51 protein-coding genes and 1 pseudogene (1 of these 52 running past the window's edge) are annotated in these 57,671 nt (G+C 60.8%); 37 read left to right on the top strand and 15 right to left on the bottom strand.

Features of this window, described 5'->3' with window-relative positions:
- Positions 1 to 1,346 (top strand): RidA family protein (locus WKF55_12370; GenBank protein MEJ7760371.1); only part of this gene is annotated, 1,346 nt, incomplete at its 5' end.
- 96 nt (positions 1,347 to 1,442) lie between these two features.
- Here WKF55_12370 and WKF55_12375 read toward each other — a convergent pair.
- Together WKF55_12375 and WKF55_12380 are read right to left on the bottom strand one after the other, a co-directional pair.
- On the bottom strand, positions 1,443 to 1,943 hold the full coding sequence (locus tag WKF55_12375; GenBank protein ID MEJ7760372.1) for a hypothetical protein: 501 nt from the start codon (positions 1,941 to 1,943) through the stop codon (positions 1,443 to 1,445).
- On the bottom strand, positions 1,927 to 3,447 hold the full coding sequence (locus WKF55_12380) for a glycerol-3-phosphate dehydrogenase/oxidase (protein ID MEJ7760373.1): 1,521 nt from the start codon (positions 3,445 to 3,447) through the stop codon (positions 1,927 to 1,929). The genes WKF55_12375 and WKF55_12380 overlap by 17 nt, the downstream gene beginning before the upstream one ends.
- A gap of 37 nt (positions 3,448 to 3,484) precedes the next feature.
- Here WKF55_12380 and fadI point away from each other — a divergent pair, with 37 nt between their 5' ends.
- The 7 genes from fadI to rsgA all read left to right on the top strand — a co-directional run bounded on the left by fadI (position 3,485) and on the right by rsgA (position 13,371).
- Positions 3,485 to 4,783, top strand: coding sequence for an acetyl-CoA C-acyltransferase FadI (fadI, locus tag WKF55_12385; protein ID MEJ7760374.1), 1,299 nt, complete (start codon positions 3,485 to 3,487; stop codon positions 4,781 to 4,783).
- On the top strand, positions 4,780 to 6,966 hold the full coding sequence (gene fadJ, locus WKF55_12390) for a fatty acid oxidation complex subunit alpha FadJ (protein MEJ7760375.1): 2,187 nt from the start codon (positions 4,780 to 4,782) through the stop codon (positions 6,964 to 6,966). The genes fadI and fadJ overlap by 4 nt, the downstream gene beginning before the upstream one ends.
- Before the next feature lie 82 nt (positions 6,967 to 7,048).
- Positions 7,049 to 9,211, top strand: coding sequence for a S9 family peptidase (locus WKF55_12395; protein MEJ7760376.1), 2,163 nt, complete (start codon positions 7,049 to 7,051; stop codon positions 9,209 to 9,211).
- 49 nt (positions 9,212 to 9,260) lie between these two features.
- The gene (locus WKF55_12400) at positions 9,261 to 10,994 is read left to right on the top strand and encodes a M14 family metallopeptidase (GenBank protein ID MEJ7760377.1); all 1,734 of its coding nucleotides are present in this window, start codon (positions 9,261 to 9,263) and stop codon (positions 10,992 to 10,994) included.
- 13 nt (positions 10,995 to 11,007) lie between these two features.
- Positions 11,008 to 11,952 carry a proline dehydrogenase family protein gene (locus tag WKF55_12405; GenBank protein ID MEJ7760378.1) on the top strand — a complete coding sequence of 315 codons (945 nt, stop codon included), beginning with the start codon at positions 11,008 to 11,010 and terminating at the stop codon, positions 11,950 to 11,952.
- Positions 11,949 to 12,335: a hypothetical protein gene (locus tag WKF55_12410; protein MEJ7760379.1), complete on the top strand. Its 387-nt coding sequence runs from the start codon at positions 11,949 to 11,951 to the stop codon at positions 12,333 to 12,335. The genes WKF55_12405 and WKF55_12410 overlap by 4 nt, the downstream gene beginning before the upstream one ends.
- A 31-nt stretch (positions 12,336 to 12,366) precedes the next feature.
- Positions 12,367 to 13,371 carry a ribosome small subunit-dependent GTPase A gene (gene rsgA / locus WKF55_12415; protein ID MEJ7760380.1) on the top strand — a complete coding sequence of 335 codons (1,005 nt, stop codon included), beginning with the start codon at positions 12,367 to 12,369 and terminating at the stop codon, positions 13,369 to 13,371.
- Between the two features lie 90 nt (positions 13,372 to 13,461).
- Here the strand turns inward: rsgA and WKF55_12420 are convergent, their stop codons facing one another.
- From WKF55_12420 to WKF55_12430, 3 genes are all read right to left on the bottom strand, one after another.
- Complete coding sequence (locus WKF55_12420; protein ID MEJ7760381.1) at positions 13,462 to 14,727, bottom strand: alpha/beta hydrolase; 1,266 nt, start codon at positions 14,725 to 14,727, stop codon at positions 13,462 to 13,464.
- A 90-nt stretch (positions 14,728 to 14,817) separates the two neighbouring features.
- A complete protein-coding gene (locus WKF55_12425; GenBank protein ID MEJ7760382.1) occupies positions 14,818 to 15,273 on the bottom strand; it encodes an OsmC family protein in 456 nt (151 codons plus the stop codon).
- Positions 15,270 to 16,184, bottom strand: a complete 915-nt coding sequence (locus tag WKF55_12430) for a sulfurtransferase (protein ID MEJ7760383.1) — start codon at positions 16,182 to 16,184, stop codon at positions 15,270 to 15,272. Before WKF55_12430 ends, WKF55_12425 begins: the two co-directional genes overlap by 4 nt.
- Before the next feature lie 150 nt (positions 16,185 to 16,334).
- Between WKF55_12430 and WKF55_12435 the strand changes: the two genes are divergently transcribed.
- The 9 genes from WKF55_12435 (at position 16,335) to WKF55_12475 (ending at position 22,674) form a co-directional block, all read left to right on the top strand.
- Positions 16,335 to 16,691 carry a (2Fe-2S) ferredoxin domain-containing protein gene (locus WKF55_12435; GenBank protein ID MEJ7760384.1) on the top strand — a complete coding sequence of 119 codons (357 nt, stop codon included), beginning with the start codon at positions 16,335 to 16,337 and terminating at the stop codon, positions 16,689 to 16,691.
- An 81-nt stretch (positions 16,692 to 16,772) separates the two neighbouring features.
- On the top strand, positions 16,773 to 16,955 hold the full coding sequence (locus WKF55_12440) for a hypothetical protein (GenBank protein MEJ7760385.1): 183 nt from the start codon (positions 16,773 to 16,775) through the stop codon (positions 16,953 to 16,955).
- A 91-nt stretch (positions 16,956 to 17,046) separates the two neighbouring features.
- A complete protein-coding gene (locus WKF55_12445) occupies positions 17,047 to 17,382 on the top strand; it encodes a hypothetical protein (protein ID MEJ7760386.1) in 336 nt (111 codons plus the stop codon).
- A 50-nt stretch (positions 17,383 to 17,432) separates the two neighbouring features.
- A complete protein-coding gene (locus WKF55_12450) occupies positions 17,433 to 18,365 on the top strand; it encodes a TerC family protein (protein MEJ7760387.1) in 933 nt (310 codons plus the stop codon).
- 197 nt (positions 18,366 to 18,562) lie between these two features.
- On the top strand, positions 18,563 to 19,570 hold the full coding sequence (locus WKF55_12455) for a hypothetical protein (protein MEJ7760388.1): 1,008 nt from the start codon (positions 18,563 to 18,565) through the stop codon (positions 19,568 to 19,570).
- 132 nt (positions 19,571 to 19,702) lie between these two features.
- Positions 19,703 to 19,906, top strand: coding sequence for a hypothetical protein (locus WKF55_12460; GenBank protein ID MEJ7760389.1), 204 nt, complete (start codon positions 19,703 to 19,705; stop codon positions 19,904 to 19,906).
- On the top strand, positions 19,899 to 20,420 hold the full coding sequence (locus WKF55_12465; GenBank protein MEJ7760390.1) for a DUF4112 domain-containing protein: 522 nt from the start codon (positions 19,899 to 19,901) through the stop codon (positions 20,418 to 20,420). The genes WKF55_12460 and WKF55_12465 overlap by 8 nt, the downstream gene beginning before the upstream one ends.
- 6 nt (positions 20,421 to 20,426) lie before the next feature.
- On the top strand, positions 20,427 to 21,842 hold the full coding sequence (locus WKF55_12470) for a DEAD/DEAH box helicase (protein ID MEJ7760391.1): 1,416 nt from the start codon (positions 20,427 to 20,429) through the stop codon (positions 21,840 to 21,842).
- Positions 21,843 to 21,936: 94 nt separating this feature from the next.
- Positions 21,937 to 22,674: a fatty acid desaturase family protein gene (locus WKF55_12475; GenBank protein MEJ7760392.1), complete on the top strand. Its 738-nt coding sequence runs from the start codon at positions 21,937 to 21,939 to the stop codon at positions 22,672 to 22,674.
- Positions 22,675 to 22,676: 2 nt separating this feature from the next.
- Here the strand turns inward: WKF55_12475 and WKF55_12480 are convergent, their stop codons facing one another.
- Positions 22,677 to 24,797 (bottom strand): dehydrogenase E1 component subunit alpha/beta, encoded by a 2,121-nt coding sequence (locus WKF55_12480; GenBank protein ID MEJ7760393.1) that lies wholly within the window; start codon positions 24,795 to 24,797, stop codon positions 22,677 to 22,679.
- A 136-nt stretch (positions 24,798 to 24,933) separates the two neighbouring features.
- Here WKF55_12480 and WKF55_12485 point away from each other — a divergent pair, with 136 nt between their 5' ends.
- On the top strand, positions 24,934 to 25,380 hold the full coding sequence (locus tag WKF55_12485) for a hypothetical protein (GenBank protein MEJ7760394.1): 447 nt from the start codon (positions 24,934 to 24,936) through the stop codon (positions 25,378 to 25,380).
- A 72-nt stretch (positions 25,381 to 25,452) separates the two neighbouring features.
- Here the strand turns inward: WKF55_12485 and WKF55_12490 are convergent, their stop codons facing one another.
- Positions 25,453 to 27,348, bottom strand: coding sequence for an NAD+ synthase (locus WKF55_12490; GenBank protein MEJ7760395.1), 1,896 nt, complete (start codon positions 27,346 to 27,348; stop codon positions 25,453 to 25,455).
- Between WKF55_12490 and WKF55_12495 the strand changes: the two genes are divergently transcribed.
- Both WKF55_12495 and WKF55_12500 read left to right on the top strand, forming a co-directional pair.
- Positions 27,337 to 29,394: a PBP1A family penicillin-binding protein gene (locus WKF55_12495; GenBank protein MEJ7760396.1), complete on the top strand. Its 2,058-nt coding sequence runs from the start codon at positions 27,337 to 27,339 to the stop codon at positions 29,392 to 29,394. The genes WKF55_12490 and WKF55_12495 overlap by 12 nt on opposite strands.
- A gap of 194 nt (positions 29,395 to 29,588) precedes the next feature.
- Positions 29,589 to 31,034 (top strand): hypothetical protein, encoded by a 1,446-nt coding sequence (locus WKF55_12500; GenBank protein ID MEJ7760397.1) that lies wholly within the window; start codon positions 29,589 to 29,591, stop codon positions 31,032 to 31,034.
- Between the two features lie 119 nt (positions 31,035 to 31,153).
- Here the strand turns inward: WKF55_12500 and lon are convergent, their stop codons facing one another.
- Complete coding sequence (gene lon / locus WKF55_12505; protein MEJ7760398.1) at positions 31,154 to 33,712, bottom strand: endopeptidase La; 2,559 nt, start codon at positions 33,710 to 33,712, stop codon at positions 31,154 to 31,156.
- 156 nt (positions 33,713 to 33,868) lie between these two features.
- On the opposite strand from lon, the gene WKF55_12510 reads away from it, so the two are divergent.
- Positions 33,869 to 35,845, top strand: a complete 1,977-nt coding sequence (locus WKF55_12510) for a protein kinase (protein MEJ7760399.1) — start codon at positions 33,869 to 33,871, stop codon at positions 35,843 to 35,845.
- Positions 35,845 to 37,068, top strand: a complete 1,224-nt coding sequence (locus WKF55_12515) for a putative glycoside hydrolase (GenBank protein MEJ7760400.1) — start codon at positions 35,845 to 35,847, stop codon at positions 37,066 to 37,068. The genes WKF55_12510 and WKF55_12515 overlap by 1 nt, the downstream gene beginning before the upstream one ends.
- A gap of 23 nt (positions 37,069 to 37,091) precedes the next feature.
- Here the strand turns inward: WKF55_12515 and WKF55_12520 are convergent, their stop codons facing one another.
- Entirely contained in the window at positions 37,092 to 37,511 is a 420-nt protein-coding gene (locus tag WKF55_12520) for a hypothetical protein (protein ID MEJ7760401.1), read from the bottom strand.
- Positions 37,512 to 37,814: 303 nt separating this feature from the next.
- On the opposite strand from WKF55_12520, the gene WKF55_12525 reads away from it, so the two are divergent.
- From WKF55_12525 to WKF55_12535, 3 genes are all read left to right on the top strand, one after another.
- Positions 37,815 to 38,960, top strand: a complete 1,146-nt coding sequence (locus WKF55_12525) for a hypothetical protein (GenBank protein ID MEJ7760402.1) — start codon at positions 37,815 to 37,817, stop codon at positions 38,958 to 38,960.
- A 133-nt stretch (positions 38,961 to 39,093) separates the two neighbouring features.
- The gene (locus WKF55_12530; GenBank protein ID MEJ7760403.1) at positions 39,094 to 39,885 is read left to right on the top strand and encodes an alpha/beta hydrolase; all 792 of its coding nucleotides are present in this window, start codon (positions 39,094 to 39,096) and stop codon (positions 39,883 to 39,885) included.
- On the top strand, positions 39,872 to 41,182 hold the full coding sequence (locus WKF55_12535; GenBank protein MEJ7760404.1) for a DEAD/DEAH box helicase: 1,311 nt from the start codon (positions 39,872 to 39,874) through the stop codon (positions 41,180 to 41,182). Before WKF55_12530 ends, WKF55_12535 begins: the two co-directional genes overlap by 14 nt.
- Here WKF55_12535 and WKF55_12540 read toward each other — a convergent pair.
- A complete protein-coding gene (locus WKF55_12540; GenBank protein ID MEJ7760405.1) occupies positions 41,179 to 41,598 on the bottom strand; it encodes a GspH/FimT family pseudopilin in 420 nt (139 codons plus the stop codon). The genes WKF55_12535 and WKF55_12540 overlap by 4 nt on opposite strands.
- Before the next feature lie 193 nt (positions 41,599 to 41,791).
- On the opposite strand from WKF55_12540, the pseudogene WKF55_12545 reads away from it, so the two are divergent.
- The 5 genes and pseudogenes from WKF55_12545 to WKF55_12565 all read left to right on the top strand — a co-directional run bounded on the left by WKF55_12545 (position 41,792) and on the right by WKF55_12565 (position 46,803).
- Positions 41,792 to 41,977: pseudogene (locus WKF55_12545) on the top strand (Rdx family protein).
- A 152-nt stretch (positions 41,978 to 42,129) separates the two neighbouring features.
- Entirely contained in the window at positions 42,130 to 42,516 is a 387-nt protein-coding gene (locus WKF55_12550) for a hypothetical protein (protein MEJ7760406.1), read from the top strand.
- Positions 42,517 to 42,528: 12 nt separating this feature from the next.
- Positions 42,529 to 43,365, top strand: a complete 837-nt coding sequence (locus tag WKF55_12555) for a hypothetical protein (GenBank protein ID MEJ7760407.1) — start codon at positions 42,529 to 42,531, stop codon at positions 43,363 to 43,365.
- A gap of 67 nt (positions 43,366 to 43,432) precedes the next feature.
- The gene (locus tag WKF55_12560; protein MEJ7760408.1) at positions 43,433 to 46,237 is read left to right on the top strand and encodes a DEAD/DEAH box helicase; all 2,805 of its coding nucleotides are present in this window, start codon (positions 43,433 to 43,435) and stop codon (positions 46,235 to 46,237) included.
- Positions 46,234 to 46,803, top strand: a complete 570-nt coding sequence (locus WKF55_12565) for an SIS domain-containing protein (GenBank protein MEJ7760409.1) — start codon at positions 46,234 to 46,236, stop codon at positions 46,801 to 46,803. The genes WKF55_12560 and WKF55_12565 overlap by 4 nt, the downstream gene beginning before the upstream one ends.
- Positions 46,804 to 46,864: 61 nt before the next feature.
- On the opposite strand, the gene WKF55_12570 is transcribed toward WKF55_12565, so the two are convergent.
- Positions 46,865 to 47,896 carry an LD-carboxypeptidase gene (locus WKF55_12570; GenBank protein ID MEJ7760410.1) on the bottom strand — a complete coding sequence of 344 codons (1,032 nt, stop codon included), beginning with the start codon at positions 47,894 to 47,896 and terminating at the stop codon, positions 46,865 to 46,867.
- A gap of 117 nt (positions 47,897 to 48,013) precedes the next feature.
- On the opposite strand from WKF55_12570, the gene WKF55_12575 reads away from it, so the two are divergent.
- From WKF55_12575 to WKF55_12605, 7 genes are all read left to right on the top strand, one after another.
- Positions 48,014 to 49,237: a 4-hydroxy-3-methylbut-2-enyl diphosphate reductase gene (locus WKF55_12575; GenBank protein MEJ7760411.1), complete on the top strand. Its 1,224-nt coding sequence runs from the start codon at positions 48,014 to 48,016 to the stop codon at positions 49,235 to 49,237.
- Between the two features lie 199 nt (positions 49,238 to 49,436).
- Positions 49,437 to 49,655, top strand: a complete 219-nt coding sequence (locus WKF55_12580) for a hypothetical protein (GenBank protein ID MEJ7760412.1) — start codon at positions 49,437 to 49,439, stop codon at positions 49,653 to 49,655.
- A gap of 136 nt (positions 49,656 to 49,791) precedes the next feature.
- Positions 49,792 to 50,700 (top strand): glycerophosphodiester phosphodiesterase, encoded by a 909-nt coding sequence (locus tag WKF55_12585; protein MEJ7760413.1) that lies wholly within the window; start codon positions 49,792 to 49,794, stop codon positions 50,698 to 50,700.
- Between the two features lie 8 nt (positions 50,701 to 50,708).
- Positions 50,709 to 51,770: an alpha/beta hydrolase-fold protein gene (locus tag WKF55_12590; protein ID MEJ7760414.1), complete on the top strand. Its 1,062-nt coding sequence runs from the start codon at positions 50,709 to 50,711 to the stop codon at positions 51,768 to 51,770.
- Positions 51,767 to 53,338 (top strand): serine hydrolase, encoded by a 1,572-nt coding sequence (locus tag WKF55_12595; GenBank protein ID MEJ7760415.1) that lies wholly within the window; start codon positions 51,767 to 51,769, stop codon positions 53,336 to 53,338. The genes WKF55_12590 and WKF55_12595 overlap by 4 nt, the downstream gene beginning before the upstream one ends.
- A gap of 5 nt (positions 53,339 to 53,343) precedes the next feature.
- Positions 53,344 to 53,841: a hypothetical protein gene (locus WKF55_12600; protein MEJ7760416.1), complete on the top strand. Its 498-nt coding sequence runs from the start codon at positions 53,344 to 53,346 to the stop codon at positions 53,839 to 53,841.
- Between the two features lie 49 nt (positions 53,842 to 53,890).
- Positions 53,891 to 54,118, top strand: coding sequence for a hypothetical protein (locus WKF55_12605; protein ID MEJ7760417.1), 228 nt, complete (start codon positions 53,891 to 53,893; stop codon positions 54,116 to 54,118).
- Positions 54,119 to 54,214: 96 nt separating this feature from the next.
- Here the strand turns inward: WKF55_12605 and WKF55_12610 are convergent, their stop codons facing one another.
- The 4 genes from WKF55_12610 to WKF55_12625 all read right to left on the bottom strand — a co-directional run.
- Positions 54,215 to 55,396 carry a KamA family radical SAM protein gene (locus WKF55_12610; GenBank protein MEJ7760418.1) on the bottom strand — a complete coding sequence of 394 codons (1,182 nt, stop codon included), beginning with the start codon at positions 55,394 to 55,396 and terminating at the stop codon, positions 54,215 to 54,217.
- The gene (locus WKF55_12615) at positions 55,393 to 55,968 is read right to left on the bottom strand and encodes a GNAT family N-acetyltransferase (protein ID MEJ7760419.1); all 576 of its coding nucleotides are present in this window, start codon (positions 55,966 to 55,968) and stop codon (positions 55,393 to 55,395) included. The genes WKF55_12610 and WKF55_12615 overlap by 4 nt, the downstream gene beginning before the upstream one ends.
- An 8-nt stretch (positions 55,969 to 55,976) precedes the next feature.
- On the bottom strand, positions 55,977 to 56,990 hold the full coding sequence (locus WKF55_12620) for a hypothetical protein (protein ID MEJ7760420.1): 1,014 nt from the start codon (positions 56,988 to 56,990) through the stop codon (positions 55,977 to 55,979).
- Between the two features lie 106 nt (positions 56,991 to 57,096).
- Positions 57,097 to 57,671, bottom strand: the 3' portion of a protein-coding gene (locus tag WKF55_12625) for a hypothetical protein (protein MEJ7760421.1). It continues 574 nt past the right edge of the window; the window shows 575 of its 1,149 coding nt (coding positions 575–1,149); the start codon falls outside the window, past its right edge; the stop codon is at positions 57,097 to 57,099.

The following is a 57,671-nucleotide window of genomic DNA, read 5'->3' on the forward strand; positions in this document are numbered from 1 at the left end:
CGCCGGACAAGGGCGAAGGACAGCAGTACGCGCGCAAGCCGGGAAACCTGTATTCGAAGCCGCGCACGCTCGTCGTGGATCCGTTGAAGACGAGCGTCGTCCGTCTGACGCTCGACGAGGAGGTGCCTCCCATCGAGGACTTCGCGAAACAGGAGACCAGGTACGTCAAGTATGTGAAACTCCGCAGCGAGCGGCTGTCGAAGTTCTGGGGACGCGACACGCACCTCGCCGCGTGGGTGCTGTTGCCCTGGGGATTCGAGGAGTACCCTGACGCGCGCTATCCGCTGATGGTGAATCACGGACACTTCCCGTCGCGCTTCGCCGGCTGGCGGGAAACGGCGCCGGACTCGACGCTCAAGCCCGACTCCAGCGCGCGCTTCAAGCTGCACGGATACAATCGCATCCAGCAGGAACACGCGTGGCAATTCTACAGGGATTGGACGGGGAAGAATTTCCCGCGGGCGCTCCTGATCGAGATTCAGCACGCGACGCCATTCTACGACGACTCGTACGCCGTCAACTCGGCGAACAATGGACCGTACGGGGACGCGATTCAGTACGAGCTGATTCCCGAGATTGAGCGGCGCTACCGCGGGATCGGCCAGGGGTGGGCGCGCTTCACCTTTGGCGGCTCCACCGGCGGCTGGGAGGCGATGGCGGTGCAGATGTTCTATCCCGAGCAGTACAACGGCGCGTGGGTGGCGTGTCCCGATCCCATCGACTTCCGCGCGTACACGGTCGTGAACATCTACTCGGACACGAACGCGTATTACACGGGTGGGCCGTTCAAGCGCGTGCCGCGTCCCGGGCAGCGCAATTATCTGGGACACCTGTCGACGACGCTCGAACAGAGCAACCATCGCGAGCTTGCGCTGGGGACGAAGAGCAGATCGGGCGACCAGTGGGACGTGTGGGAGTCGGTGTTCTCACCCGTCGGCGCGGACGGCTATCCGAAGCCGATCTGGAACAAGCTGACCGGGACGATCGATCGCTCGGTAGCCGAGTATTGGCGCGAGCACTTCGATCTTTCGTACATCCTGCGGCGCGACTGGCAGCAACTGGGGCCCAAACTCAAGGGCAAGTTGCGCATCTATGTCGGCGACATGGACAATTACTATCTCAACAACGCCGTCTATCTCGCGGAGGAGTTTCTCAAGACCGCCAATCCACCGGCCATGGCGGTTGTGGAGTACGGCGATCGCGCCGAGCATTGCTGGAACGGCGATCATACCCGGGCGAATGCGTATTCACGGTTGCGGTATCCGCAGATGGTGATTCCGTGGGCGGTCGAGCGGATGCTGAAGACGGCGCCAGCTGGTGCGGATGTGAAAAGTTGGAGATACTAATGAGCGGCGGCGGCGCCACCGGGACCGTAACGGTCAGCACCAGGACGGGCATCGCAGCCGGCCCAGCCGCGCGACACCGCGATCCCCTCCACCGCGCTAGACGCTGGAGGCAGACTTTTCCGAGTAGCGTCGCCCGGTCAGGGACAGAACAAAACCAATCACGCTTATCACCGCGATCACAAGAAACGGGGTGCTGACGCCCGATGTGCCGGCGAGAACGAGCGGCTTTGCCTGCCCGACGAGTCTCGACACGAAAAAGTGGGCGACGATCACCGCATACATGAGTGGTATCATCGCGCGATAGCGGAACAAGACCAGCACGAATAGCGATGCCAGCAGAAGCTGCTCAACCCCCATCCGCGCGAAGAGCCCAACAACGTTCTGAGCGGCGGATGCGGGATAGGTATCGAGCGGGATCGTGGAGATCGACTGCGCCCCGCCATCAGACCTGAGCAGGTGGGTGAGGCTCGTGGATATCTTGATCAGGATGATCGGGACGAAAAGCCAGAGCCCCGCAGGGTGACCGCGATAACGGTTGTCGATGCGTGCAGGAAATATTCGATTGAGCACGCGCGACTTTTCAACCATAAGCAGCATCGATCGCAAATATCCGCCCCACTTCTGCAGCATACAACTCTACGTGCGCCGTTTCCTCAATCTCACTCCACCCGAGAACTGGCGCCATCAACCCAGCAACCGCGCCGGCCACGCCGATACCGTGATCCCGCGTCTCGAACGCAACATGCGTCCGCCTTACCAGGACATCCCCCACAGTAACCGCCATCTCATGTCGAACCGCAAACTCGACGTCCCCAAAAGTATATGGGAGCCCATATACTAAACCGCGACGCAGAACGGGATCACTTTTCGCCATGCCGCCAACTCGCTGACGACGATCCTCCCCCGGCAGCGGCTCCTCAGCAGTAAAGACACCGGTCAACCCACTGGCCCCGCCCGCCACCCCGCCCACCTCGCCACTCCGGAGCAGTTTCACAGCCTCCTCCACAACCTCGGCGGCCATCGACCGATACGTGGTCAACTTCCCCCCGCTCACCGTGATCACCCCAGGCGCGTCCTCCGCAATCCGATGCTCCCGCGAGATCTCCGACGGATCAGCACCACTCGCCGCCGCAGCCAGCGGCCTTATCCCCGCCCACGCAGCAACGACATCTTCTTCGGCCAGCTCCGCGTCAGGGAAATAGGAATTCGCCGCCGCAAGCAGATACTCCACATCCGCTTCACTCGCTCGCACCTCGTCCGGCACGGCATCAGTGAACGTATCGGTCGTCCCGACAATGGTCTGCGTCCCCGACGGCAAGACGAACATCACCCGCCCATCCACCGGATTCACCATCGTCACCGCGCCACGATTCCCAACCCGTTCCGCCGGCACGGTGATATGAACCCCCTTGGTACCCTTCGCCTGCCAGGGCCCGGTCGCACTCACGGTCACCCGCGCGCTCACACGCACCTCGGCATCACCGAGTTCATCCCTTACCACCGCGCCATCCACCCGCCTTCCTATCCACGTGGCAGGCACCACCCGCGCGTAATTCACCGCCACCGCACCATGCTCCACCGCACTCAACACATTCGCCAGCGTCAGCCGCACATCATCTGTGGCCGCATCGTGATAAGTCGCGCCCCCAACCAAACCGTCCCTCCGCAACATCGGCTCATGCTCGACAATGCTCTCGACATCAAGCCCATGATGCTTCCTCGACCCGCGCGACCCCGCCAGCACATCATACAACGCCAACCCTGCCCTCAATTTCCACCTCGGCAGTCTCGCCCCCCGGTACACGGGCCAGGTGAACTCGAGCGGCTTCACGAGATGCGGCGCAATCCGCATCAACACCTCGCGCTCGCGCACGGATTCACGAACCAGCGCTATCTCGCCATGTTCGAGATATCTGATTCCGCCATGCACGAGCCGCGACGAGCGGCTCGATGTCCCACTTCCCCAATCGCCCTTGTCGACAATCGCAACGCTCAGCCCGCGCATCGCCGCATCTCTCGCGATCCCCGCCCCCGTAATACCACCACCGATCACCAGCAGGTCAAAACGACGGCCCTCGAGGGCGGCGAACATTGCGCGCATTCTGGAAAGATACCCCCCACCTCTCTAACTTCCGGCTATGCCCACCTTTGGAAACGGAAGGAGAGTCGCAATCGTCGCCGGTGTCCGAACACCCTTTACCAAAGCCGGCACAGCATTCAAATCCATTTCTGCAATTGACCTCGGCAAACTCTGCGTAGCCGAGCTCATTCAGCGCACCAACCTCGACGGCTCGGAAGTCGAAGCGCTGGTGTTCGGAACGGTTGTCCCTTCCGTAATCGCTCCGAACATCGCCCGCGAAGTGGCACTCATGCCGCTGCTCCCGAAAGGGGTTCAGGCTTTCAGCGTGAGCCGCGCCTGCGCCTCGGCGAACCAGGCAATCACCGACGCCGCCGACCAGATCGCACTCGGCCACATCGACGTCGCCATCGCCGGTGGCGCCGAGTCGCTGTCGAGTGTGCCAATTCTCCACTCCGCGGGAATGGCCGAAGCTCTGGTGCTCGCGTCAAAGGCAAAGTCTCTTCCTGCGCGCCTGAAAGCTCTGGGCAGGATCCGCCCGAAAGATCTGGTGCCGGTCACGCCAGCCATCGCCGAACCTTCGACCGGCGAATCGATGGGACAAAGCGCCGAGAAGATGGCGAAGATCAACGATATTTCCCGCGAGGACCAGGACCATTTCGCACTCCGGTCGCACCGTCTCTCCGCGGCAGGCACAACTGACGCCCGGCTCACAAACGAGATGATGCCGGTGTATGTCCCGCCCGGTTTCGAAAGCGTGGTGACCAGCGACAACGGCATCCGCGGCGACACGAGCTACGATCTGCTCGCGGCACTCAAACCGGTGTTCGATCGCAAATACGGAAGCGTCACCGCCGGTAATGCATCGCCTCTCACCGACGGCGGCGCATGCGTACTCCTAATGAGCGAGCGAAAAGCAAAAGCCCTCGGCTACGAACCAATGGGCTACATCCGGTCGTACGCGTACGCTGCACTGGATCCCGGTGAACAGTTGCTCCAGGCACCGGTACTCGCTGCTCCTGTCGCTCTGTCACGCGCTGGCCTGACCCTCGACGATATCGATCTCGTCGAAATGCACGAAGCGTTCGCGGCACAGGTGCTGTCGAACCTGCGCGGATTCGAATCAAAGGAATGGGCGGCACGCGCGGGATTTTCCAGACCGGTGGGCGAAGTCGATCAGTCACGCCTCAATGTCATGGGCGGATCGATCGCGATCGGACATCCCTTCGGAGCAACCGGCTCGCGAATCACCGTGACTCTGCTCAACGAGCTCGAGCGGCGCGACGGACAATTCGGACTCATGACGGTCTGCGCCGCGGGCGGAATGGGTTTCGCGATGGTCCTGGAGAGAGACGCGTGACCTCGCCCTACGCGCTCACCACCGAAATCCAGAACGGTGTCGCCGTCATCACAATCGACCTGCCTGGCGAGCCGGTCAACAAGTTCAACAAGGCAGTGAAGGATGAATTCGTGGCGCTTTTTGACCGCCTCGAGCGCGACCTCGAAGTTCGTGCCGCTGTACTTCTGAGCGGCAAAACCGACAGCTGGATCGCGGGCGCCGACATCGAAGAGTTTCTCGAGCTCAAAACGGCCGATGATGCCGCACGGCTGAGCCACGACGGACAGCTGCTCCTGGAATCGATCGAGCGAATGCGAACGCCACTGGTCTGTGCAATTCACGGCGCCTGCCTCGGAGGCGCCCTCGAAGTGGCGCTGGCGGCGCACTACCGCATTGCCACCGACCACCCGAAAACACTGCTCGCGCTTCCCGAAGTTCAGCTCGGTCTCATCCCTGGCGCGGGCGGCACGCAGCGATTGCCGCGCCTGATAGGCATACGCGCAGCGCTCGACATGATTCTCACGGGAAAGAATGTCCGCGCGAAGAAAGCACTGCAAATCGGACTGGTGGACGAAGTCGTGCATCCGGCAATACTTCGACGAGTCGCCGTTCAACGTGCAAACGAGATTGTTTCCGGCGTACGCAAACACGAAAAGCGGGACGTGGGTGTAACGGCATTCCTCCTCGACGAGAATCCCGCCGGCCGGCTCGTAGTGCTGCGACGGGCGAAAGACGAAACTCTGAAGAAGACGGGCGGCAACTATCCGGCACCGCTCGCGGCAATCGAGTCGGTCGCCGCAGGATATTCCGGCGGTCCGGGCCACGGCTATCGCGAAGAATCCCGGCTCTTTGGAGAAATGGCCGCGACCGATGTCTCGAGGCAGTTGATCTCACTGTTCTTTGCAACCACGGCGCTGAAAAAGGATTCGGGAGTGCGCCTCTCACCGGGCGAATCACAGCCGCAACCCGCTCCAATCGACAAGCTCGGCGTGCTCGGATCCGGCTTCATGGGAGCGGGAATAGCATCGATCGCCCTGCAGCAGAACACCCTGGTGCGGATGAAGGATGCCGATCACGGCCGCGTAGCAAAAGGCTTCGCGGCGGTGCGGGACGTATTGAAGGAACGGCTGACAAAGAAACAGGTAACGCGCGCCCAATACTCGGACATGATGTCCCTGCTCGGCGGGACAGTCGACTACTCCGGCTTCGGCAATGTGGATCTCGTGATCGAGGCGGTATTCGAAGACCTCAAAGTGAAACACGAGGTACTCCGGGAGGTGGAAGCCGTCATACGGCCGGACGCGATTTTCGCGTCCAATACCAGCACCATCCCGATAACTAAAATCGCAGAGGTCTCGGAGCGGCCGGAACGGGTGGTCGGAATGCATTTCTTTTCGCCCGTTCACAAGATGCCGCTGCTCGAAGTGATCACGACTTCCATCACCGACCCCGACGTGACAGCGACCGTGGTCGCGTACGGCAAAAAACTCGGCAAGACTGTGATTGTCGTAAACGACGGACCCGGCTTTTATGTCAACCGCATCCTGACTCCTTACATCAACGAGGCCGGACGTCTTCTCGATCAAGGCGCGGGTGTCGACGCCGTGGACCAGGCGCTCGTCAGCTGGGGTTTTCCAGTGGGGCCAATCACCCTCGTCGATGAGGTGGGTCTCGACGTAGGCGCCAAAGCAGGAAAGATCATGCATGAAGCGTTCGGCGAGCGATTCGCGCCGCCGTCTTCACTGCAGGCGGTGGTAATTTCGGGTCGGTACGGACGTAAAGTCAGGAAAGGCTTCTATCTCTACGACGACGCCGGCAAGAAAGGGCAGGTGGATCAGACAGTCTACGAGCTGCTGCGTCCATCACGAGCGTCGGCTGGCGCCAATGGTGGGTCGGCAGTTCAGACCTCTATCGACGCCCTCGAGATCCAGCAGCGCACCGTGATGCCGATGCTGAACGAAGCAGCGCGATGCCTGCACGAAGGCGTCATCGATTCGCCACGCGATGGCGACGTCGGCGCGGTCTTCGGCTTCGGGTTCCCACCGTTCCGCGGCGGCCCGTTCAGATACATCGACTCGCTCGGCGTCGACTACGTTGTCAGTCAGCTTCAGGGATTGAACGACCGATTTCCGGGACGGTTCCAACCCGCTGAACTGTTGACAGAGATGGCGCGCCGGGGCGAGCGATTTTATCCGGAGTCGTGATCGTGTACGCGGTGTATCACGGTGCATGACAAACCACGTTTTGCAAACCAGACCAATGATGCGTAACTGTTTCAGATCACTGATGCTTGCCGTTCTCGTGCCGCTTGCTGCCAGTGCGCAGGGTGGGGCATCGATGCTGACAGTCGATAGAATCTTTGCCGGACGCGACTTCCAAAGCGCTCCTTTGCCCTCGATCCACTGGCTCGCCGACGGCAAATCATATCTGGGCACAAAGTCGAACGCGGCGGGGGGCAGTGACTTCGTGCGGGTCGACCTGGCGACGGGCCAGACGACACTGCTCGTCGATGCCAGTGCAATCGTTGGAGCCGCCGGCAAGCGTCTGGACATCGAGAACATTGACCTGTCTTCGGATGAAACGAAGGCACTGCTGTTTCACGACTCCGAACGGGTATGGAGACAGAACACGCGCGGCGTGTATCACGTTCTGGATATCGCCTCCAGGCGGATCGTACCGATTTCGACGAAGCCCGGTTTGCAGATGTTCGCGAAATTTTCCCCCAACGGCAGGCAGGTTGCTTTTGTGCGCGGAAACAATCTTTGGGTCTCGGATCTTGCGGGAGGGGAACGCCAGCTGACCACTGACGGCAGCGAGACGATCATCAACGGCACCACCGACTGGGTTTACGAAGAAGAGTTCGGCCTCAGCGACGCCTTCCGCTGGAGTCCTGACGGGCGCCGGCTCGCATTCTGGAGATTCGATCAGTCCGGAGTGCCGTCGTTTCCGATGGTGGACGAAACAGGGCTTTATCCGGCAGTAGCACCGCTTCGCTACCCGAAAGCCGGTCAACCGAACTCCACCGTTCGTCTCGGCATCATTTCTATCGCCAGTGGCGCGACGAAATGGCTGCAGGTTGCAACCGGGCCGGATGTCTACATACCGCGAATGAACTGGGCAGGGAATGACAGCGTCGTCGTGATGCGAATGCCGAGGCGGCAGAATCGTTCGGAGCTGCTGATGGCGAGCGCGGTAAGCGGTATAACCCGCGCAATGGTCACTGACTCGGACTCTGCATACGTCGATGTCGAGGATCCGGTGTGGATTGGGGACGGCCGCCAGTTTCTCTGGTTGAGCGACCGCAGCGGATGGCGCCAGCTGTATCTACATGATAGAAGTGGCAAGCTCGTACGCCAGGTCACGCAGACCGGATCTGATGTGCTTGGAGTGGTCAAGGTCGATGAGCCGCGCGGGACCGTCTACGTTCAGGTCGCCGCCCCCAACGCCACGCAGCGGCAGGTTTTCAGGTATTCGCTGAACGGCGGACCGGGCACGCGAGTGACGCAGGGCGATGGCTCACATACGCTCAACGTCGGGCCCGGCGGACGCTACGCCATCGATACGCATTCGAGTTTCGGCATCCCCTCAACGATGTCGCTGCAGGAGTTTCCCTCGATGCGCCGGGTGCGCGTAATCGAAGACAATGCTGCGCTAAAACAAAGGCTCAGTGCGACTGGCATACGCGCCGGCGGTTTTTTCCGATTGCCGGCCGCCGATGGTACGACCATGCTCGATGCGTACCGGCTGGTTCCCTCGACGTTCGACAGTACGAAAAAATATCCTGTGCTGATGTATGTATATGGTGGACCTGCATCGCCTCAGGTAAATGACTCGTGGGGCGGGACGCGTTACCTGTGGCATCAGTCGCTCACGCAGAAGGGCTACGTCGTAGTGGTGGTCGACAACCGCGGCGCGGCGTGGCGTGGCCGGGATTTCCGGAAGATGACGCAGAATCAGCTGGGTAAACTGGAAAGCGACGATCAGATCGCCGCCGCACGCTGGCTCGGGCAGAGAAGCTGGGCGGACAGCGCCCGCATCGGCATCTGGGGGTGGAGCTACGGCGGGTACATGACGGCAATGGCGACCATGAGAGGCGGCAATCTGTTCCGGATGGGTATGTCAGTTGCACCTGTAACTGACTGGCGGCTTTATGACACCATCTACACGGAACGCTTCATGTGGACTCCGCAGGATAATGGCGCCGGCTATACCGCGTCGGCTCCGCTCACACATGTCAACGGTTTGACGGCGAAGTTTCTGCTCGTGCATGGGCTGGGCGACGACAATGTACATCCGCAGAACTCCGTGCAGCTCATGCAGAAGCTTCAGCTTGCGCGGAAACCGTTTTCGCTGATGCTGTACCCGAACAAGACGCATTCGATTTCCGGTGCCGGTGGCACGCTGCATCTCTACGACACGTTGACGCGATTTGTTCTCGAGAACCTCTAGAGTTGCGATGTCCCCGGCGAGAGTGTGAGGTCATGCGTGGCTGCGGCGGATGGGACACCGAGACCACCGGGACCACCGAGGCCAGCGGGACACTGAGCTTGACGGTGTGCTCGTGACACTCGTGCGTAGCGGGATTGCGGCGGTGAGTCTCGCGATGATGACTGCGTGTGGCTCGGTAATGATTGGCGGGTCACCGCCGGGTCCGCGAACCCGTGCGGAGCGAACGGCGTATCGGGAGACTTCGCACTACGCCGATGTGGTGGCGTTCATCGATTCACTGAAAGGCCGGCCGGGGCTGACGTTCGGATCGATCGGGCGCACCAGCGAGGGACGCGAGATTCCCTACGTCATTGCTTCGAGGCCGCAGGTCTCTACTCCCGACGAAGCGAGAAAGCTGGGCAGGCCGGTCGTATACGTGCAGGGCAACATCCACGCGGGCGAGATCGAGGGCAAGGAAGCACTGCTCTCGCTGCTGCGGGATCTGAGCAACCCACGACGCCCCAACGCGCTCGACTCGGTAATCCTCATCGCGGTTCCCATTTACAACGCTGACGGAAACGAAAAGTTCGGGTCGCAGGATACCACCCGCGGATCGCAGAACGGCCCCGAACAGGTGGGTGTGCGACCGAACGCTCAGGGACTCGATCTCAATCGCGATTACATCAAGGCTGAGGCTCCGGAAACGCGCGCTTCGCTGGCAATGTTCAACGCCTGGAATCCCGATGTGTTCGTGGACCTGCATACCACCAACGGCAGCTATCACGGTTACGCTCTCACGTATGCGCCGCCGCTCCATCCTTCGTCACCCCTAGGCGCGTTTACACGTGACTCGCTATTGCCGGTGCTGCGTGAGCGAATGCGCTCCCGACGCCGCTTCGAGACTTTCGACTACGGCGACTTCGTCTCGGCTGACACACTCTCGAAGGGATGGGTAACGTTCGATTCTCGTCCGCGATTCGGCACCAATTACTACGGGCTCCGCGGGGGCATCAGCATTCTGAGTGAGGCGTATTCGCACGATCCGATGCAGCGCCGAGTTGCATCGACGTATGCATTTGTGGGAGAGATACTATCGCTCGTGGGGGAGCAGGCGTTGCAGATCAAGTCAATGACGCAAGCCGTTCGCTCGAGCGCTATCCGCAATGACGCTGCGATTTTCCCGGGCGACGACCGGATCGGCAACGACCTCCACGACGACCGACGGAGAGCGGCTCTCCGCTCAACCATGCGCGCCGCACCTTACTTACAAGGGGTCGTTGCAGAGATTGTCGAGCGCACAAGCGACTCCGCCCGGACACAACCCGGCGTTCCGAAAGGGCGCCGCCGAACGGGTCGCTTTACGACAGTACAGATGTCAGTCTACGACCGATTCGCACCAACACTCTCGGAAAAGAAATTCGGTAGCTATTTCATCGCCAGGGGCGATACGCAGGTTGTCGGGGCTTTGCGGCGACACGGCGTCTCAGTAAGTACGCTCTCGCGTGACTGGCGCGGGCCTGTGCACTTTTTCAGGATCGACTCAGCGGCGGCGTCAGCTCGGCCATTCCAGGGGCACCGTGAGATGCGCATCGACGGTCGGTGGATACAAACGGAACGGACAATTCCAGCGGGATCGTTCCTCGTCCGCACCAATCAGCCGCTCGGTCTTCTTGCTTTCTACATGCTCGAACCCCAAAGCGACGACGGTCTCGTCACTTGGAACTACTTCGATGCCGCTGGGAAGCCCGGAGCCGAATTCCCGGTGCTGCGCACCTTTATCCCACTGCCGCCACTTTCCCAATAGTCCTCAGGTTCAGATGCTTCGTAACGCTCTCCTTTATCTCTCGAATCAGCCGCGGGTTTTCAGCTTCGTCCGTCACAATCGAATGGCAAACAGCTTCGCCGGGAGATTCGTCGCCGGCGAGACGCTCGATACTGCGCTGGCGGCCGTCAGGCAGCTCAACGCGAAAGGCATCACGGCCTCGCTTGACCTCCTTGGCGAAAGCGTTCGCAACGAAGGCGAGGCACGTGAATCTGCCCGGCAGTACATGGAAATGCTGGAACGCATCAAATCCAGCGCGCTGGATGCAAACGTCTCGGTAAAGCTTACCGCGATGGGGCTCGACATCTCCGAGAATCTCTGCGTTTCCAACCTGCAGGATATCCTCGACCGCGCCAGAGATTACAAGACCTTTGTGCGCCTGGACATGGAGGGCAGTGCCTACACCGCGAAAACTCTCGAGCTGTTCTATGAACGGCTTTATCCATCCTACCGCGCGAATGTCGGCATCGTTCTGCAGAGCTACCTGTACCGCACTCAGGGCGATGTCGAACAGGCAAACATCGCCGGCGCAAGGGTGCGCATCTGCAAGGGTGCATACAAGGAGCCGGAAACTGTTGCGTTTCCCGAAAAAAAGAACGTCGATCAGTCATACGTCAGAGCGATGCACTCGTTGATGCTCGACGGACATTACCCGGGTATCGCGACCCACGACGAAGTGATCGTCGCCGACGCGAAGAGGTTTGCGCGCGAGCAGGGAATCGCAAACGACAGGTTCGAATTCCAGATGCTGTATGGAGTTCGCCGCGACCTGCAGGAGCAGCTCGTAAAAGAGGGTTACCGCATGCGAGTGTACGTGCCCTTCGGCACCCAGTGGTATCCCTACCTCATGCGCCGGCTGGCGGAGCGGCCGGCAAACATGGCGTTCATCACCGGGAATGTCATCAAGGAGATGGTCGGCAGCCGCCGCCGCTTGCGATGAGCCAGTTTCTTCCTGCGGACCATGCAAAGGGTGACGCGAACACGGTCGGTGGCTATGCGGCGGTCCACGCCCGCCCGCCTGCGTTCGAGGGCCGGGACGGCGCGTCGTACAGCGTCGAGATAATGACCGATGCCACCGGTGAAAGAGAGCGGCCGTTCGCGGGATACCTGTTGTTCGTGCGATGGGCAACCGGCGATCCTGTTGCCGCCGGGCACGTAGAGACGGATTATCTCTGCTACGCCGAGACAGAAGCCGAGGTGCGCGAGCAAATTGGCGGGATGCAGTTGAATGACGCGCGCGGACAGCTTGACTCTGTCGTCGCCGGCCGCGCTGCGTCTGGCCGGCCGTGGTGGGAAGCGATGCGCGATGAGACCGCGCAGTGACCATTCGATACGATGATGTTCGCGTGATTCAGTGAGCTTCGAACACGAAGCAGAGGGGCCGGACGCAAACCGCAAGCGTGGCGTCGTAATGGCCGGGACGGGCGGCATCTGGCAGGTACGCACGACCGATGCTGAAACCCACGATGTCTCGATACGAGGCCGGCTCAAGAAGGAAAGCGATACTGCACTCAAGCTCACCGTCGGTGATGCCGTCTGGCTCGAGCGCGACTCGGCCGGAGACACCTGGGCCATCGCTGAGATTCTGCCGCGGAAGTCGCAGCTCGCGCGACGCATGCCCGGTGGCGGACACGGGGAGAGAATCGTCGCCGCGAACATTGACCAGGTAATCGTCGTGTTTGCCGCCGCCAAACCGGAACCGCATGTCCGGATGATGGACCGCTTTCTCGTAATCGCCGAGGGGAACGATCTGGAAGCAAGAATCGTTATCAACAAGATCGATCTCGTCGATCAGGCAGAAACCCGCGAGCGATTCCGGGATTACGAGCGCGCGGGGTACGCCTTGCACTTCACGAGCAGGAAAGAGGGTATCGGCCTCGAAGAGCTGCATGACGCCCTGGCTGGCCGTACATCGGTGCTGAGCGGACCCTCCGGCGTTGGAAAATCATCGCTGTTGAACGGGATGTACCCGAGCCTCAACCTGCGCGTTGGAGAAATCAGCGAATCGGTAAACAAGGGGCGGCATACGACGGTTGGTGCGGTACTGCATCCGCTCCCCGACGCCGGGTACGTAGTTGATACCCCCGGGCTTCGCGAGGTGGGAATGTGGGGGATGCCGTCCGAGAATCTCGACGCATGCTTTCCGGAATTCCGGGCCGCAATCGGGGAGTGCAGGTTTTCGGACTGCACTCACACGGCGGAGCCTGACTGCGACGTGCGAACCGGTGTCGCCAAGGGTGAGATCAGCAGCGAACGGTACGAAAGCTATGTGAAGCTAAGACAGGAGCTCGAGGATACGGAGAAAAAGTGGGCGACGTACAAACCGACCCCGGTTGGGGGGAAGAAGCGCGGGCGGTAGACGAGAACTGGATGAGCGGGGGGCACATCGCTCAGGCTCACTGCCAAAGTGCCTTAGTCAATTTGCTTGAGCAGGGCCTGCGTCCCGAGGTCATCTGGTAACCGCCGCAAGAAACCTCTCGATCGCGTACGTACTCATCTGCCCGCACGGCCCGCTGAAATTGAAATCGCACCCGTGGCGGCCCCAGGGAATCTCCAGATACAAATGCTGCCGGCCGGCCGCCGCAAGCCTTTCCGCAAGCATCTGGCTCTGCGCGGGGAAAATCAGCTCGTCGCGCGTTCCATGAATGAGCAGCGTCGGAATTGTATGGGACCCCACATAATTGATCGGCGACGACGATGCATAGGCCTCCGGAACCGTCGCCGGCGTGCCGCCAAGGAAACCCTCGAGAACTCCCCGGCTGTCGAACACCCGTGGCTTTGAAGGATGGTCGTATCCGTACTTCTGATCTGATGGCGCATAGAATCCCACCACCCCGCGAATGGCTGGATCATTGCCCCGGTACGCCTCGAGCAGCGCGAGCTGGCCGCCCGCTGATCGCCCGATCAACACCATCCTGGACGGATCGATGCCGAACTTGCCGGCGTTCGTCTTCAGATACGCGATGGCGGCACTTACGTCCTCGCTTGCGGCGGGATGCGGATGGTCCGGAGCCAGGCGGTAGCTGATCGCCGCAACCCCGAAGCCCCGCGCGGCCAGGTACCGGTTGAGGGGTGCAAGATCGGTACGCAACCCGCCCCTCCATGACCCACCATGAATCATTACAACGACCGGCGCAGCAGTTGCTCCGCCCGCGGCTGCCGTTGATCGATCTCCAGCCCGGTACAAGTCAAGCCCGAGTGGCGTACCGTTCCGCACGACGTAGACGTGAGTTGTTACATCCACCGACGGAGACCGTACTCCGCGGAACAGATCTCCGCCACGAATCGGCGCGCGGCGGCTCGGCGCATCAGGCCCGCTTCGAGGACTGATCTCGCAGCCGGCTCCACGCCCCACCGGGGACGTCACGTTGCCGTTCCCTGCCGGCTGAGATTGCACCCTGCCGTCTCCCGTCGCCGTGCAACCAAACGCAATATCGAGCCGCGCCGGCAAAGCACGCGCAATCGGTATCGCCCTCACAAGTGGAGATAAAGCGAGCATCATCGTGACGACACTGAACGCAGCGCCGATCCGGCCCAGACCACTGCCACTCCAACCCGGGAGCAGCGGAATGAGCGCGATCAACGCTAGCACATGTCCCCATTCGGTGACCGCGATGGAGAGCTTCCAGAGATTATATGTGGGCTCGGGAAATACAGCGAGCAGCGACGCCAGAAAAAGAAGGATTGCGAAGATCAGCCGGAGCGCCGGGATCATATCACCCACACTTGCCTCAACACGAGGTGAATCCGGTCTTGTTTATGAGCGATTCCGCACCGAAGGGCGTGATGTCCGATTCTCACCCGATCACGCGGGTGTGGCTTCCTTCTCCAATTCCAGTTTCAGGTTCCACACCACCGGAATATCGCGCGACATAGAGTCACGAACCGAACAATATTTTGTCACGGCGAGTTCGATTGCCCGCTCGGCCTGAGTGCGCTCGATGCCACTACCGGCGATCGTGAAATCGAGGGTGACGTGGCTCAGGCGGCGCGGAGTGCCATCGACCCGCTCGCCGATGACATTTACATCGAGCGATTGAACGGGCGTCCGGCGCTTTGCGAGGATATCCACCACATCCACCGATACGCAAGACGCGAGTGCTCCAAGGAGCGCGTCCACCGGACTCGGCCCGGCGACGCCATCCCCGTCGAGCAGAACCGCGGGACGACCGCGGTGTCCCGCGCTGAATCTGCGACCACCTTTCCACTCGACCACCACTTTTGCCGGCTTGCCCACTTTTGGGTTCACTGCCGATGTCACTTCGGGCCTCCTTTCTCGATCGGCGCCCGAACCGCATTTCCCCACTCAGTCCAGCTTCCATCGTAGTTACGAACCTTTTCGTAGCCAAGCAGCCGTGTGAGAACAAACCAGGTGTGTGACGACCGTTCACCAATCCTGCAGTACGCAACGATGTCATCATCGGGCTTGAGCCCCTGCTCCTTCTCATAGATATCACGCAGTTCGTCAGCCGACCTGAATGTTCCGTCGCTGTTTGCGGCGCGGGCCCAGGGAACGCTGCGAGCCCCGCGGATATGACCGCCCCGCAGCGTTCCCTCCTGCGGATACTCCGGCATGTGAGTCTTCACGCCACTGAACTCATCCGGCGAGCGGACGTCCACCAGCGGTTTGCCGTTTTCAGCGTGCTCGCGTACTTCATGAAAAAACGTGCGGATTGCTTCATCGGAACGTGGCTGAGCCCTGAAATCGGTGGGCGCAAATGACGGAACATCAGTGATCATGTCCCGCCCCTCCTGCTCCCACTTGATCCGACCGCCATCCAGGAGCTTCGCATTCGTGAATCCGAAAAGCTGGAAAACCCAGTAGGCGTAGGCAGCCCACCAGTTGTTCTTGTCACCATAGAAGATGACGGTTGTGCTCTCATCGATGCCCTTCGCGCGGAGCAGCCTCTCGAACTGCTCGCTCGTGATGTAGTCGCGCTGAACGGAATCGTTCAGATCCTCATGCCAGTCCACCTTCTGCGCGCCCGGAATATGGCCAGTGTCGTAGAGGAGCACGTCCTCATCGCTTTCGAGAATGCGAATCGCAGGATCGTCAAGGTGTCCGGCAAGCCATTCTGTCGTCACCAGTGCCTCGGGGTGGGCATAGCCCTTTTGAACGATTGCTGGATCGGCCGGTAGACGTGACGGGTTGCGATATGGTGTGCTGGTCATTTGCGATCTCCGAAAGGCTGAAGTCAGAAACAATCTTCGTCATTCGCAACTGTCAACCTCGCCCGCACGCTGGCATCTTTCGAGATGGGACAATACAGGCACCATGTCTTCGTCTGCACGCTCGAGCCCGCGCCACAGAGCGCATAAGCAATGCCCGCCGCTGAACCGTTCGATGCGCCGTTCATGGAGGCCTACTCACACCACGTGCTGGTGTGCACGGGTAGTTTCTGTTCGCCCAACCGGCAGGGCAGGGCGCTGTACTCGCAACTTGCCTCTTTGCTTCAGCGCGAAGGCCTTCTCTTCGGCCCCGCTCGTGTGAAGCGCGGCGAGACACCCTGCCTGGGGGTCTGCATTGGAGGGCCGATTGTGGTGGTGTATCCCGATGGAATCTGGTATGGAGGGGTAACTCCGGAGCTTCTCGAACGAATCGTTGTGGAGCATCTAAAACGGGGCCAGGTGGTTGAAGAAGCTGTGTTTCATCGTCTGAGGGCCGAGTCCGGTGGTTGACCGTGGGTCGGCCAAAGCCTGAATCTGGCATGCCTTCTGCCAATCGATATTCCTGTAGTTTCCTCTGACCCCGGAGTGGCAATGGCAGACGATCGCGAACTTATCGAGCCCAACGAAGGCGACAAGCGCTACGTGAGGCGTGACAAGGAAGGCAAATTCACGGAGAGCGACGACTTGAACCGCTCACTGTCGCAGGACAACAACCAGAAATCGAAGACCGACTCGGAATCAGGGCAGGGCGACAGGGGCGACAGCAACAGATAGCAGCCCGCGCGTCCGGATTTCCCGTGGGCGGAGGGGGCATCAACCCTTCGCCCGCTTCGTTTGAGTGCCCCGGGCTTTTACATTGCAGTCAATGCCCATTCCGTACAACCCGCGGCGCCTTGCACTCGGGGCGGCTCAGAGGTTCATCTTCGACGGCCGCGATCCCGAAACCATGCTGGAGCGCATTTCGGGCATTGACAAGCATGGCAACATCTTGCCACCCGACCCTGACACCGCCGAGCGCATCATGTCACGCCCCCGCGACCGCATCCTGCAGAACCTGGACGAGATGTACAGCGAAGCCTTCGAACGTGCCAGAGAGAGCGGCGACAAGTCGCAGATGACTGTGCTTGATTTCGCATACCGGCGCGAGCAGCTCTACTTCGAGGTGCTCCTGGATGTGCGCGACGCCCTGGAGCGGCGCTGACTGGAGAAAAAGTTTGCTGGCAGCCACGTTAGCCGCGTGACCGGGCGCGAATGAGCGGGCAGGCGCTGTTCTTCGCATTCAACGTCGGAGTCCTGGCGGTTCTGGCCATCGACCTCGGTGTTTTCCACAAGAAAGCTCACATCGTCAGCGTCCGGGAAGCCGCCACGTGGAGCTCTGTCTGGATTGCGCTTTCACTGGGTTTCGCTGGAGTCATATACTGGCTCCGTGGGCCTCAGCCGGCGCTGGAGTTCGTCACCGGCTATCTGATCGAGTACTCGCTCTCGATCGACAACATCTTCGTCATCGTCCTGATCTTTTCGTATTTCAGGATTCCGGAGAAGTATCAGCACCGCGTGCTCTTCTGGGGGATTATCGGCGCCCTGCTCATGCGCGGGGGCATGATAGCGGCCGGTGCCTTCCTGATTGAGCGGTTTCACTGGATCATCTACGTATTCGGGGCATTCCTGGTGTTTACAGGAATCCGGATGGCAACCCACGACGAGACCGATATCGAGCCTGAGGCGAACCCGGTGCTCCGCCTGGTGCGCCGGCTGCTACCGGTGACTCACGACTACCGTGGCCAGAACTTCTTCGTGCGCGAGGCGCCGAAACGGGGAGAAGCCGTTGTATTGATGGCGACCCCGCTCTTCGTCGTGCTCGTTCTGGTCGAGACTACCGATCTTATCTTCGCCGTCGACTCGATTCCGGCTATCTTCGCCATCACCAAGGATCCCTTTCTCGTCTACACGTCGAATGTCTGCGCAATTCTGGGCTTGAGATCGCTCTATTTTCTTCTCGCCGGGGTGATTCACAAATTCCACTATCTCAAGCTTGGCCTGGCCGTCGTGCTCACGTTCGTCGGAGCCAAGATGCTGCTGAGTGGCGTCTATACGATTCCGACGATTATATCACTCCTTGTGATTGCCGTGGTTCTGACGCTGGCCGCGGTAGCGTCAGTAATGTTTCCCAAAAAAACCATCTGAGTGGCGCCCAGCGGCTGATTCCACCCAGCTGAGCCGCCCGCGTCTGCCCGGTCTGGCGGAACCGCGCCCGGCCCCTGCCGCCAGTCCCTCTCCCCGGACGCACAAACATGTGGCGACGCCAGCCGGAGACCTGTAGTTTGAGGGACTGAAATCTACCGAACCCCTTAATCCCGCTCTGATCCAGAGAAGGAGGCCGCATGCTCGACCATTTTCCCCGCCCGGCTCGGCTCGCGGCGGTGCTTGCATTGCCTTTCGTTGTCGCCGCGGCATTTCCCGTGGCCGATGGAACTACCTACGAGTTCATCGTCAAGTCGCAGAGCCCGCAGAGCGGCAACAAGGAAACCGTGACCATGCGCGGACGCGGAACGGTTGCGGGTAACGATGCCCGCCTTGACATTGTGGATGCATCAGTCGCGGGCAGCTCGGGAGCGTTTGGAGGCAAGGGTTCATACTTTCTCGTACTTGACCGTGGCGCGAAGATGCTCCTCGTCGATCCCAGCCAGAAGTCGTACATGGCGTGGGACATGGCAAGCATGTTTGCCGGGATGAGCAAGGTGGTAAATGCTGTTGGAGGGCTCGTGAAGATGGAAATGTCCGACGTCAGGATCGACGCGCAGGACATGGGTGCCGGACCGAAGATTCAGGGTTACACCACCAACCACGTGCGGATGACTCAGAATTATACGGTCAACGCCAAGGTGTTCGGCCGCTCCTCGAAGACGCGGAGCGAAACGACGACGGACTATCACTTCGCGCCGGCTCTGAGGAGCCTGTCGAACCCGTTCGTGTCGAACAGCCAGTCCATGGCGATGTTGTCGCAGATGGACATGTTCAACAACCCTGACTACAAGCGACAGATGACGGCGGCCAACGCCAAAATCCAGTACGGTGTTCCGCTCAAGTCGGTATCGAGAACCGTTTCAACTGACGACAAGGGCAAGCAGCAGGTGAGCATCGTCACCAGCGAGATGGTGAACTTTGTGAAAAGCAACGTGCCCAGCTCGACGTTTACGGTTCCGGCCGGCTATCAAATGGTCGAGATGCCGAATCTCGGTGCAACAGCATCGAATGGAAAGCCCGGTTTCAATGCCGATTCAGTCGCCGCCGAAGCGAAGCAGGGAGCGAAGGAAGGCCTGAAAGAAGGTGTGAAGGAGGGCGCGAAAGAGGCCACCAAGGCCAAGCTTCGAGGTATCTTCAAGCGCTGAACCTTGGGCTTACAAGCAAGTGAACACATCAGACCGGCCCGCCCTGCACGGCGGGCCGGTCTGCGTTCTGCCAACTGGTGCAGCTAGATTCAATCGGACGCAGTCCCGGTCCCGCCAACCCCGTTTCCATTCATGCGCTCATTTGCCCGGCTGATCCCGTTCCTCGTTGTCGTGATCGCACTGCTCGCCCTCTATCAGTTTTATGGCGCTTTCCTCGCGGCAGGCGCTGGCAACTGGCCATTCGCCGCTTTCTACGCGCTGTTCGGGTTCGCCGGGTTCGTGCTGGTAAGGGCACTCTGGACTCACCGCAAAGGGCTGAATCGGTCTGATGCGTGATCCCGCTGCGCCGCTAGTGCGCGACGCCGACGGCCGGGTCGTGAACCTGCCGATGGCTTCGGACGACAAGGCTGCACGCGTTCGATCGCTCGCGCGCCTGCTCGACTCTGCGGTACGTATCCCAGGCACCAACATCCGGTTCGGCCTCGATTCGCTGATAGGAGTCGTGCCGGGTATTGGCGACGTCGCCGGTGCGGCATTCTCCGGCTACATCGTCCTTGCCGCCGCCCGGCTGGGTGTGCCGGCTACGGTTCTCACCCGGATGCTGGTCAATCTCGCTACCGACGCCGCCGTGGGTGCGATACCGCTCATCGGCGATCTCTTCGACGTCAGCTTCAAGGCCAACACGCGGAACGCCGCGCTTCTCGACCAGCACCTCGGCGCTCCATTGCCCGGGAAAAAGGCGAGCCGTTTGACAATCGTGGCGGTCGTCGGCGGGCTTGTTCTGCTCGCCGCTGGTGCCGTCACTCTGACGGTCCTGCTGTTTCGAGGATTAAATGCACTCATCACCTGACGAACAATGACCGCGTCCTTCTCGCCGCTTCATCTGGACCGAAGCCTCCTTACGGGCCTCAAGGAACTGGGCTTTACGCGGCCAACGCCGATTCAGGCTGATGCAATTCCCCCCGCGCTCGAAGGTCGCGACGTTCTTGCCTGCGCATCGACGGGCAGTGGCAAGACAGCCGCGTTTCTGCTGCCGATTCTTCATAACCTGATCGAGCGGCCGCGCGGAAAGACGCGGGCGCTTGTAATCACACCGACACGCGAGCTTGCCGCGCAGATAGTCGAACAGCTGAATGCTCTTGCCATGCACACGCCGGTAACGGCGTGGGCGATTATCGGGGGAGTGGGAATGGGCCCCCAGGAGCACGCATTCCGGAGCGGAACTGATGTGCTGGTAGCGACCCCGGGTCGGCTGCTCGACCACATGAAGTCATCCTACGCGAAGCTGGACGGAATCGAATACCTCGTTCTCGACGAAGCAGACAGAATGCTCGACATGGGATTCCTGCCCGATGTCCGGCGCATTCTTCGGGCGATACCGTCCAAACGACAGACGTTTTTCTTCAGCGCGACAATTCCGGCTCCAATCGCCACCCTGGCGAGCCAGATGCTGCACAATCCGGTTACGATCAATCTCGATCGCACGTCGGCACCGGCGGTGGGCATCACGCAGGCGTTGTATCCGGTTCCCCAGGAACTAAAATCGTCGCTGTTTCTCGAGCTTCTCAAGCGTGGAGAAATGAAGGAAGCGCTCGTCTTCACGCGCACCAAGCATCGGGCCAATCGGCTGGCGGAATATCTGGTGCGTAACGGCATCAAGGCCGAGCGCATCCATGGCAACCGGTCGCAGCCGCAGCGCACCGAGGCTCTTGCCGGATTCAAGAGCGGCAAGTACCGGGTGCTGGTGGCAACCGACATCGCTGCCCGTGGCATCGATGTCGAGGCGCTGGGCCATGTCGTAAACTTCGATGTTCCGCCGGCTCCGGAGGACTACATCCATCGCGTAGGTCGCACTGGCCGCGCTGAGCTCACGGGCGAGGCGTTTACCTTTGTTGCGCCCGAAGAGGAAGGCGATGTGAAGGGAATTGAGCGCGCGATCGGCCGCAGGTTGCCACGCGTCACGCTTCCCGATTTCGATTATGCGGCCAGAACTGCGCAGCGGCTGGAGATTCCGATCGCCGAGCGAATTGCGGGAATCAGGGCGAAGAAAGCGGAGGACCGTGCGCGCAGTGCAGCAAAGAAACAGCGGCAGGCGGGTGGTGCCGGAAGCAGTGGTGCTGGTACAGGCGGACCGTCTGCGCTTTCCAGTAGTGGCAGCGCACGTTCTGGTGGCAGCGCACGTTCCGGCGGCGGCGGGACAAGTCGAAGTTCCGGCGGCGCGGCAAGCGGACGGTCTGGTGGAAGCTCGAACCGTGGCGGTCGTACCCGGTAGCGGTTGCGCGTAGCATATCGCGGATGGATGAATCCGTTATCCGGCGGTTGCGCGTACGAAACAGCATGATACATTCGCCACAAATCACAAGATCATGTTACTGACCCGGCTCATCCAGGCAGGCTGTGTCCTCGCCGCGTACTCGCTCGTTGGCGTGCACATTTCGCGGCTCGCAGAAGCGTCGGCGATCCTGCAATGGTATCTGCCGCTGGCGCTTGCCGCGGCGTGGGTCGCTTCGGACCTCGCATCAGGGGTCGTCCACTGGATTGCGGATAGCTGGGGAAGCCAGCAGACACCGATTGTCGGGCCCCGCTTCCTCCGGCCGTTCCGCGTTCACCACATCGACCCTGAGGACATCCTCCGACGCGGATTTGTTGGCCTGAACGGCGATGTCGCGATCGTCACGCTTCCGATTCTGGTCGCCGCATTTGCGATTCCCCTTACAGGCGGATTCGGCAAACTCATTGCCCTCTTCATCGTGTCGATGTCTGCGGTAGGCCTTCCGACCAATCAGGTCCACCAGTGGGCGCACATGCCGCATCCCCCGAAGTTTGTCGGATGGCTTCAACGCAAGGGATTTATCCTGAGCCGCGAGGAGCATGTCGAACATCACACGTCTCCATTCGCGATGAATTACTGCATCACCAATGGCTGGTGCAATCGCGCGCTCACGAAGATCGATTTCTTCCGCCGAATGGAGAGCATCATCACGCGAGTTACAGGTGCGGTACCCCGCGCTGACGAAATGGTGATGACACTCAGCGACTCCGCGCCGCGCCGCGTGCAGGATGAGGCACCTTCACGGGACGTGCCCGAGCGCATGATAGCCTGAAATCAGTAGCTGGAAATCGCCCGGTACGCCACCTTGAAATCCTCGATCTGGGGCAGAATCGCATCCTCGAGCTGCGGCGCATAACCGACGAACGTATCGGTTGACGCCACGCGCATTACCGGCGCATCGAGCCAGGCGAAGCACTCATTCGCGATTTCAGCGGCAATCTCGGCGCCGTATCCCCACGACATTGAGTCTTCGTACGCGACAATTACCCGCGATGTTTTTTTGACGGACTCGAACACCGTCTCCTGGTCCCACGGATTAAGCGTTCTGAGATCGATCACCTCGACTGAGATCCCCTCCTCGGCAACTGCATTCGCGGCTGTTATCGCGCGCTGCAGCGTTGCGCCGTAGGTGATGAGGCTGACATCCGTCCCTTCTCGCACGACCTTTGCCTTGCCGAAGGGAATCATGAAGTTGGGCCCGGGGTTCGCGCTCTTGTTGTAAGTCTGCCGGTACAGGTGCTTGTGCTCCAGAAAAATCACGGGGTCGTCGCAGCGGATGGCCGTTCTCAGCAGGCCGCTGGCATCGAGCGCTGTTGCGGGACAAACCACCCGTAGGCCGGGACAGTGCGTGAACAACGACGCGCCCGTCTGTGAATGATAAAGGGCTCCCCGGATATAGCCGCCATAGGTCGTACGAATAACGACGGGCGCCGAAAACGTGTTGTTCGATCTCCAGCGCATTGTCGCCAGCTCGTCCCGAATCTGCATGTAAGCAGGCCAGATGTAGTCGAAGAACTGTACTTCGACGACTGGCTTGAAACCGCGGATGGCCAGCCCGATGGCACGGCCGACGATGTTTGCTTCCGCCAGTGGCGTATTGTACACGCGCGCGCCACCGAACTCGCGCTGAAGACCCCACGTCACCTTGAAGACGCCGCCTTTGCCTTTGACCTTGTCGAGATGCTCCTCGCGTGAAACATCCGCGACGTCTTCGCCGAACATCAGCATTTTCTCATTACGCCGCATCTCATCCTTCATGCAGGCGTTGAGTAGATCCACCATCGTCGTCGGATCGCCGGTGAACTGCGGATCATCCTCGGTATCGAACTGCTCGCTACGCGGATCCACATCCGGCGAATAAACAGCGTAGTGAATCGTATCGGCGCCGGGCTGCGGTTGCGCGAGAGCATCGTCGGTAGCGGCGAGAACAATTTCGTCGACTTCCGCCGCAACACGCTCCAGCTCCTCATCCGTCGCATGCCCTTCGGCAACGAGCCACTTCGGAAAGACGACGATCGGGTCGCGAGCGGCGTCGGCATCACGCTCCCCAGCCGGCCGGTACATCGTCTCGTCGTCGGAGAGCGAATGCGAATAGGGCCGAATGACTTTCGCATGCACCAGCGCAGGTCCTTTTCGCGACCGTGCGTATTCCACCGCACGGGTCATGACCTCGTGGCTGGCGACGAAATCGCAGCCATCGACTTCCTCGATCAGAAAATTCGGAAACGATCGTACCAGTTTCGAGATTGAACCGCCGGCAGTGTTCACCTCCACTGGAACCGAGATCGCGTAGCCATTGTCTTCCACGAGATACACGATGGGGAGCTTCAGGTTCGCGGCGGTGTTGAGCGATTCCCAGAATTCTCCCTCGCTGGTGGTTCCATCACCGGTGCACACCAGAACCACCTCATCGTCCTGAAACCCTTCGGTAATCCCGAGAAGCTTCGCGCGAAGCGTCGCTTCGGCTGAGCCAACGGCCTGCAGGAACTGGGTGCCCGTAGGTGACGACGCCGACACGATGTTGTAATCCTTGTGCCCCCAGTGGCTCGGCATCTGACGACCACCGGAGGCGGGATCGATTGCCGCACCGACGGCTTCGTAAAGCATTTCTGCCGGCGTCACCCCCAGTTGGAGGCAGAGCGCGCGATCGCGATAGTATGTGTAGAACCAGTCGTAGGCGGGACGGGCCACCATCGCCGCGGCCGTGAGAATCGCCTCATGCCCCGCGCCAGAGATCTGGAAGAAGATCTTGTTCTGACGCTTGAGCTGCACTTCCTTATCGTCAATCCGCCTCGACAGCAGCATATTCCGGTACGCTTGGACGAGCACGTCGGGGCTCAGGCCAGCGGGGGACTGCCGGGACGTCTTGCGATCGGGAATAGTTCTGGTTGCCATCGGGCTCGTTGAAGAGTGCTGACGCTAATAATAGTGGCCGGAGTTGGGCGGGAACATGGCGCCAGTCGGCATGGTCATATCGAGTGGCTCAATTCTTGTCACATTTCATTCCACGACTCACCAATGGAGACTTGCAATGACACGTAAGACGACAAATCGAGCACTGCTCTTTTTCAGCGCAATGTTTCTCGTTGGCTGCGCTCAGGGTCCGCTCGCAAGTGAACAGCCGCCGCAGGACCCACCGCCTGGCTCGAATACCGGGATTGCCCCGGGCACCAAAGAGGGCGACTGGGCTGCGATTCTCCGTCTCGAGGAACGAGCCAAGGCGATAGCAAAGACCAATGGCTGCTCGGCGTCGACTGAATGCAGGGCTGCACCGGTTGGGAATCGCTCGTGCGGAGGCCCGCGATATTATCTGCCCTATTGCGCGAAGACGACGGATTCCACGGCGCTCTTTGCCAAGCTCGCTGAAGTGGCCAAAGCCGAGAATGAGTACAACCGCAAGTATCAGCTCATGTCGACCTGTGAATTCAGAACGCCGCCGGAGTTGGGGGTGGTGGCAGGGTCATGCGTGGCGAAGTAGTGTTGTTGCTTCATCCCCTGCGGCTATCCCGCTCTCCAGGGTTGTGGGAACGCTGACGAGGTCGACCGCGTATCAATAATCCACCGGCCTCAGATACGTCTCGCCGATAGCGCTATGACTCAGCATTGCGACGGTCGGCAGCTTCCGCTTCCAGTGCGTTGACGAGAGCCGCTTGTGCACGAGATCGACTTCATCAGCCGTGAATCCGTGTGCCTCTGCATCCGCCCGGGTGTAACCGTTTACGAGCCAGTTCAGAATCTGATCGGCGCGCGCGTAGCTCAATCCGAAGTCGCCCTCGTCGGTCTGGCCCTCGATGAGGTCGGCCGACGCGGGTTTACCAACGATTTCCTCCGGTACACCCAGGTGACGCGCGAGCGCCCACACCTGCGTCTTGAAGAGATCGCCTAGCGGATTCACCGGCGGTGAATCGTCGGCGTGCCAGGTGAAATAGCCCATCAGCCGCTCGGTCTTGTTGCCGGTGCCAACAGGTAGCGCGTGGTGTTTGGCCGAGAGGTCAAATAGCGCGATCATGCGCATTCGTGCCATGACGTTGCCCCTTCGGGCGGGGCCAGCGTCCGGCTCACTGGAAAGGTAGCCATCCACGGCCGGCGAGATATCTAGAGTGCGGCCATCAATACCCAGCATGTCGATGACGAGCTCGGCGTGCGCCAGCGAGTCGGCGCTCGAGGTGCGATAGGGCAGTCGAACGCCAATCACGTTCGAGGGTCCGAGCGCCTTTGCCGCAAGCCAGGCCGTCACTGCCGAATCGACGCCGCCAGAAATACCGATGACGCCCTTTTTGAAGCCGCGACGGCCAAGATCTTCCCGCAGAAACGACACCAGCCAGTCGGCCGTCAGCGCCGGGTCGATGTCAAGCGGTGGCGGCCCGATTACAGAAGCGGTTGCAGAAACGACGATGACAGTGGAAGCCGCCGTGCCACTTGATGCATTTTTTCCAACTGGCGTGCGGCCCGACGTCATCGGTTGCTTGAGCCCGCTGGACACGATCCCCACCGGCGACGCACCGTCGCTGGACGGCGGATCGTATGCGAGTGGCAGCGGCTCGTTGATCTGGATCTTGCCGATAGTACGTATCAGGTGGGGCAGCATTGTCTGAAGGTCGGTGAGCAGCGGCAGCTCAACACGTGCCCTCGTGAGGTCGGAAGTATCGAGCGTCACTGTTGCGATCGACTCATCCCAGAGCGGTGCCCTCAGCTTCACATCTCCTCTCGGCCCCGCGACTACCGAGCCACCTGGGAAGGTCTTGCCTCCTTCCGCCCCCACCAGTTGAACGAGTGCGGTGAACACGCCATGCTCAGATGATATGTCACGAGCGAGTCGCTCCCAGCGCTCGAGACTCGCCGGGCCTGCATGATCATCGCTGCGCGGAAAAAGTCCGCGCGCGGGAGACGCCGAAGGAACGAAGATTATCTGCGCTCCGTCGAGTGCCGCGATCGTCGCCGACATGCTGTGCCACGCATCTTCGCAAACGAGTATCGCCGCGCGACCCCAGCTGGTGTCGAACGCCCGGATCTCGAACCCGCGATCGACGAATCGCTCCTCGTCAAACAATCCATACGTCGGAAGAAATACCTTGCGATGCACATGCCTAACTATCGGCGAGTCCCCGCCAAGCGTTACGTACAGGGCGCTGTTGTAGATTGAATTGTTCCAGATCTCGTAGAACCCGAGGCCGACATCCATTGGCTCACAGGATGGAACGGCGGCGTTATATCGCGCGCTCAGGTCGCGAACGAGTGTTCCGGCCGTGACTGCGTGGTCGCGAACTCCTCCTTCGAGGAAGTACCCGCTTACGGCGGTCTCCGGCAGAAATGCCACCTGTGGTCGTGGCGACAGTGAGTCGAGCTGGGCAAATATTTCGCCCAGATGTTCGAGGTTGCCGCCGTAATCGCCCTTGACGGGTTTGAACTGTACGATTGCCAGGTGAACGGATTGATGCATTGCCATGAAGTTGTCATTCACTCGCGGCGCGGGCAACTGTCGCTCGCGCTCGCACTCTCGATCGCCATGTGCGCGCCGGCCGTGGCCCTCGCACAGCGATCCACCGAGCCGTGGCGGATTGTTCCGCAACCGCAATCGTCTCAGATCTTCGCCCGGGACGGGTCACTTCTCGCCGAGATTGGTAATCAGATCCGAACCAGTATTTCGATCCGAACTCTTCCGAAGTACGTTCCGCAGGCGTTCGTCGCAATCGAGGATCAGCGGTTCTACCAGCACGATGGCGTCGACGTGGTCGGTATAGCCGGCGCAATCAAGGACAACATCCTGGGAGACCGCAGGGGAGCAAGCACGATCACGCAGCTTCTCGTCGGCAACATGCACCCGGACATCATCGACCGAACCGACAGAACTCTTGGCCGCAAGCTGCGCGAGCAGGCAGCCGCGCGCGAGATGGAAAAACGTTACAGCAAGGAACAGATTCTCGAGGCGTTTCTCAATCAGATCAGTTTCGCTCACGGGTATTTTGGAATCGAAAGCGCCGCTCGCCATTACTTTGGCAAGCCCGCGTCGAGGCTGTCACTGGCCGAGGCAGCAACGCTTGCGGCGATGCCCAAGGGGCCCGAGCTGTATGAACCGGTGAAGCACCCCGACCGTGTCAGAGAGCGGCGCAATACTGTCCTCGCCGTCATGGCACAGCAGCGTTTCATCACCCCCGCCCAGGCGCGCGCCGCGCAGAACACACCTCTGGTCACCGCACCCAACTACGGCGTTGCCGTGCCGGCGCCGTATTTCGTCAACGTCGTCAAAATTCAGGCACAGCGGGCGGGCGTACCGGTCACCGCCGGCGGTTACCGTATCTACACTTCACTCGATCCAGCGATGCAGGCAGCTGCAATCGCGGCGCTCGCCGAGGGCACCGCCGAAGTCGAGGCGCGTGCCGGTTACCGGCATCCGACTACCGGCTCGGGCAGCGGCGGCTCGGAATACCTGCAAGGCCTGGTAGTGGCGATCGACCCCACGACGGGCGATGTACGCGCGCTGATTGGCGGGCGTGACTACAACGATTCACAATTCGACCGTGCGGTGGATGCACGCCGGCAGCCTGGCTCGTCGTTCAAGCCGATAGTGTATGCCGCGGCGATTGCTGACAGTATTCCGCCGAACGCAATCGTCGGCGACACGGCGATCGCCATCCGATTGCCAAACGGAAGCTTCTATCGGCCAGACAATTCCGATAACGAGTATCTCGGTCCCATCACGCTTCGGGAAGCTCTCTCGAAATCGCGAAACGTCGTCGCTGTCCAGATCGGCCAGCAGGTGGGAATCGATTCGATAACCGCCCTCGCCCGGCGAATGGGTATTCAATCGCCGGTTGCCCAGGTGCCGTCGAGCGCGATCGGCGCATCGGTCGTGCAGCCGCTCGATCTGGTCGCCGCATATACGACATTCGCCAACCTCGGCACACCCGTCGAGCCGCGATTTCTGCACCGCATCGAGGACCGTGCCGGAAAGGTCGTGCACTTCGCGCCAGTGCGCGCGTTGCCGCCGGCGCTCGACCAGCGCGCGACATTCGTCGTGCGGGACATGATGCGCGATGTCGTCGAGCGCGGTACCGCATCGTCCGTCCGCCGGTACCTTCCGGCGAGCATTCCCGTTGCGGGGAAGACCGGGACAACGAACGACAACACCGACGTCTGGTTTGTTGGGCTAACGCCCGATATCGTCGCGGGCGTGTGGCTCGGGTTCGACAAGCCGAAAACCATAACTCCGGGCGCTGCGGGCGGGTCGCTTGCCGCACCCATCTGGGGAAAGATGATGGCCAGGTATTACGCGGCGGGGAGAGGCCGGTCGGCGTCGGAGCGCAGCGCCGAACGCTGGACTCCGCCACTGGGCGTTATCAGCGGCGAGCTGGACCGCGCAACGGGGCAGATGGCAACGCTCACCACGCCCGCGGAGCGACGATACACAGAGTATTTCGTCGAGGGCACGGAGCCGGAAGCACTGCGTGCGGATCCGTGGAAGGTCTTCAGGTGGGGCCCGATCGGTTTCTAGACGCCATGCCCGCCCTTTCATAGGGTTGCACGAACGAAACCCCGAAGAATTCCTGATCCATTCTTTTGCGGAATTCCGCGCTATTACTACGTAGCCTTACGTATTCTGCGAATTCGAACGATCGCCCAATATGCTGTCACGCTAACCGGCATGCGGGGATGCGAACAATCATTCTGTCTCTAGCTAACCTATCCATGCAATCCTTCACTCTGAAATTCGCGCGCGGTATCCGCTCCATTGTCCTCTCCACATTGGTCGCTGGCGCGTTGATGGCATCCGCCCCGGCAGTCCACGCGCAGGTGCGGGAACTGCCGGTGGCATTCGATAGTACCGGAAGAGTAGACGTGATAACTCCCCCACTTGCCGCCCGGCTGTCGCTCGACGCTGCGGTCTGGCCTGTAACTGGCGACTACCTTGATGCGCGCCTTTATTCTCTCGAAGACGCCACGCGATCGTTCGTTCTCGTTGTGCGCAGGCCGCAGGGAACGATCGACCGTTTTCCGCTCGATGCCATCAAGCGTGCACAGCTCGCGGGCGCGGTGGCTCGCGGCATCGCGCTGGCACAGTTGCGCATGGGGCCGGACAGCGCGCCGATGATGGTATCGGAGCCGGTGCGAGGGTTGTACGTCGTGAATCAGACCGCGCTCGGCGCCTTTCTCTACGGACCCGCAGCAGCGGCGATCACGGAAGATCCCGCCGCGGGTACCGCGGCCTACCTGCTCGTCGCGGGAGGAACATTCTTCCTGGCCAACAACATCACGAAGAGCAAGCCGGTATCGCGGGCACAGAACCATTTGTCGTGGCACGGCGCGCTAAAAGGCGCCGCAGCGGCAAATCTGGCGCTTTACGCGCTTGCCGGCGAAAATGAGGCCAGCGATCGATCGGCCGCGGCGGTGACGCTGGCCGGCGGCGTTGCAGGCAACGTCGCGGGCTTTGTTCTCGGCAAACCAATGACGGACGCCGAGGCGCATGGCACGTCTTATGGAATTACCGTCGCGGCTCTGATGGCCACCGGCTTGATCGGCAGCACGGGATTGTTCGATGATGAAGGCAGCAGTCGTGTCGGTGCCGGGCTGGTCATCGGTGCCGGCATACTCGGCTATCCGCTCGGCCGCCGCTACGTGCGGCGTGCATCGTACAACGTGACAGCGGGCGATGTAGGTACTCTTCTTCCCGCCAGCTACCTCGGCGCCGCCGTTGCCGCTATTCCGTTGGTGGATTCAAACGTGTCCGATGAAGCAGCGTCGGCCATTATCACCGCCGGATACGCGCTTGGCCTCATCGCCGGCGATCGGTTTCTTGTACGAAGCTTCGATCATACGGTCGCGGAATCGAGACTCCTTCAGCTGGGAACTCTTGCGGGCGGCCTGATCGGGGTAGCACTCCCGGTCGCCGCTCAAACCGACGATGGAAGAGTCGTCCTCGCCGCAGCGACGGTGGGCGGGTACCTCGGGATGCTGCTGACTGAAAACCAGATCGCTCCGAGGCGGGCGGGGTCGCGAAGCGGGTCAGCCCTGGTGCCGCAGACGGTTGCGGCGGGGAACAAGTCGCGCCTTAATGTGAGCTTTTCGCCAACTGGGTTGTTGTTTGCGGGGATGGGCCGGCGGGGGACTTACCCGATCGTCTCCGCGGTGTTCTAGGCGGGAGATCTACGTTTCCTTGGGTTCTGCTTTCACATACCGTTCAACGAGCTCCTCGCAGAATCGGGAGGGCTTCCAGCCATCAGCCCTCCCGAGTGTCTCTCAATATCGTTGACTCCTCAGGCCGCCCCCGCCATTGCCTCCAGCGGTTGCGGTGCCGCCTGCTCCACCGGAACCAGCGCAATTTTGAGTACCTCGCTGAGGGTCTCCACCGCATGGAAGCTCAACACGCTTCGTACTTCTTCGGGCACATCGTCGATATCGCCTTCGTTGGCCTTGGGGATGATGATGGTCTTGATGCCCGCCCGATGAGCACCAAGCACCTTTTCCTTGAGCCCGCCAATCGGCAACACCCGCCCCCGTAGCGTGATCTCACCGGTCATCGCCACATCGCGTCGCACCTCGCGGTCAGACATCTCTGATACCAGCGCTGTCGCGATCGCAATTCCCGCCGACGGACCGTCCTTTGGAATTGCTCCTGCCGGCACGTGGATGTGCGCTTCGATTGCCCCAAGACGATCCTTGGGGATGCCCAGCTTGGCGGCGTTGTTCGTGGCATAGGTGAACGCTGCGCGCGCCGATTCCTTCATCACGTCGCCAAGCTGGCCCGTGAGAATCAGCGACACTGCGCCACCTGGCCCGACCTGCTCCGCATCGGTCGGCCGACTGCCGTAATAGCGCCGAATCGACGCCTCGACGAACATGATATCGCCGCCCATCGGCGTGTAATACATGCCGGTCGCAATCCCCACCTCATTCATTTCCTGCGCACGCTCAGGGTGAACCTTGGGCCGGCCAAGAAGCTCGCGCACCTCGTCGGCAGTGATGATTGAGTCGACGATCTCGCCTGTCTCGCCGATGGCAATCTTCCGCGCCACCTTCCGCGCGACCGCACCGAGCTGGCGCTCCAGCTGACGCACTCCACTCTCACGGGTGTAATTGGAAACGATACTCATTACCGCTTCGTCGGTGAATGCAGTGCCCTTGTCGCTGAGCCCAGATTCCTCGAGCTGCCGGGGAATAAGGTATTTCTTGGCGATCTCCGCCTTCTCCCGCTCGGTGTAGCCGGCAAAATCGACGACTTCCATCCGGTCGAGCAATGGACCCGGAATGTTCTGCACGAAATTTCCCGTCGCGATGAACAACACTTCGCTCAGGTCGAACGGAATGCCGAGGTAGTGATCGGTGAATGTGTCGTTCTGCGCAGGGTCGAGCACTTCGAGCAATGCGCTCGAAGGATCGCCCTGATATGACGTGCCGAGCTTGTCCACTTCATCCAGCAGAAAAACAGGATTCTTTGTCCCCGCCTGTTTCATCCCCTGAATGATTCTTCCGGGCATGGCTCCGACATACGTACGGCGGTGCCCGCGAATATCAGCCTCGTCGCGCGCCCCGCCGAGTGCAACGCGCACGTACTCGCGTCCCAGTGAACGGGCAATGGACTTGGCAATCGACGTCTTTCCGACACCCGGCGGACCGATGAAGAGCAGAATCGGGCCTCTGGCCATTGCGCGCGCCTTCACCTCTTTCTGATCCGTAATTACACGATCGCCGTCCATGCCTTCTGCCAGAGACGGCGTTGCGTCATCCCGTTCGGGCTCGAGTATCGACGCCGGCAGCTCGCCCTCCACCTCGACTTCCTTCGCGAGTTGCTGAGCACGGAGCTGGCGGACCGCCAGAAATTCCAGCACGCGGTCTTTCACATCAGTCAGACCATAGTGATCCTCATCCAGGACTTTCGCAGCATGGTTCAGATCGAGCTGATCGTCTGAACGGTCGTTCCAGGGAAGCTCCGCAATCCATTCCAGATAAGTCCGGATGACCTGCGCTTCCATCGACTCGCGTCCAGCCCGCTCGAGCCGTCCGAGCTCGCGCTCCACCTCGGAACGCGCATCCTTGCTCAGCTCGAGCTTGCTGAGTTTTTCGCGGAGATCGCTGATCTCCTTGCTCTGGTCGTCGTCGCCAAGCTCCTTCTGAATCGCCTTCATCTGCTCGCGCAGATACATCTCGCGCTGACGCTCACCAAGCTCTTCCTGAACCTGCGACTTGATGTCTTCCTGCGCTTCGAGCAGACCCACCTGGCGCTGCACATGCACGAGCACGCGGCGCAGCCGATCCTCGATGCTGAGTGTTTCAAGAAGGCCCTGCTTTTCAGGCACTGGCAGTTCGATATAGCCGGCCACGAGATCCGCAAATCTGCCGGGCTCGGTGACGGCGTCGAGAACCTGATGCACGACTTCCTCAGGCAGACCCCGGCGTTCGCCAAGCTCGGCAGCGCGTTCCCGCGTTTCCTTCTGGAGAGCGGTAAAAGCCGGATCGTTCTCGTTCACCGGGTTCATTTCTTCGGCGGGAACGATGATCGCGCTGAGATACCCGTCAGTTGTAGTGTACTGAAGTGCGGTGGCGCGTTGCTCGCCCTGGAGCAACAGCTGAACTCCGCCAAGGCCCCGCTGGACCTGCCCGATGCGCGCTATCACGCCCATCGAATAGAGTATGTCGGGGCTGGGCTCGTCGGTGTTGTCTCGCTGTGCAACTGCAAAGACAAGGCGATCGCCTTTCAGCGCCGACTCGATGGCTCTGAGCGTGCCTGGCCTCCCGGCCGCAATCGGCGCGGTGAGACCGGGAAAGATTACTGTTCCGCGAAGCGGGAGTACGGGTATAGTTTGACGCGGTGCCATAATTATTCCGGATATTGAAACGAGTACATTTAGTGATGCGTCGTGTTACTGCATCGTTCAGTGATTGACCCACTCAATACTGCATCTTTCAAGCAACGGATTTACGCCATGGGGGCATGATTCGCAAATTTCGTATGTCGGGATGACGCGGGTACCATGCCATTAAGACCTGATGACACCCTTGGGGCGCATGTAGCCACCGTTCTCGCGCCCAACTATGTGATCGACGGTGAGGTCGGACGCGGGGGCATGGGGATCGTCTATTGTGCGCGAGACAACCGTCTCAAGCGCAACGTCGCCGTCAAGCTGCTCCCTCCCGAGCTGGCGTTTCGCTCCGATATCCGCCAGCGGTTTCTCCGCGAGGCGGAGACAGCGGCGGGCCTCAGCCACCCCAACATCGTTCCCATATACAACGTCGAGGAGCGCGAGAACCTCGTTTACTTCATCATGGCCTACATTGCCGGGGACAACCTGGCGACGCGGCTCGAGCGTCACGGCGCGATGGATCCCGCCGAGACCCGGCGCATTCTCCGCGAAGTCGCCGATGCATTGGGATATGCCCACAAGCGCAACGTCGTTCATCGTGACATCAAGCCGGATAACATCCTGCTGGATGCGGATACGGGTCGCGCGATGGTAACCGATTTCGGCATTGCGCGGGCCCTGACTGACCAGGGTGATTCGCGGCTGACGGCCACAGGCATGGCAATCGGGACCCCTGCGTACATGTCTCCGGAACAGTCAGCGGGCGAGTCGGAGATCGATGGCCGAAGCGACCTGTACTCACTGGGCGTGGTCGGATATCAGATGGCCTGCGGAGAACTGCCATTCAACGCTCCGAACACTCCGTCGATGCTGGTGAAGCACATGTCGGAGCGTCCCAGACCCGTTGATGAGCGTCGGATCGATCTACCGTTTGATCTGGCCCGAGTCATCATGATGTTGCTCGAAAAAGACCCGGCGAACCGACTGCCAAATGCGGAATCGGTGGTGACAGCGCTTACGAGCGGAATTATGCCGACGCTCATGGACAGAACGGCCTTCAACGCCCCTGAAGTACGGCCGATGGCGATGGCCGGAAGCTCGCTGCCGGCCAGTGCCGGGTTGCAACGTGGCGGGTCCGGGGCGCGCGCGCTGGCGGCTCCGCGGTCGACGGTGCCGTCGCCGGACGATATGGACCGGTGGCACGCGGAGCCCGTCAAGAAGTTCAGGAAGAAACTTGCCCCTTATCTCGCCGTGAACGCCATCATGGTGCCGCTGTCGATATTTGCCGACGGCGGATTTCTTGTCGTTACCGGTTTCTGGTCAATCGGGATGGCGGTGAGTTATTCCAAGCTGTGGCAGGAGGGTTACAACTGGCGCGACGTGTTCCGCCAGCCGCGAGACCGGCTGATGTTCGACGTCGCTGCCGAAACCATCGACGATGCCCGGGCGTTGTTCGACGAGAGCAGACGTGAAAAGGTGCGCGAGCGCGCGCGGGCTCGCAGCAGCGGTGGAATGTTCGAACATGTGGAGTCTTCCGGCCGTCGTGTCGGCCCGGGAGGCCATATGACGCGATCGCCGCTTCCCGGCGAAACCGGCCCGGCCCGGCCATTGCCCGCGGACAATTCTCCGTACGGATCAGCGCTGGCGTCAGTGCGCATGGATCGGGACGAAATTCACCGGCAGCTTCAGACGATGACAAAGGAAGAGCGCGCTCAGATTCCCGATGTCGCGCAGTCCGCCGATGCCATTTACAGAAAGGCGATGCAGGTTGCGACGATTCTCGCCGAGCTTGATCTGCGCGACAATCGTGACACCCCGGAATCGATCGAGAGCGAGATCACCCTGCTCGAAGGTCAGGCGAATCCGCTCGAGCACAGCGCAAGCGAGGATCGTGTCAGGCGCCTGGCGCATCTGAAACGGCAGCGCCGGGTAGTGGCGGATCTCGGAAAGCGTCGGCGCGAAGCAGAGACGAAACTGGAACACTGCCGCAGCCTTCTGCGAAGCATGCGACTGGAGCTGCTGCGTTATCGGTCGGCCGGGATGACCGCCGCTTCCAACGGTCTCACCATGGTCACCCAACAGGCGCAGGTGGTGGTAAAAGAGATGGGATATCTCTCCGACGCCGCCGCTGAGGTCAACGCGCTCTAGTGCACTGCAGAACGACAGTTGCCTGCGCTCTGATTGCGGCGGTAATCGCCGGCCAGGGTTGCGAAGATCGAGCCGGCGCCGCCGAACGCAACGGTAACGTCACGGAACGAAGCGCGGCCGCGGCCGCGGTTGCGATGTCGCCGTCGGCGAAGGCACGCCGGGATTCTCTTGTCGCTGATTCCATCGCGCAATCGAAGATCGTGCGGGTGCCTACCCCTGACGTCGTCCGCGGCCTGTACGTAAACAGATGGGCCGCACTCGGTCAGAAAATGGGACAGCTCATCGAGGTTGCAAAAACGACCGAAGTGAACGCCTTTGTAATAGATGTAAAGGACGATCGTGGGTTCGTGCTGTACAAATCACGGGTTCCACTTGCGATAAGCATCGGTGCCGACACCAACAGCACGATGGCCCACAGGCGCGTGCGCGCTCTTCTCGATACACTGACGGCGCATGGGATTTATCCAATCGCGAGAATCGTTGTTGCGAAGGATCCGCTGCTTGCGAACGCCAGGCTCGACTGGGCGATCAGGCGGAAGGACAATGGCGAACCATGGCTCGACAAGAATGGCCAGCCGTGGCTGGACCCGCATCAGCGAGCCGTGTGGCAGTATGCGGCGGACCTGGCGAAAGAGGCGTATGATCTGGGATTTGCGGAGGCGCAGTTTGACTACGTCCGATTCCCGGATGAGAAGCGGCTCGTCCGCGAGACTGTATATCCATTGGCAAAAGGACGCATACGAGCGCAGGTGATCCGGGATCAGCTGGCATTCATGCGCACCACTCTGAAGCCGCTCACGATGCCATTCACCATCGACGTGTTTGGCTTGACGGCAACCGATACCACCGACATGGGCATCGGTCAGAAATGGGAGATGTTCGTCGACCAGGCGGATGTGGTGCTGCCGATGGTGTATCCGTCGCATTTTGCGCCAGGCACCTATAAGATCGGAAACCCCAATGCGCGTCCCTACGCTGTCATCGCCGCAGCCATGAAAGACGTGAAGCGCAGAACGGCCAACATTGCCGGCGCCGCGAAAGTGATTCCGTGGTACCAGGATTTCACACTTGGCGCGCCGCGGTACGGGGCCGAACAGTTGAGGGCTCAGAAGAAAGCCGGATACGACAACGGGTTCCACAGCTGGATACTATGGAACCCGGGAAGCCGCTATTCTGTCGGGGGCCTCGACCCGGAGAGCGCTATCCCCCGTAAGGGAAGCTGACGCCCGCAGGGTCCGTCCCGGAATCAGCTCTTTGAACGATTCGCCTTCCGTTGCTCCTGTCTGGATTTCATCGCCGCTACGTTGCGGTCGAAGATTGTCCGCTGGTCCGCAGTCAGAACAGCGCGCATCTCTGCCTGCTGTTTCGCCTGCATCTCCATCATCATCTTGCGCATCGCCGGGTCAGGCGGACCGCCCTTGGCGCCGTCGGGCATATGCTCCTGTCGCGCTTTCGCGGCATTCCTGCGAATCACTGTCAGCTGGTCCTGTTGCGCTGACGTAAGAGTTATTCCCTCAAAAAGCATCGCTTGCATTCTGCCGCGCATAGCACCCGCGCCTCTCTCCGATCCCTGCGCCGACCTTCCACCTGGCGCGCCCTGTGCTTCCGCCGCCGATGCGGAGGCACAAAGTGCCACGCTCGCAATCGTCAATCTTATCCAGCTCATGAATTCTCCGATGTGGACTGTTCGAGTTGTATCCGTCGCACATCAGTACTCTCAAGTGCCCGGAAAGGTTGAGCGGCGCCATGCTGACCGCACCCAACCTTTGACGACTGCGGTTGGCAATTGTTAAGTCGTTCGCGCCAAACAACTTGCGGAGGGTGGTCTAGCGCCCTGTTCAAAAAGTGCTATTCTTACGCGCCACCACACGGCCAGTGTCCTGCTTTAGTCAATGGGCGCGGCGGGAACATGTCCATGAGGTGATGAAGTCTCACGCTTTTTCCACGATAAAGACGTCGAGCGCAGACCGTGACCGTTCCCAGTTCCGCTGCCGAAATTTCTCTCACGCCGCCGGCGACGCCCGGCGAAACGATGACGTTCCCGCTGGGCTGGATCTTCGACAATGCATCAGGTCCGATTCAATCCCGCGCGGCGACAGAAGTGGCAAGACTGCCGGAAGCGACGCTGCAGTCGCTCAACGGGCTCCCTTATATCTCGGGGCCCGCAATACGACTCGCGATAACGCAAAATGTCGATGGCATCTGGAACAATTCGATGCTGTCAGTGCCTCGGCAAGCGACAGATTTCACTAGTGTGGGCACCGTCCCGGCAGTACGCAGGCTGCTGGAATACGGATGGGACCGCGAATCACCGCCACTGGCGCTCGCGAGACGGCCGCTGTTTCGGCTGCTGGCCGAAGATAACGACCCCCGGTATCTGTTCGAGCTGGCTGCCAAGACGAAGGATGACGACTCGGTAAGGCGCGGCCGTCTTCATCTCCGCGAGGCCGCGGCGGCGACGCTTGCGCAGGCCGGATATGAGGCCGACCCCAGGCTTCGGGGCGCCGCGAGAAGAATCATGGAGCGCATCGATGCGTACCTGAGCTCGCCACTGGCGGAGAAGCCGTGGAAGCGTGTGGGCAATGTGCACGTCCTCTCGCCAGAGGTCACGCCACCGACGTTCTATTCGCTGACGATGCTCGCGCACATGCCGATTTTCCGGCAGGAAAATTACACCGAGATGGAACGCATTTACGCCTATATCTCACAGCTCAATCCCCGTCAGGATCCAGTTCAGATGGTCGGGTCAAAAATGGTGGAGCAACCGAACTTCATCCTCGGCGACAGACTGCCACACAGAAATGCCGTTGAAGCCGACATTCCTTTCGCGCTGATGTGGCTGGAGACAATGGCCCGACTCGGATTCCTCAAACGAAATGAAAACTGGTTGAAAATGTTCGAACGGTTCGAAGATGATCGCGGCCGAAGCGGCGTCTGGCATCCGCACAAGGGCACCAGTGTTCCCACAACGGCTAATCCCCGCGTCTGGCCGATGTTCCCTCTCGAGGATCTGACCGCGGGGGCGGCGATGGCAACAGGCGCCGCATGGGCTGACGTGACATTCCGGATCGGATTGATCGGCAAGCTCATCGGCCGCGAGATCAAGATCATCTAGGGCAGGCGGTCGATTGGTTTTCCGTGGGCGCCTCTCGCCTGAAGAGATGTTCCCGGCCGGACATCCTGAGCTTCGGGTGTACTTTGCCCGCCTAGCTTCGGGGCTGCGAGTGCGGGTCGTGGAAGCGGGGAACGTGGATTCCCCATCCGTGCTGTTTCTTCCCGGGTGGGGCTGCTCGACCTACGTTTTCCGTGAAACACTGGGGCCGATAGCTGCCGCCGGATACCGCGCCATCGCCGTTGACTTGCAGGGGCACGGCCTCTCGGACAAGCCGGAGTCGGCAGCCAGTTATACCCTCGCCTCGATGCGCGGCCATGTCATCGATATTCTCGACACGCTGGGGCTTTACCAGGTGCGCCTCGCGGGACTGTCAATGGGCGCTGCGCTCGCGGCCCACGTCGCTGCCGAACTCCCGGAGCGAGTTCTGAAGGTGGTGCTGGTGTCGACAGTGGGATTCGACGGGGTTCCGGGTCTGAACTTGTTTCAGTCAACCACCCCCGCTTCTGCGATACCAATTCTACCGCGCATAGCAACCCGCGCCGTGCTCCGGATCATGCTCAATGGTGTCTATGGGAAACTGCGGCCCTTCACTGCGCGCGACGTAGACGAGTATTGGGCGCCCACTCAGTTTCCCGGGTTTACACGCGCGATGCGTCATTTGCTGCACGAGTTCCCCTGGACTGCTGCCTTCCCAATGCTAACCATGCCTTGTCTGGTGATAACCGGGGCGTCAGACCATCTTGCTCGGCGCGGGACGGTCGAGGCCCGGGTGCGGGTGTGTCCCTCCATGGAGCTGATGGTAGTGCCTGGGGCCGGGCATGTTGTTTTCGATGAGGCTCCGGACCTGGTCAACAGCGCCATGGTTGATTTTTTCAGGGCCGATGGGGTCAAGGCTTATATTTCGACCCAGAATGACACCAGTTGAGAAGAGGCGCAGCAGCAAAGCGGCGGCGAGCCCACCCGCACCGCTGGCTGCTCAGGCCGATTCATCATTGTTGAGCTTTGCGGATCTTGGCCTTTTGCCAGCATTGCTGGATGCTGTGCGCGATGCGGGCTATTCGAGCCCCACGCCGATTCAGCAGCAGGCAATTCCACTGGCGTTGCACGGGCGCGATCTGATAGCGCTTGCCCAGACTGGCACTGGCAAGACAGCCGGCTTCACATTGCCGATCATCCAGCGGCTCATCGAGGGAAATACCGACGGCGCGCCTGCCCACCGAGTCCGCGTTCTGATTCTGACACCGACGCGAGAGCTCTGCATCCAGGTGGAGGAGAGCTTTCGCAAGTACGGCAGGAACACGGACCTTCGCGTTCTGCCGGTTTTTGGAGGCGTCGGTGTCGAACCACAAACCCGGGAGCTCAGGAAGGGGATTGACGTCGTCGTGGCGACCCCGGGGCGTCTGATCGATCATATGGAACGCCAGAACGTGGTATTTGACGATCTCGAAGTGCTGGTGCTCGATGAGGCAGATCGAATGCTCGACATGGGATTCGCACCGCAGCTGAACCGGATAGTGGCGGAGGTGCCGCGGTTCCGGCAGACACTGCTGTTCAGCGCGACGATGCCGCCCGAGGTCGAAGCGCTCGCCCGCAAATATCTGCGCAAGCCGATCGTGGTCCAGGTTGGCCGGAGGTCATCTGCTGCAAGCACAGTAACTCATGCCGTTTACCCTGTGCCGCGCGATCGCAAAACAGAGCTTCTCGCCGAGTTGTTGAAGGAAAAGGGTATGGACTCCGTTCTCATCTTCACCCGTACCAAGCATGGCGCCGACAAGGTGGTGCGCCATCTCGAAGGAAAGGGGATCAGCTCCACAGCGATGCATGCCGACAAGTCACAGATCGACCGGATGCGCGCGCTCGAGGATTTCAAGAGTGGCGAAGTGCGCGTGCTCGTTGCAACCGACATAGCCCAGCGCGGCCTTGATGTATCGGGCATCAGTCATGTCATCAACTATGATGTTCCGCAGCAGCCGGAAGATTATGTCCATCGTATCGGTCGTACCGGGCGCGCCGCGGCCACCGGCGATGCGTTCACCTTCATGTCCCCGGATGAGATCGCCATGGTGCGCTCGATTGAGCGGATTATTGGCGAGCCGATTCCCCGCATTTCGGTGCCGGGGTATGACTTCGGCTCCGTCGCCAGCGCGCCGGGGGCGGAAAGTGAAACTGAAGTGCGCGAAGCGCCGGTGATGATGTCCCGCGGCCGCCGGACTCGCCGCTAATTCCGGACCCGGCCGAGCCGGGATACGTAGATCGTGTCGGCAGCGTCATTGCGCTGAACCGTCATCGTGAAGTTGGCCGCACCGTATCCCACGCCGATCGGCGAATAGGTAATAGAGGCGCGGTTGGTGGTGATCCCCACGCCATGTGCCGCTGATATTTCGCGAATCGCCACGGTGTCCGCCTCGACGCGCACTACGATTATACCGCGGCCCGTATCGATCTCGAGCGTTGCCCGCGCGCCACGCACGATGGCGGCGTGGCGCGCGGTAGAGAACAGGGCAGCTATCTCAGTGACTGCTCCGCGCACCTGAATACGATCGATGAACCCGCTCGCGCGCGGAAGCGTGACTGCCGCGACAATGGCAACGAGCGCGAGTGCAATTACCATCTCGATGAGATTGAAGCCCTGGCGCATCCATCCACTCCTGGGGTTTGGAGGGATTTAGCCAATACCGCTGATTTAATGTCACCATCCCATCGCGCGGGGGCGCGCCGTGCTGCATCTTGAAAACCGCCCCCGGTTCGTTCGGACATCCCCTTTTCTCCTGTATCCTGCCGCGACGATGAATATTTCGATCGAATACTGTACCGTTTGAAACTATGAACCCCGAGCCACCGGTCTGGTGGCTGAAATAACCAAACGCTACGCTGATGCCATCGTGACGCTGATTGCTTCGCACGGAGGCAGATTCGAAGTTCTGCTGGATAGCGTGCCAATTTTCGAGAAGTCGAAGCTCGGGCGACACGCAAAGCCCGGGGAGATTCTTATGTTGATGGAGTCACGTGCAAGCTAGGCGCGCAAGCGTCCATTACTCGATCAGAAAGTGTCCCTGTCGGGAGACATACCTGGCCAGCCAATGAGGCAACACAAGTTGCTAAGTCGATGCCCAGCAACGATATGTGTATTCCCGGCCAACTGGCACCCCTCCTGCAAATAGAGGTCATCATGAGAATCTTCACGTTCTCGCGGGTGACTGCGGGAAAGATCAATAGATGGCGTTTCGCCCTCTTCGGTGCCGGGATTCTGGCGTTGGGGAGCGAGGCGGGCGCTCAAGGCTTTCCGCGAGGACTCCCCCGGGGGATTCCCGGTGGATTTCCTCAGTATGAGCAAGGTGTGCCAGCCGCTTATCGCCCACCTGCCGGCATGTGCCGGATCTGGATTGACGGCGTTCCTGCGGGTCAGCAGCCAGCTCCAACCGACTGTGTTACGGCTGTGCGCAATCGTCCGGCTAACGGCACTGTGATTTTCGGCGAAGATGTTCGCCGCCGTGGAAAGGACAAGCCAAAGAAAGGCAAGTCCGACAAGGACGATTCGTCCACCCCTGGTTATTAACGGAGAATCAACATGAGGCGCTATTCAATTGTACTTGGACTCGTCGCGGCGACCGCGGCCACTGCACCGCTCGATGCCCAGGGCAGAGGTCGTAACGTTGACGGAATTCCACCGGGCCAGTATCCACCCGCCGGACTGTGCCGCATCTGGATCGACGGCGTTCCGCCAGGCAGACAGCCTCGCCCTACCGACTGCACTACTGCAGAGAGGAACCGGCCCCGGAATGCGCGGGTGATTTACGGCAGCAACACGCGGAACAACGATCGTCCTTACGATCGGAACGGAGACGGACGGATCGATGATCGTGACCGCGTATACGATCGCAATCGCGACGGGCGTATCGACGACCGCGACCGTGTTTACGATCGCAACCGTGACGGCCGGATCGACGATCGCGATCGCAATGGGAGCAACAACGGCAGCAACGGGCCGTGGTGGGATCCCAATCGAAGCGGATCGGATAATCGCAACGACGGCGAATGGCGCCAGGAAGGCACCGACGGCAATGGTAATCGTATCTACGTTCGCCGCCGCGTTGACTCCAATGGCAGCGTTACCCTCGAGCGCGCACGACGCGATTCGTTTGGAAGGTATATCGTAGTCGACCGGCAGGTTCTGGGTCGTGACGGGCAGCACGGCAACGATGTCCGCCGTGACCAGAACGGAAACGTCATCTACCGGGATCGTGACCGGGACAATGATGGCCGACGGAATTCCCGCGATCCATGGATCGACAGGGACCGCGACGGCCGGGACGATGACAATGACCGCCGGGTAGACCGGGATCGCGACGGACGCGACGACCGTTCCAAGAAGGCAAAAAAAGAAAAGAAGAACAAGAACAAGTAGATCGCGAAGGACAGGGCCCCGGGGGGACGATTCCTCCCGGGGCCTTTTTTATGCAAGTTGCCGGGTAATGCGCACCGTTCGCGATCAGTTCCTGCCGCCAGACCACGATGCTTTCATCGCGGCCGACCCACCGACAGGGCGCATTATCGTCATTGCACCAACACGCGCCGCATGCGAGACCATCGAGCTGGCGCTCGGGCTGCGATTGCAAACCGTTCTCGAACAGCAGCACGGAACGGAGATCAGGCAACTTGCCGCGGCGGGCAAGGGGTTCGGAATCGTTGCGGGAACGGGTACAGGCAAGACGCTGTCGATCCGGCCGATCGCGGAAACGATCCTGCGTACCCCCGACCTGCGTATCGGAGTGGTCAACCGGGAGCGTGAGGCCACTCCCGAGACGCCGACCTGGAACGTCATCATCGTCACCACCGGTATTGCGCGCAGGTGGTTTCAGGACGGTGACATACTCGCATCCGACACGCTGATCGTCGACGAAATTCATCAGACATCCGCTGAGCTGGAGCTGTGTCTCGCACTCGGCAAGCGGGTCGGGTGCAGGTTCATCTGGCTGTCGGCGACTGTCGACCCGAGCTTTTATGCGCGCTATCTGAATGCTGCCGAGGTATTGCAGAGCTCCGCTTTCGATCCTGCCCGCGCGGCAGAGGTAAAAGTCATTCGCAAGGATCCAGTCGAGTTCCTGGATGAACGGTTTCTGCTCAAGGTCATCAAGCAGCGCCGCGGGGTCGGAATGTTTTTGCCCACCCGCAAGGGTGTCGAAGAGGCAGCGGCGGAAGTGGAAACCCGATTCCCTCGCATCAACACCGCGTATTATCACGGCGGTGAACCGGTGAGAATCATCCGGCCCTTTCTCGAGAGCGACGAGCGCAAACCCTATTTTCTGGCGATGACGGCCGCTGGCCAGAGCGCGCTGAATGTAAAAGGTCTTGATACCGTTGTGATCGATGACACACGGTTCGGCAACGTCATCGAACGCGGCAAGAACGTGCTCACGAAGATGCACCTTGGTGCGAACGAGATCCTGCAGATGGCCGGGCGCGTTCACGGCCGCGTCGAGGGAGGAAAGGTGTTCATCCTCTCCGACCGGGACATTCAGTTCGAAACGCTCCAGCCGACGGCACCCGAGTTCCAGCTGGCCGGAGATTCCGAACGGGTGGCGATGACGTGTGCGGATCTGGGGGTGGACGTGGAGAATCTCGACCTGCCGGTCCCTCTCGATCGCGTCGCATACAAACAGGCAATCGCGCATCTGGAACGGCGTGGTGTGATCGAGAATGGGCGATTGTCGACATACGGCAAGTCAGTCGAAGCCCTGCCCGTGGACCGTGCGTGGGCCGAGCTTCTCGTGAACGCAGACGACGAGCTCGTGCCGTACATCGCGGTAATGAGCTCGGTGGAGTCGCTGCACCGAATGACTCGTGATGAGCGCGATCTGGCCGGCCTTGTAGTTCCCGGCAGCGATCACCTCACGGCGTATAATCTCTACGCCGAAGCGTTCACGCGCTGCGGCTACGTGGGCGAGGTTTATGGGCTGCCGAGGCAGCTTTTCGATGACAGCATTGAACAATGGGCAGAACGCCGCGGGGTTCTCGTTAAGGCGATCGAGGACGCGGCGCTGGGGATGGCGAGTGTGTTCCGTGGGCTGAAAATGGATCTTCCTGCAAAGATGCCCGTTGGACGCGACGATACGTTGAGAAAGTTTGCCGGGCTTCTCGCGCGTTTCATGCCGTTCGATCTTGTGATCGATGAGCGAACGAAGGATGGCGACGAGGCGCGGGTTTCGCGAACGAGCGTCTGCGGCAGCTGGGGTCCGATCGCCGGCGAGCTGAGATATTTCGCTGATCGGTCGGGCAATCCGCGCGCGGGTATCGAGGGCACACAGATTCCCATGCAGCTCATCCGCCGGTACGCCACGCGTGGGGTCTCCGATGTGGCGTACGATACGCGGCGGAAGGGCGGGCAGCTCGTGGTGCAGCGAACGCTTGAATACTTCGGGTTCGAGCTGGACCGTGATACCGAGCCGCTCGAGGAATTCCCGGAGGAGTTTGCCGGTCGCGCGCGGAAAGCGCTGGCAGAGTCGCTGGCGCGGGGGCAGGTGAAGCATGCGTCGGTGAAGCGGAACCGGGCGGCAATCGAATCGATTCGACAGGCGTACAGGCGGTCGGGCGGCGAAACGCCTCGTCTCGATCTCGCGGACGTGACTGCGTGGTATGAGCGGGGACTGGCCGGCATCAATTCGATGAATGACTTTCGAAACGCCCGGCTGACCCTCGACGCCGACGCGTTCTTACCACGTGAGACCCGGGACCTCTACGCGGCCCTGCCGGACAGCGTTCTCATTCGTGACCGCGAAATCGACATCGACTACGATGTCGAAAAAGCCGGGCAGTCGCTTGTCGCCGTGGCGCGGTTGAGGTTGCCTGAGAAAATCGCGCGGTCGATTGCCGAGGCGGAGCTGCCGGTTCTCGACCGCGCGTTGCGGTTCGTAGTGATACGCGGGCAGCGCGGCGCGATTCGGGCTGATACGCTCGATGAGCTCCAGGAAGTGCTGGCCAGGCCCTGGTCGCCGGATGAAGTGGACGATGATGCGCAGCCGGATGACACAACCTGGGACGATGAAACGAGGGCCCGCGAACTGGCGCAAGGGTTGCGCAAGGGGCGGCGCGGGGGAAGGGGCAGTTCAGGAGACTCGCGGGGGCGGGAAGATTCATCGAAGGGCAGACCGCAGGTGCGCGGTGCGAAGCGATCAGGGCGTTCCGGTGGTCCGCGCGGTTCCGGTGGTTCTGGCGATTCCGGCGGTCCCGGCGGAAAGGGACGGGCGGGAGGCGGGAAGCGTAAGTTTCGCGGACGATGACAGAAACGTTCGACCAGCATTTCAGGCGGCATCAGCAGGTCGTCGAGGCGAGCCTTACAGCGCTGGCGCCGCACGCGCCGGCGGCCGCTGATGCAATAGTTCGCGCCTTGCGGGCGGGGAACATGATCATCGCTTTCGGCAATGGCGGCAGCTCCACTCAGGTGAGTCATCTGGCGGAGGAGCTCGTGGGCCGCTACAAGAAGACGCGGCGGCCATTCCCCGCCATATCGCTATCGGGCGACGCCGGGACGATCACATGCATCAGCAATGATTTCGGATACGAAACTTTGTTCGAGCGCCAGATCGAAGCCTTTGCCGGGCCGGGCGATGTTGCGGTGGGTCTTACCACCAGCGGAAAATCGGAGAATGTCACGCGGGCTCTCCGCGCTGCGAAGGTAAGGGGGGCAACGACGATCGCGCTGACTGGTGAGGCCGGACTGATCGGCGTGGATGCGGATCATGTCCTTGCCGTTCCGAGCGCCGATAGCGAACACATCCAGGAAGTTCATCTGATGCTGCTGCACTTCTGGTGCGCAGCCGTTGACGACACACTGGGCGGCGATTGAAACGTGGGGGCGGTCGCCGGTGGGCTAACGCGTCATGCCGACCTGTTCATGCATTGTCGCCCTAGGGACTGACGGCCTCACTCGTCTGCACCGCACCCGCGATATCGTCGGCAAGCGGCACTGGCTCGGTCGTGGAAAGTGCGTCTTCACGGTAAGTGATCCACCCCGTGGTTGAGTCAACCATCAGCTCGACTTCCGTCCCAAACGGAAGCGCGAGATTCGGCACCTCGTGGCCAGCGGGAAAATCCATCAGAATCGGTACTTCGAGGTCCGATAGAAGGTCCAGCAGGAAATCCTCGAACTCATCCTCCTCGGACCGGTCGAGCGAGAGGTGGCCAAAAACGATTCCCTTCACGTCCCTCAGCAGGCCGGCCGCGCGTAGATGAACTATCCGCTCATCCGCGACGGACATCGGGTCGCGGGTCTCCTCGAGAAAAAGGATTGCGCCGCGGGTGTCGATCTCGTACGGAGTTCCAATCGACTGCTGAACCAGCGAGAGGTTGCCGCCGGTAAGCCGCCCCGTCGCGCGCCCGCGGTTAACGGCGCGCGACACTTCCCGGCCGAATCGGGTGGTGGGCCTCGGCGTCGTCAACGCTGTCAACAATGAGCTCATCGTCGGATCGCGTGCAACGGGAATGAGATCGTCCACTGTCGGCCCGTGAAATACTCTCAGCCCGCCCTGCCGCATAAGCCACAGATGAAGCGCCGTAATATCGGAGTATCCGACGAAGATCTTCGGATTCAGGCGGAATATCTCCGGCTCGAGGTATGGAATCATGCGGGTCGCGCCATATCCACCTGTGCTCCCGATTACCGCCTTGACCCTCGGATCGAGCCACATCCCCATGAAATTCGACGCCCGGCGTTCATCCTGATGCCGCTCGAATCTTCGCAGCTCGAGGATATCGGGATCGAGTATCACCTTATACCCTGCGCGTTCGAGAGCCTTCACTCCACGCGCGAGCTGCCCCTCCCGTGGGGAGTACGATGGAGCGACCACGCCAATCGACTCCCCTTTGGCAATGGCGCGCGGCCGAGTCAGCGCTCGGGCCATCACAGTATCGGTGATGTGTGCGTTGCCGTCTGCGGCCACGGCCGGAATCGGCGCGGGCGAATCGCGGTCACTAAATTGACTGATATGCCAGACTCGCGTTTAGAGAAATCATCACCGGGTGGCCCGCGGCCGACGGCTCTGTCAGCCGGGCCGCAAGTGGCGCCGGGGCCAGTCGCGAGTCCGGAAGTCTACTTCCGCAAGGGGTTCGGGCTCAAAGCCGATGTCCAGGGAGAGCTCGCCTCTGATTATAACGGGCGCCTTGTCGATCTGCTGCGGGAGCGCGATTTCACCCTGGTTTCGGGCGAAGTGACTCTGAGTCTGGCAAGGGAATTCGGCTTCTGTTACGGAGTCGAACGGGCGGTCGATTACGCCTATCAAACCCGCCGCAAGTTTCCCGGCCGCCGGGTTTACCTGGCTGGTGAAATCATCCACAACCCGCATGTGAACGGCAAGCTGCGGGACATGGGAGTGGAGATTCTGGAGGTTGGCAGCAACGGCATCGACTACAGCGGCGTCATTGCCACAGACGTCGTGATCCTGCCGGCCTTCGGCGTAACCATTCACGATTTCGAGCGACTGCGGGAAATTGGGTGCGTGATGGTCGACACCACCTGCGGGTCCGTCCTCAACGTGTGGAAACGAGTCGAAGGTTATGCGCGGGACGGATTCACATCGCTGATTCACGGAAAATATTACCACGAGGAAACCAGGGCAACGGCATCGCAGGCGGCGAAGTATCCGAACGCCCCGCACTTCGTGGTGCGGAACATGGAAGAGGCTCGCGTCGTGTGCGACTTCATCGAGGGCCGGGTGACGAATGAAAACATCATGAGTCGCTTCTCGCACGCAGCATCGGCGGGTTTCGATCCGGTGCGGGATTTCCAGCGGATCGGCGTGGCCAATCAGACGACAATGCTGGCTCGTGAATCACTTGCGATTGGCGGCGAAGTTCGCGAAGCGATGGCGCGAAGCAGGGGAGTCGAGTATGCAGCCGCAAACTTCCGCAGCTTTGACACCATCTGCAGTGCAACTCAGGAGCGTCAGGACGCCGTGGTGGAGCTGTTGCGGCAGCCCCTTGATATGGTCGTCGTAATTGGCGGCTACAACTCGAGCAACACCATTTCGCTCGCTGCTTTGTGCGCCGAGACCGTCACGGCGTATCACGTAGAGGATGCGTCGGCGATTGATCCCATGACAGCCAGTATCCGCCATCTCCCGCCCGGGTCAAAAACCGATGTGACCGCCACCGGGTGGCTCGCCCGGCCCGGGCCGGTACGCGTGGGAGTAACAGCCGGCGCGAGCACCCCCAACAACAAGATCGGCGACGCGGTAGCGAGGATTTTTGCTACTCGCGGGATAGATCCCGAAGCAATCAGATAATCGCGATGGGCCGGCGCTCGGTGCTGCGTGCTCGAGACGCTTGCTGCACGATGGCATTTGGCTGCGGGGTGGTAACGTGGGTGTCACTTGTTACTCCCGCCAATCGTCAAGACAGTGCTGGCGATTATCTTATCACGATGCGTCGTGAAACTTGTTTGCTTTGCAGGCGTACGACAGAAACAATTCCACGGAGGGAACAATGGAGCTTCACGGAGTACCCGTTGCGCCAGAGCCACAGGCAGGCGCCCCGGGCAGTGTCGAAGAGACGCTGAACCTTGGTGCGTGGTTCCAGCGAAGCTGGACGACAGCCACAAGCATCAGTGGCCAAGGCGCGGATCTCGTCGGCAGCATTCTCAATCGATTTCGCGAGGCGGATGCACTTGCCTATGACAACGAAGGAGATCAGACCGACAACTGACCTGTCAGACTGAGCAGTGAAAGAGCCGCCCGATGAGGGCGGCTCTTTTTTCCGCAGTGAACAATCGCTGAGCCTGAAGCGGTCCGGCTTGCTATAGTTCCTCATGCCCATCGAGGTCTGCAAACGCGGATACAGAATGCCACTTGCTCACGATGGTGCGGCGATTCTGCCACGACTGCGGAGGCTTGCTGCAGTCGCATTTGTCATCAGCGCAGCAGGTTGTTCAGGCACGAAAGCTGTCGGTCCGACCATTTCTTCAGACCCGGTTGTCATCGCACACCGCGGGTCGTCCTACGCAGCGCCAGAGCACACGCTGGCGGCCTACGATCTGGCGCTCGCGGAAGGAGCGGATTACATCGAGCAGGACGTTCATCGCACGCGCGACGGCGTGCTGGTGGTCATACACGACTCGACCCTCGACCGGACGACGCGAGGACCCGCAGGCGCCTGCACTGGGGCCGTTTCGGACAAAACCCTCGCTGAAGTGAAAACCTGCGACGCGGGTGCGTGGTTCAATGCCCAGTATCCGCTGCGCGCGAATGCGGCGTACGTGGGACTTCGAGTCCCGACTCTCTCGGAGGTCATCGACCGCTACGGGTCGAGGACACGCTACTACATCGAGATCAAGGATCCCCAAAAGTACCCCGGCATCGAGGCAGCGCTCATCAAACTGCTGAATGATCGGGGACTTGGCGGGCCTGCGAACGGGCGGCCACGGGTTTTGATCCAGTCGTTTGATGCGCCAAGCGTGCGGCGCGTCCGAGAGCTGGATGCCGGAGTGGTGCTGATTCAGCTGGTCGGGCAGCTCTTGTCAGCCAAGGCGCCGGCAGCGCTCGATTCGATCCGTGCATACGCCTCCGGAATCGGGCCACACCGCTCGATTGTCGATCGCTCGTTCGTCGAGAGTGCACACTCGAAAGGGCTCCTCGTTCATCCCTACACGGTCGACGATCCGGCCGAGATGGCTGCATTGCTCGCGATGGGAGTTGACGGAATGTTTACCAACCGGCCCAGTCTGCTGAGAGGTTTGATCCCAGCCAGATGATTTCGCGAATGCAGACTGTCACGCTTCTCGCCCTGACCGTCGTTCTCTCGGGTGCGAACTCCGTCGTCAGTGCGCAGCCAGGCGGTGTCACCCACATCGACATGGTCCTGGCTCCGTCGCTCCGTGCTAACCTTGTGGGAGACCCGGATCGCAGGGCGGCAACAGTCTATCTGCCGCCAACCTACGGTACCCATCCCCGCCGCCGGTATCCGGTGGTCTATCTGCTCCACGGATTCGCCGCGGACCATCGCGCATTCATGAGGGGCGCGTATCAGAATCTCAACATCCGGTTGTCGATGGACAGTCTCATCCGCGGCGGCACGATTCGCGAAATGATCGTCGTGACGCCGAATGCGCGAAATGCATACGATGGGAGCTTCTATTCCAACTCTCCCGTGACAGGCAACTGGGAGGATTTCATCGTTCGCGACCTCGTCTCGCATATCGATCGCAGGTATCGTACAGTTCGCAATGCGAAAGGTCGCGGGATAGCCGGTCACTCGATGGGCGGGTACGGCGCGCTGCGTATCGGCATGCGCCATCCCGAAACATTTTCCGCGATCTACGGGCTGAGCGCCTGCTGCCTTGCATGGTGGGGTGACTCGCTCGATGCGGCCGCGGCTGCTCGCTGGCGGACAGCCATTGCGCTCGACGACAGGCAGAAATTCGCCAAGGCGGGTTTTTACACGAATCTCCTTTTCGCGCTCGCGGCCGTGAATTCTCCCAACGTCGCGAAGCCGCCGTTTTTCGTTGACTTTCCGTATCGTCTGTCGGGCGATAGCGTTGTTCTGGACAGCCTCGTGGCCACGCGATGGCGTATGGGACCCCTTACAATGGCGCACAGTCACGCTGCCTCCTTGCGAGGCTTGAGTGTCGCATTCGACGCCGGCAGCGCCGACGGGTTTCGCGACATTCCACTAAATGCCGCCGAGCTGGACAGGGTTCTGACCGGCCTCGGCGTGCCCCACATGTTCGAACTTTACGATGGCACTCACGGCAGCCGCATCCGGTCGAGGATCGAAACGAAGATGCTGCCATTCTTCTCCGCAAAACTGGGAGCTGCACGATGAACCGGCGTACGGTTGCGATTGCAGGACATCTGCTGCTCGCGCGCAGCAACATGGTGTCCGCGCAGCCCAATGCGGCTCCGCCCAACATCGATCAGTTCGTCGAGCGTGTGATGCAGGAGTTCCGGGTGCCCGGCCTGAGCCTCGCGATCGTCAGGGACGGGAAGGTCGTTCTCTCGAAAGGTTATGGCGTTCGCACTCTTAAAGAAACGGCCCGGGTCGATGCCAGGACGCGCTTCGGTATTGCGTCGAACACCAAGATCTTCACCGCGACCGCGCTAGGCCTGCTAGTCGAAGAAGGGAAACTCGAATGGGACGCACCGGTAATCCGTTACCTGCCCGGTTTCGCGATGTACGATCCTTACGTCACGCGCGAGCTCACTATTCGCGATCTGATGGTGCATCGCAGCGGGCTTGGACTCGGCGCCGGTGACCTGCTGTGGTGGCCTGAGTCGACGTACGACCGCAAGGAAATCGTGAGGAGGCTTCGGTTCATCCCCCCGGCGACGTCGTTCAGGAATGCGTATGCGTACGACAACGTGCTCTATACTGTCGCCGGCGAGGTGATCGAAGCGGTCTCCGGTTTGACCTGGGAGGATTTCGTCGACAAGCGGATTCTGGCAAGGGTCGGCATGAGCGGCAGCAACGTTCGCCATTCCGGTGCGGGCAAGGACGACAATGTCGCAGGTACTCACGCGGAAGTGGACGGAACGCTCAGGCTCGTCCCACCTCTCATCAGTGACAACACCAATCCTGCCGGTGGCATCAACTCCAGCTCCGACGATATGGCCAGGTGGCTGATTGTTCAGCTCGACTCAGGTCGCCTCACAAATGGTTCCCGCCTGTTCCAACCTGCGACAACGCGCCAGCTATGGACGATAGTCACGCCGATACCGGGCGGCGCGCCGGCACCCGAGCTCGCATTCCACCGATACAGTTTCAACGGATACGCGCTCGGCATGGGTGTCCGGGACTATCGCGGGCGCCAGATGCTGTCGCATACCGGTGGCCTCCCGGGGTATCTGTCGAAGGTGACCATGATTCCGGAGCTGCGGCTGGGCGTCGTCGTGCTCACCAATCAGGAATCCGGAAGCGCGTTCAACGCGATCTCATATCGAATCGTCGATCACTATCTGGGTGTGGCGCCGGTGGATTACGTCGGCATCTACAGGAAGCTCGAAGACCGCGGCCGCGCGGCTGACGCCGCAGCGGAGAAAGCGGCGGTGACTGCGCGGGATACGTCGTCGAGACCGTCGCTGCCCCTTGCGGGATACGCGGGCAAGTACAGCGACCCCTGGTATGGCGACGTTAATATCGTTCTCGAGAATGGAAAGCTGTTCATGCGATTTGGTGCAACACCGTCGCTGACGGGGGAGCTCGTGCATTGGCAGCACGACACCTTTATTGCGCGATGGACCGACCGGACTCTGCGCGCGGATGCGTTCGTGAGTTTTGCGCTGAATCCGGATGCGACAATCGCGCGGGCGAAGATGCAGGGCGTGTCGCCGAACATCGATTTCAGTTTTGATTTTCAGGATCTGACGCTGAGGCCGGTGAAGGCGGGGAGGTGAACCGAATGAAACTCCCCGGGGCCGGCATTCTCGCCGGACTGCTTTTCCTCCAAGGGTGCGAACTGTTCACGGGCTGTACATACGAGCAACGGTCGGTCAAATCCTCAGGCATTGCCCTTGAAAACGGATTTGAAGCAGTGCACGCTGAGGTGGTGGTCGGGGCTGTTAGAGGACCTCTACGCTACAAGACACTCGAGCTCACCCTCCTGGGATCCGAGTTGAAGGGCCATATCCTGTCAGTCGCACTGGTGAAGTCGGATAATCCAACGGACCGGTTGGTGGAGATACCATTGTATCAGGGCGCGACACTGCCAATCTCGAGCGGGAGCCTGAACCAGCGCCCTGGCGAAGAATCCCCCAACCTCGGCGGACTTTACGAGATACTCGCCGCGAATCGGGGAACCTTAAATATCACTACCGATCTTGCCTCTCGACCACGCGTGCTTGTTACGCTGAGGGTAACCAAAAAAACTGACTGGTTTCGCCCAAATAACTGCTATTAAGCCTGAGCGAGGTTCGTTACGGCCGGCGATGGTGATCCGTCAATCGAGTATGCCAATAGCTGCCATATGGGTGCTGATCGCCGCTGTCGCGATGACGGCTTGCGCCGCGCCGCCCGCGAATACTCGGTCGAGAGAAGACATGACGCAGCGCGAGCGCGACAGCATCGTCGGGGCCTCGGTGCTACCAGGGGCGAGGGGAGTGAGCTCGGCGCTCAAAGCGGCGGACATATCAGGGGCGCGAAACGCCGCGGTGGATCCGGCGAGTCAGGACAACTAAGCTAACGCCACAAGCCCGAGCTGGACAGATGCCAGCTCCGGGCTGATATGCGATTCGAACCCGCGCAACCAGCATGGCTCGGCCTGCTGAACCGAACTACTCGCCTGAGGCTTTTCTGCGCCGCGGACGCATGCCCCCCACTTTCTTCGCGCGCTGAATTGAAACGACGCCGGATTCCGCGGCCGCAGCAGCCGCGGCGTCACGATCAGTGGCGTCCGCTGTCACAAGCTGCCGTGGCTGTTTGTATGTGAATCGCTGCCCCTGATAATTCCGGAATACCACTTCGTCGTCGTTGATCTCCTCCACATACTCTGGCAGCAACGGCACCTTGCCCCCGCCACCCGGCGCGTCGATCACGAACTGCGGAACTCCGAGTCCCGACGTCCAGCCACGCAGAGCCTGAATGATCTCAAGCCCTTTCTGCACGGTCGTCCGGAAGTGCTCGCCGCCCGCCACCTGATCGGCCATGTAGATGTAGTATGGACGCACCCGCGCCTTGAGCAGCTCGTGCATCAGCTTCATCATTACCTTCGGATCGTCATTCACTCCCTTCAAAAGCACCGTCTGGCATCCGAGTGAGACACCAGCCTTCGACAGCCTGTCGAGCGACGCGACCGCCGCCGGCGTCAGTTCATCCGGATGATTGAAGTGGGTGTTCATGAAAATCGGGTGATACTTCTGCACCATCTCGCAGAACTCGGGCGTGATCCGCTCCGGCAGGTGCGAAGTTATGCGGCTGCCAATGCGGATGATCTCGATGTGCGGGATCGCCCGCAGTTGCTGGAACAGATATTCCAACCGCCGGTCGCTGAGCATCATCGGGTCGCCACCGCTCAAGATCACATCCCTGATCTCTGTGTGCTCACGCAGATACTGGAACGCTGATTCGTACTGATTGAGCGGAATCTTTTCGGGATCTCCGACCTTTCGCCTTCGGGTACAGAAGCGGCAGTATGTGGCGCAGACGGGACTCACGAGAAAGAGAGCCCGATCAGGGTACCGGTGCGTGATGTTCGGCACGGGTGAGTCGCCGTCTTCGTCGAGCGAATCGATGACCCCATCAACGACGTCCAGCTCCTCGACGGTCGGTATGTACTGCTGCCACATCGGATCGCCGACTTCCTTTATCGCATCGAGCGCCGAGGGCGTGATGCGCATCTGGAAATTCTCGAACGCGGGGCGCAGCGCTTCGACATCGATAGCGTCGCCGAACTTCTCGCGCAGCTTGTCAAGAGTCGCAATGCTCTCGTCTTTCAGGATTCTCTGCCACTCGCTCATTGTACCATCACTCCGTGCGCTCCTCGCTCATTTCGAGCGGCAGCGCGGCTTTGCAGGCGTTTTATGAATGTGATCCGGTCGTCCGCTGGCGCGTAAAACTCATGCGCGACTGCGGCCTCGACGTACCCGCGGTGCATGTAGAAGCCACGCGTGGCGACATAATCGGATCGGGACGATGTTTCGACTACCAGCATTCTGGCGTTCAGTCCCTTGAGCCTTCGTTCAACCTCGGAAAGGAGGGTGGTTCCGCTACCTGCCCCCTGCGCGGCGGGATCGACGGCGATCCAGTACAGATCGTACGTGCGGTCAGTGCCGGGAGTGGGCCCGTAACAGGCAAAGCCGGCCAGTTCATCTTCCGGGGTGAAGGCGCCGAGGAAGAAGTAATCGGAACTGGCAGGAGGATGGTTCATTGTGCTCGCCTCGTTTGCAGCAAGCGCGCCAGCAGACTGAGCCAACGCCGAATCGAACAGCTCGATCGCAACTATTATTTCTTCGTCGCGGAACATGCCGGTTGCCTGGAGAATTGCACCGATCCGGTCTCGCCGGCCAGCATCGATCTCGCCGATTCTCATCACCGGCATCAGCCAAGTCCCGACAACTTCAATGAGCGAGTCCAGAGGTCCACGGACACGTCGGCGCGCGGTGCGAGCGCTAGTTCGCAAACGCGGCGGACGAGCATGTTGTAATCCATGCCCGCCACTCCGGCCATCCGCGCGAGACCCGCTCCCGGAGAGATGTCAGGATTCGGATTCACCTCCAGCAGCCAGGGGCGCCCCGAGCTATCGATGCGGAAGTCGGCACGGCCATAGCCCTGGCCACCCACCGCCTTCCAGGCGGCAAGCGAAATGCGTTCGAGCTCACGCGTCAACTCGGGCGCAAGATCGGCCGGGCATGAAGGGGTCGCTCCCAGATCTTCGTCGCTGCCCGTCACCCATTTCGACCGATACGAAACAATGCGCCACATACCCCGCGGCATGGCGCCAAAATTGATCTCCGCGATCGGCAGGATCTCATCTCCGACGATGCCGACGTTGACCTCGCGGCCGTCGATGTAGCGCTGAACGAGGATCTCCTCCCAACGTTCGTGCATCGCCTCAACCCGCGCCATGAGCGCACGTGTGCTCCGCACAACCGACCGTTGCTCGATGCCGATCGATGCATCTTCAGCCGCTGGTTTGCAGATGGACGGATAGCCGACGCTGGCGACATCAACCCCGCGTCGTGCCAGCGTCCAGCGTGGAACCGGCAGTCTCGCCCGGTCGAGAAGCGTGTTGACGACGTTCTTGCGGAGGCAGAGTGCGGTGGTGGTGCTCGAGCTCCCCGTGTAGGGAATGCCGAACAGCTCGAGTACCGAGATCACTACCGGCTCTAACGAGGCGACGCCATCGATTCCCTCGCAGAGGTTGAATACCAGATCGAATCTTGCGCGGCGCACACGTTCCACCCAACGGCCGTCCGGGTTGACCGGCACACGGACGTGGTCATGGCCCCAGTCAGAAATGGCATCTTCAACCGCTTCGACCGCCCCGAGGATCAGCAGGTCGGGCTTGGCGCCGAGCGCTGATACTCCGTCAAACAAAATTCCAACTTTCATGCTCCGCCTCCCTGCCCGCTAGCCTGAGCGGCGCTGGTCAAAGTGATCTCCTGAACGAGCGACAATGTGTCGCCCGGTTAGTGCTGTGTCCGTTCCGGTATGACGACTAAGCTGCCCTTGACCTGCTGACAGCCTTCACTGCACGACTGCCTGGCTGCGACTTGCCGAGCGCTACATGCTGCCGCGCGGCGGCCAGCTTCAGGCAGGTCTGAATCAGATCGTGGTAACTCATACCTGCCGCGCGCGCCGCTTTGGGAAAGCAGGAGTTGTCAGCAGGGTTGGGAAGTATTCCGGGAAGGGGATTCACTTCTATCACATTCGGCGCGCCGGCGGCATCGAGTCGCACGTCTATCCGCGACCAGTCGCGGCAGCCGAGCACACGATACGCGTCGAGCGTCACAGATTCGATTGCCCGCCTGAGGCGGTCATCGATGATGGCTGGACAATCAAACATCTTGAGCGGCTGCTGGGGACGGTCCCAGATCCACTTCGCCTCGAATCCGTAAATCGGAAGCGCGCCGTCAGGCAGCGACGCGAAGTCGATGCCAACGATAGGCAGAACCTTCGCGTCGCGTCCGTTGCCGAGCACCGCACAGGTGAATTCCGAGCCCGGAAGATATTCCTCGACGATTACCGGCTGACGATAAGTCTCGAGCAGGTAACCAGTCCGGGCGGCAAGCT

It is taken from the genome of Gemmatimonadaceae bacterium, from assembly GCA_037721215.1.
Lineage (GTDB): Bacteria > Gemmatimonadota > Gemmatimonadetes > Gemmatimonadales > Gemmatimonadaceae > UBA4720.

What these genes read in the sequence shown, in the direction of transcription:
- WKF55_12395 (MEJ7760376.1), top strand. Translation starts at nt 7,049, where the DNA reads ATGCTTGCCGTTCTCGTGCCGCTTGCTGCCAGTGCGCAGGGTGGGGCA.
- WKF55_12380 (MEJ7760373.1), bottom strand. Translation starts at nt 3,447, where the DNA reads ATGCGCGCAATGTTCGCCGCCCTCGAGGGCCGTCGTTTTGACCTGCTG.
- WKF55_12475 (MEJ7760392.1), top strand. Translation starts at nt 21,937, where the DNA reads ATGTTACTGACCCGGCTCATCCAGGCAGGCTGTGTCCTCGCCGCGTAC.
- WKF55_12565 (MEJ7760409.1), top strand. Translation starts at nt 46,234, where the DNA reads ATGACAGAAACGTTCGACCAGCATTTCAGGCGGCATCAGCAGGTCGTC.
- WKF55_12520 (MEJ7760401.1), bottom strand. Translation starts at nt 37,511, where the DNA reads ATGAGCTGGATAAGATTGACGATTGCGAGCGTGGCACTTTGTGCCTCC.
- WKF55_12555 (MEJ7760407.1), top strand. Translation starts at nt 42,529, where the DNA reads ATGAGGCGCTATTCAATTGTACTTGGACTCGTCGCGGCGACCGCGGCC.
- WKF55_12410 (MEJ7760379.1), top strand. Translation starts at nt 11,949, where the DNA reads ATGAGCCAGTTTCTTCCTGCGGACCATGCAAAGGGTGACGCGAACACG.
- WKF55_12590 (MEJ7760414.1), top strand. Translation starts at nt 50,709, where the DNA reads ATGCAGACTGTCACGCTTCTCGCCCTGACCGTCGTTCTCTCGGGTGCG.
- WKF55_12450 (MEJ7760387.1), top strand. Translation starts at nt 17,433, where the DNA reads ATGAGCGGGCAGGCGCTGTTCTTCGCATTCAACGTCGGAGTCCTGGCG.
- WKF55_12550 (MEJ7760406.1), top strand. Translation starts at nt 42,130, where the DNA reads ATGAGAATCTTCACGTTCTCGCGGGTGACTGCGGGAAAGATCAATAGA.
- WKF55_12560 (MEJ7760408.1), top strand. Translation starts at nt 43,433, where the DNA reads ATGCGCACCGTTCGCGATCAGTTCCTGCCGCCAGACCACGATGCTTTC.
- WKF55_12615 (MEJ7760419.1), bottom strand. Translation starts at nt 55,968, where the DNA reads ATGAGAATCGGCGAGATCGATGCTGGCCGGCGAGACCGGATCGGTGCA.
- WKF55_12535 (MEJ7760404.1), top strand. Translation starts at nt 39,872, where the DNA reads ATGACACCAGTTGAGAAGAGGCGCAGCAGCAAAGCGGCGGCGAGCCCA.
- WKF55_12455 (MEJ7760388.1), top strand. Translation starts at nt 18,563, where the DNA reads ATGCTCGACCATTTTCCCCGCCCGGCTCGGCTCGCGGCGGTGCTTGCA.
- WKF55_12460 (MEJ7760389.1), top strand. Translation starts at nt 19,703, where the DNA reads ATGCGCTCATTTGCCCGGCTGATCCCGTTCCTCGTTGTCGTGATCGCA.
- WKF55_12405 (MEJ7760378.1), top strand. Translation starts at nt 11,008, where the DNA reads ATGCTTCGTAACGCTCTCCTTTATCTCTCGAATCAGCCGCGGGTTTTC.
- WKF55_12620 (MEJ7760420.1), bottom strand. Translation starts at nt 56,990, where the DNA reads ATGAAAGTTGGAATTTTGTTTGACGGAGTATCAGCGCTCGGCGCCAAG.
- WKF55_12500 (MEJ7760397.1), top strand. Translation starts at nt 29,589, where the DNA reads ATGCAATCCTTCACTCTGAAATTCGCGCGCGGTATCCGCTCCATTGTC.
- WKF55_12510 (MEJ7760399.1), top strand. Translation starts at nt 33,869, where the DNA reads ATGCCATTAAGACCTGATGACACCCTTGGGGCGCATGTAGCCACCGTT.
- WKF55_12445 (MEJ7760386.1), top strand. Translation starts at nt 17,047, where the DNA reads ATGCCCATTCCGTACAACCCGCGGCGCCTTGCACTCGGGGCGGCTCAG.
- WKF55_12420 (MEJ7760381.1), bottom strand. Translation starts at nt 14,727, where the DNA reads ATGATCCCGGCGCTCCGGCTGATCTTCGCAATCCTTCTTTTTCTGGCG.
- WKF55_12470 (MEJ7760391.1), top strand. Translation starts at nt 20,427, where the DNA reads ATGACCGCGTCCTTCTCGCCGCTTCATCTGGACCGAAGCCTCCTTACG.
- WKF55_12400 (MEJ7760377.1), top strand. Translation starts at nt 9,261, where the DNA reads ATGGGACACCGAGACCACCGGGACCACCGAGGCCAGCGGGACACTGAG.
- WKF55_12595 (MEJ7760415.1), top strand. Translation starts at nt 51,767, where the DNA reads ATGAACCGGCGTACGGTTGCGATTGCAGGACATCTGCTGCTCGCGCGC.
- WKF55_12605 (MEJ7760417.1), top strand. Translation starts at nt 53,891, where the DNA reads ATGCCAATAGCTGCCATATGGGTGCTGATCGCCGCTGTCGCGATGACG.
- WKF55_12435 (MEJ7760384.1), top strand. Translation starts at nt 16,335, where the DNA reads ATGCCCGCCGCTGAACCGTTCGATGCGCCGTTCATGGAGGCCTACTCA.
- lon (MEJ7760398.1), bottom strand. Translation starts at nt 33,712, where the DNA reads ATGGCACCGCGTCAAACTATACCCGTACTCCCGCTTCGCGGAACAGTA.
- WKF55_12440 (MEJ7760385.1), top strand. Translation starts at nt 16,773, where the DNA reads ATGGCAGACGATCGCGAACTTATCGAGCCCAACGAAGGCGACAAGCGC.
- WKF55_12610 (MEJ7760418.1), bottom strand. Translation starts at nt 55,396, where the DNA reads ATGAGCGAGTGGCAGAGAATCCTGAAAGACGAGAGCATTGCGACTCTT.
- WKF55_12465 (MEJ7760390.1), top strand. Translation starts at nt 19,899, where the DNA reads ATGCGTGATCCCGCTGCGCCGCTAGTGCGCGACGCCGACGGCCGGGTC.
- WKF55_12585 (MEJ7760413.1), top strand. Translation starts at nt 49,792, where the DNA reads ATGCCACTTGCTCACGATGGTGCGGCGATTCTGCCACGACTGCGGAGG.
- WKF55_12480 (MEJ7760393.1), bottom strand. Translation starts at nt 24,797, where the DNA reads ATGGCAACCAGAACTATTCCCGATCGCAAGACGTCCCGGCAGTCCCCC.
- WKF55_12495 (MEJ7760396.1), top strand. Translation starts at nt 27,337, where the DNA reads ATGCATTGCCATGAAGTTGTCATTCACTCGCGGCGCGGGCAACTGTCG.
- WKF55_12600 (MEJ7760416.1), top strand. Translation starts at nt 53,344, where the DNA reads ATGAAACTCCCCGGGGCCGGCATTCTCGCCGGACTGCTTTTCCTCCAA.
- WKF55_12485 (MEJ7760394.1), top strand. Translation starts at nt 24,934, where the DNA reads ATGACACGTAAGACGACAAATCGAGCACTGCTCTTTTTCAGCGCAATG.
- WKF55_12540 (MEJ7760405.1), bottom strand. Translation starts at nt 41,598, where the DNA reads ATGCGCCAGGGCTTCAATCTCATCGAGATGGTAATTGCACTCGCGCTC.
- WKF55_12580 (MEJ7760412.1), top strand. Translation starts at nt 49,437, where the DNA reads ATGGAGCTTCACGGAGTACCCGTTGCGCCAGAGCCACAGGCAGGCGCC.
- WKF55_12490 (MEJ7760395.1), bottom strand. Translation starts at nt 27,348, where the DNA reads ATGGCAATGCATCAATCCGTTCACCTGGCAATCGTACAGTTCAAACCC.
- WKF55_12430 (MEJ7760383.1), bottom strand. Translation starts at nt 16,184, where the DNA reads ATGACCAGCACACCATATCGCAACCCGTCACGTCTACCGGCCGATCCA.
- fadI (MEJ7760374.1), top strand. Translation starts at nt 3,485, where the DNA reads ATGCCCACCTTTGGAAACGGAAGGAGAGTCGCAATCGTCGCCGGTGTC.
- WKF55_12375 (MEJ7760372.1), bottom strand. Translation starts at nt 1,943, where the DNA reads ATGCTGCTTATGGTTGAAAAGTCGCGCGTGCTCAATCGAATATTTCCT.